This is a genomic window from Serratia sp. DD3, from assembly GCF_000496755.2.
The window spans coordinates 57,672-114,778 of sequence record NZ_AYKS02000041.1; the positions used below are offsets into that span (position 1 = coordinate 57,672).

Sequence of the window (57,107 nt, forward strand, 5' to 3'; positions counted from 1 at the left end):
AGTGAAAATCCAATGCTGTCTGTACAACCCATGATTAACGTAACAGGGCGACCTGCAGTGATAAAACGTAATTACGCCATACCTCACACTGTTTTTCTTCTAGTGCGGTGAGTTTGGTAGAGGTGAGTAGGATCCAATGATAATCAGGAAATAATTCAGGAGCCAATAGGGTACATGGCCATGCCAGCACTTCTATCCTCTTGCCTGCGCCTGACAATTTTAAGGCTTCCAGCCAAATCTCTGCCGGATCACTAAGCTTCCACCCTACTAAAATATATTTTTCTCCCCGAGAACGTTTATCTGCATCCAGACAAAAAGAGGTATAGCCGATAATCAGCGAATCAAGGATGGTGCGTAATGTGAGCATCGGTGCAGTATTTGCTGCTATTAACACACGTAAAGGGCGCAATACATGATCAACCAGATAACTGCGAGGGTAATCTCGTCCGCAAGCAAAGAGTAACTGACGCAAGGCATCTATCTTTCCTTGTTGTAGTAGTAACAGTATTTTTTCCTGCAACTGCTGCCAGTTATTATTGGTTTGGTTGTGGTCACTTTCAAGTAGCGGTTTTATCTGGCTGACAGGGACACCCTTTTTTATCCAATCTAAGACGCTAAGTACTCGTTTAAGATCCGATTGGCTATAGAGTCGGTGCCCCCCTTCTGTACGTTCAGGCTTAAGTAAACCATAACGGCGTTGCCAAGCCCGTAATGTGGTCGCGCTAACACCACAGAGGTTGGCAAATTCGCTGATGGTATAAAGTGTAAGCATGGCCTACAGCTTTGCTGGTTTATCAAAAAACAAGGTCACGGTACCCACAGTGACACCAAACTTTTTAAGCTTGGTAAGATTAAACAGATGGTTATTATCCTGCAGGTACATCCAGTCGTCAAAACTGAGTAACCAGGTTTTTCCCCCAGTGGTGACATTCATTTTGTACTGCCAATTAAAGGTGTTTCCTACCGCCTGCCCGCTGGCGACACCTTCTATATCATTGGCAGTTCCTTCGTAACGACCATTTTCAAGACGACGTATATGCCATGTACGCTGTTGTTTCTCTCCATCGTCGTAAACAAAATTTTCATGTAGTGTCAGCGTATTATCGATAACGCTACCGACAATTTCTACATGGAAACGACGAACCTGTTTCTGGCTGAAGTCTTGTACCATCCCCCAGGCTTCTGTTTTACCGTTAAAATAATCGAAGATATCCAGTGTAGGTGTTGATGCTCGATAGTCGTTGATATCAGCACTGCATCCGGTCAACATCATGACCAGTAAACTACCAATCTTGAGTATTTTTTTCATTTAACATCTCCTGTTTCTATTCTAGATTTTCTGGTTATTATTTGGCTCTTCCCAATAACTGTTGGCGTAATTCAGGATACGAGGTACGAGCATCTAACCAAATAGCTAGAAACCAACGACTTAAGTCGGCAGAGAGGGGGCCGCCCAATGGGGAAAAAGCAGCTGTGCTGCCCGCCGGACGATACCAGAATTGTCCCTGTTTATTTTGCAGTACAAACGCCAACTGGCTGCCGTCTTGAACATCAGGCCAGAGTTTGCGTAACAGGGCTAACCAGGCTTCACTTTGCGGCTCCTGACTCAATACGCCTAGGGCCTGCCACTGCTCACGTGTGGCATCAATTAAATCGTCGCTATCAATATTACGCCGGTAAGTAATGATTAATGCCTGATCGGCCAATGGCCCCGCATAATGACCTTCAGGAAGACGTAACTGGGAATCATAGATCTTGAACGGTCCCCAATTTAAGGTTGCAACACCGCTCATTGGCCATTGCAACCACTCATTTGCATATGTTGTGAGCGAGACAAATAACAGCAATACGCCTAGAGAGTGTTTCACATCTTTCCTCCGTTAATATACCCGTCACCATGCTTGTCATTGGGGGGCGTGGGATGGGTATCGTCATCCCGTTTCTCTACACCCAGTGAGATGATGAATCTTATCCTACAGTTCAGCACAAGCCTGGTTCAAATCGCTTCCTGGTTTTGTTGCCTAGTTACGACGTGCAAAAAACTGAACATAGAGAACGTTGAATAACAAGATCAAGCCTGCCCAGCCGATGGCTAGCAAGCTGAGAGTGATAAACAGAGGCTGATGAAAAGTCATTGCGCCCATATTTTTGCCAATAAAATAGGCAAATGGCCCACCAACTGCCCCCATCACCAGCCAAATCCAGCTGGGTAACGCCGATTGCCATGTCAGCGGTGCCCAGAGACAAGCAAACATCAGCCATAATGCTAGCATCCACAAGGGGATTAACCCCGAACCATCAAATGACACGATACCTGTTGCTACCCATAGGGCATCTATTCCACTACCCACTATCGCCAGTAATAAGGCCGCTCGGCGCTGCAGTGGAGGCAATAAACACCAGACCAGGATCGCCATGGCAAGCCATAACAGAACGAATCTGTCACGGAAAAAAACCACCAAAAACCAATAGATATCAAAAGCAATAGTGGTTAATACGAGCTGCTGAGATCGACTCATGTTCTTTCAACAGTCATTTGTACCGCGCTAATGGTACGAGCTTGAAATCCCGCTTCGCAGTAACACAGATAAAATAACCACATTCGATGAAAATGGTCATCAAACCCCTGCTTGCTGATCTGAGGCCAAGCATGAAGAAAACGATGACGCCAGTGGTTCAAGGTTTGCGCATAATCAATACCCATATCAAACAGGTTACGGATCACAAAATCCGTGTGATGGGTCATGACGTTACTCAAGGCTGAGATTGAAGGCAAAAAACCGCCAGGGAAAATATAGCGCTGTATAAAATCTACACTTTGGCTATATTGTTTATAGCGCTGATCCTGGATAGTGATCGCCTGTAACACCATTTTCCCTCCAGGTCGTAGCCGTTGCTGACAGCTACGGAAAAATACCGGTAAAAAGGCTTCACCGACTGCCTCTATCATTTCAACTGACACAATCTTGTCAAACTCACCATCGAGATCGCGATAATCTTTCAGTAATACGGTGACCTGCTCAGTCAGGCCAGCCTGTGCAATACGTTTGGTACTGTAATCATATTGTGCTTGAGATAAGGTGGTGGTGGTCACTCGGCAACCGAAATGTCGCGCAGCGTATTCTGCCAAGGCCCCCCAACCGGTGCCGATTTCCAACAGATGATCGTCAGCGGTTAAAGCTAACTGCTCACACAAACGGGCCATTTTGGCGACTTGCGCTGAAGGTAAATCATTGATGCCCGTGCTAAATAACGCACTAGAATAAAGTAAACTTTCATCGAGAAACGAACGATAAAAGTCATTGCCGAGATCATAGTGTGCGGCAATATTCTGCTTGGCCTGATCACGGTTATTACGGTTAAACCAGTGTTGTAATCGTGCGAAAGGCTTATTCAGCCATTTGAAGCCATTTTCCAATTGATCCATCACTGTGCTGTTCTGGGCAAGAATTTCAAGCACTGAGGTTAAATCCGGCGAGTCCCATTCGCCGTCCATCCATGTTTCCGCTGCGGCAATGCTGCCCCCGGAGAACAAACGACGATATACTGAAGGCGAATGGATCACCACCACCGCCTGACGAGCCGCAGTCATCTCACCAAAGCAAAATTGCTGGTTCCCCTCATGCAGGGTTAACCCCCCGCCTTTGATCTGTGATAGCAGACGAAATAAAACCTGTCGGGTTATACGAGCACGACGGGAGAGAGTCTGAGTGAGTGGATAGGTAGGGTCAGTCATGATTAAAGTTTTCTATTGCCAGGGTGGGAATAAACGGGCACGCGTTTAAGCCATAAACGCAATGCTTGCCAATAAATAGTCAGCACTGTTTTTATTGTCATAAAAGGTAATTTAATCGACAAATTTATCATATTAGCGCGAGTTAGTGTTTGCCGCTTTAGCAACAGGGTTGCATCGAATACCTTGTTATGTTGATGATTTTCAATATGTACTTGTAAGGTCTTGCCCGGTACCTTAAAACGCCAATGGTAGGTCATATCCATGGGGTTAAAAGGTGAAACATGGAAGGCTTTTGCTGTCGGCTGTGGATGATAAGCATCAACGACGTAATAGTGACGTTCGTTCCAAGGTGTATTTCTGACTTCTGCCAGTAAGTAGCGGAAGTTTCCAGCATGGTCATAGCAATAATAAAAATTAACTGGATTAAAATGGAAACCGAAATAACGCAGTTGGGTCAGTAGTAAAATTTTCCCATCAATGATCTCGCCTGTGAGCTGCCGCAGTTTTTCTTGCACTGCCTGTTTGAGCGGCTGGCCGAGCGGATAATCGCGATCAAAAAATGCGGTTATCCCCATGCGGTTATACGCAATGCCAACTTTATCGAGCAAAGGCAGTTCATCCAAATCCAGTAATGCCATAAAAATACGGTAGGTAAAAAAATGGTGTTTAGGATGATAGCGCCGATGGCGCAAAACGCCTTGGTACAAACAGCTATTCATTACACCAGACCTCTTACCTGGCTGAGTGCAATACCCTCTACCACATCCAAGGCACTGTGCACCCCATCTTCATGAAAACCGTTATACCAATAGGCACCACAGAACCAGGTATGACGTTGTCCATTGATATCATGACGGCGTGTTTGAGCTTGCCAGGTTTGCGCATTGAAAATAGGGTGGTGATAAACAAAACGTTGATAAACATGGCGCTCATCAATAGGCTTGTCTGGATTAAGAGTGACGCAGAATAACGGGCTGCTAGCAGGTAAGCCTTGTAAAATATTCATATTATAAGTGACGCAAGCCGGAGTATCTTCCTGCTTAGTGGGGTCTGGGTTAAGCAGATAGTTCCAACTTGCCCAGGCTCGACGCTCTACAGGCAACCAGGATTTATCTTTGTGCAGCACCACATCATTGCGTTGCCAAGATATCGCACTGAGGATCTCTCTTTCCTGTTCACTCGGGTCATTTAGTAACCCAAGAGCTTGATCAGCATGGCAGGCAAAAATAATGTTGTCGAAATGTTCCTCTCCACTTTCAGTACCAACCAGGCCGCCGCTATCGGTGCGTGTCACACTCAATACCGGGGTTGAAAAACGAAACTGCATCCGAGGAGATAACTTTTCTATAATCTGACGAACATATTCGCGAGAACCACCAGGCACTACATACCATTGGGGGCGATGTAGAATATCCAGTAAGCCGTGATTATCAAAAAAACGCAAAAAAAGCACTAATGGAAATTGGCGCATATCCTTTAAAGAAGAGGACCAGATGGCAGCTCCCATAGGCAAGATATAATGCTGAGAGAAAAAAGCATCAAACTTGTTAACGGTAAGGAATGTCTCTAAGGTGTGGCCTTCGTTGATGCCATTGTTGAGTTCTTGCTTGGCGCAACGGTTAAATCTGATAATCTCTTTTAACAGTCGCCAAAATTTTGGATTAAGCGCATTACGGTATTGAGCGAATAATGTGGTCAGCGTATGGCCATTATATTCAAGCCCTGTTTGTGGATTTTGAACGGAAAAGCTCATTTCCGTCTTTTGTCCTTGTATACCCAATTCACTGAGCAAGCCGATAAAACGCGGATAGGTTCGATCGTTATAAACGATAAACCCGGTGTCTATGGCCATCTCACCTTGTTCAGTTTTAACATCCACTGTTGCTGTGTGGCCACCCGCGACTGCATTGGCTTCAAACAGAGTGACATCATGATGACCAGCCAAACGCCACGCACAGGTTAAACCTGAGATCCCACTACCAATAATTGCTATTTTCATCGGGTAACCATCCGGCGGAGTAATCTGTTTTGAAGAGATAGTGGTAACAAGGCTAATAAACGCAAAACCAGACAAAAAACATACGGGAATCGGATCTCATTGTGGCCTTGATCCAGCCCCTTGATAATGGCTTTTGCTGCCATTTCAACACTGATCCGGCCTGGCATTGGAAATGTATTTTTCCGTGTAAGGGGAGTATCGACAAAACCCGGGAAAATGACCGAAATAGCAATGCCTTTAGCTTCCCAGTCAAGGCGCAAACTATTTGCCAGGTAAGTCAATGCGGCCTTGGAAGCGCCATAGGCTTCTGCCCGCGGGAAGGGTAGCCACTGAGCCGCTGAACTGACGAAGGCAACTCGGCTACCCGACTGGAGTTGTTCCTGCAAGGCATCTAGACAGTTAACTGGCCCTAACACATTGGTTTCCATTACTCTTTTGACTAAAGCGGCATCTACCTTGCCGTTATCGATGTATTCGCAGGTACCGGCACACAACACCACCAAGTCGACCTGACAATCTTGCAATGCTGCTCGACAAGCCTCGGCATCAGTCATATCAAAGGATCGTGTAATGATGTTGGCATCATATTGTTGTAGCGCAGCCAAGCGTTGCTGATCGCGCCCGCAGGCAATCAGTTTATATCCCTGCTTGGCCCAAGCCTTGACCAATTCCTCACCAATACCTGAGCTTGCCCCCGTGACTAAAATTGATTTCACTGGTTGACCCTCTTTTTCAACTGCTTAATCACCGGACCTAGTAATGGAATATGCTCATAAAGCATGGCTCCCATATCGTAGTAATCGCGTTGCCAGATAATTTTATCGTCCTGAACGCGTAATATGGAACAGCCCTCCAATTCAAGAGTGCGCCCTTTCTCCAATTTAGGATGTGAGTAGGACATGATCCAGTTTAGACAGGTTTGCTGGTCTTGAGAGAAATAAGTGTCGATGGAAAATCGACAGTGAGCGGTGCGAGTCAATAAGCTGCGAAAATAGGCTTCAACTGCAGCGATCCCCGTGTGCTGACCTAAGGGATCAACCAACTCGATCTGTGGATGATAAATTAACGGGAGTAATGCGATTTTTTCACTGTTCAGTTCTGAGTAAAAATCAAGACATTTGCTGATCACTGACGGGGTGGTAGTCATCGCCATTCATTCCTTCGAGCTAAGCGTTAAATTGCAGATAGGTGATACTAACTGCTAGAGTGAATTTTGAGCAACTAACCTTGTGCTGTCGTTGTTATGCACGTTGCTGAACATTAACAGACCCTCTGCATTTGAGTGAGCAAAGTTACACGATTGTATTTTTTTGTACAACTTTGTCGATAGATTATTTGCAAAACATTGAACCGCAGAGTGGCATTTTTCTCTATTTAATTAACGGCAAGCGGGCGATGGAAAGGGCGCATGGGAATGCGCCCGGTTATTTAATTATTTTGATTGTATATCAATTTGATAGAGTGAAAATCCAATGCTGTCACTACCCACGGGTTTCATTGGGTACTGGGCGTTCTGTTGAATAAATGCAGCGGCCTTTTCACTGGCTGCGGTCTCAAAACGGATATCCAGCGGTTGTTGACTTTTGATGCTGGCTAAACGCCAGTTATTGTCAGCTTGAGGGCGTACCGCACCCTGTTGCTGGGTTTCTGCACTGATATAGGCCGCCAGTACTGAGCGATTTTCATCGGGTGAGGCGAAGGCGATATGCTTGTCACCTGTTCCTGCAAACTTACCACCGTAGGCGCGGTAGTTATTGGTTGCCACCAGGAAAGTGGCGTTAGGATCGATCGGTTTGCCATTGAATGTCAGCTGTTTGATGCGCTCGGCCTGGTTATTAATTAGCTCGCATTCACCGTTATAACGTGCGGGTTGAGTGACATCAATCTGGTAATTGACACCATCGATTACATCAAAATTATAGCTGCGGAAGCCATCCCAGTTGATTAACGCTTGTGGTTTGCTGCTGTTGACATCGATTTGATTGAACTGCCCAGCGGAACATTCCAGCCACTCTTTTACCTCCTTGCCGCTGGCTTTGACTACCACCAGCGTATTGGGGTAGAGATAGAGATCAGCTGCATTGCGGAAGGTGAGTTGGCCTTTTTCAACTTCGACAAAGCTGGCGGGATCATTCTTGCGTCCACCGACTTTAAAGGGTGCGGCGGCGGCGAGTACCGGCAGGTCGGCCAAATCCGGATCACCTTGGATATAGTGTTTAACGTAAGCTCTTTGTGCATTATTAACGATCTGGACGCTAGGATCATCCTGCACCAAAGCCAAATAGCTGTATATGTTACTATCAGATTTGCCGATAGGTTTACCGACAAAATCACGTGTTGCCAGGTGATCTTCCGCCAGGATCTTCAGTAATGCGGCATCTTCATCTGCCAGCGATTTCTTGTTCTCTTTGTCATAGATTGGTCGGGCTTCTGCTTTTGCTGCGGTGACCAGCCAACGGCCACTGTCGTTATTTAACTGGAGATCGATGACCCCGAGATGGTCACCCCACTGGCCTGGCATCACTGCGGGTACACCGTTGAGTAACCCCTGGTTGATATCCGCCCCCTGAATTTTGGCAAAATCCGCGCTGGGGAATATCGCGTGAGCGTGGCCGAACATGATGGCATCAATACCTGGCACTTGGCTGAGGTAGTACACCGAATTTTCAGCCATGGCTTTGTAAGGCTCACTGGAGAGGCCAGAGTGCGGGATGGCCACTACCAGGTCCGCCCCTTGCTTACGCATCTCTGGCACATAGTGCTTAGCGGTTGCGGTAATATCGTTAACCGTGACTTTTCCTTGCAGGTTGGCTTTGTCCCAGCTCAGGATCTGTGGCGGTACAAAGCCGATGTAGCCAATCCGCAATGTATGTGTTTTTCCATCGCGATCTTTTACCGGGGTATCGACAATAATATAAGGTGTGAACAACGGCTTTTTCGTGGTTACATCAATGACGTTGGCATTAATGTAGGGGAATTTGGCGCCAGCCAGTGCGTTTTTCAGGTAGTCTAGCCCATAGTTGAATTCGTGGTTGCCGATGTTGCCCACCACATAATCCAGGCTGTTCATCGCCTTGTAGACAGGGTGAATATCCCCTGTTTTTAACCCTTTAGCGGCCATATAGTCCGCTAATGGGCTACCCTGAATAAGGTCACCATTATCCACCAGCACACTGTTGGTCACCTGCTGGCGAGCCTGGTGGATAAGGCTGGCGGTGCGAACCAGGCCGAATTTGTCAGTGGGCTTATCTTTATAGTAATCGAAGTCCATCATATTACTATGCAGATCAGTGGTTTCCAGCACACGCAGGTCAACGGTGGCGGCCTGCGTTGCGGCACAAACCAACAAGGCTAAAGTGGATAATCCCAGAGAACGTTTAATCATTGGCTATCTCCATATTGTAATGATTCCTGTGCGGTTTCTAACGGTAGCGCGTCTGGCAGAAGGGACTTATCCTGCCGTCTGGCTGTTGTTCGATAAGCATTGAGGAATGAGTGATACCCGTTATCACTCAAGCTACAAGGGTGTTGGCTACGGTTCCTCGCCCCCATTGGCAAAGCAGCAAGCGTTGTTGAACATGCAGCGGGTTCTGTCTGGCAACTTGAATGAACTTAGGTATGTATCTCAAATATTTATGTAACTATCATTTGATACCTCGCCAAAATGTGAAGTTTGGCAGAAAATTTATCCATGTAACCTGCAGATGCATAAAGTTGTGATAGCGAAGCGTTGTTGATCAAATACTGTAAGTTGCTGGGAAGAGGGTTCCCCCATAAAGCTGAATGTGAGAGGCGCACTATGTTAGAACAGATTTGCCAATTGTCGCGGGAAGCCGGTATGGCAATCATGGCGGTATATCACGGTGAACAACCCCTTGGCGTAGAAAAGAAACCAGACGATTCCCCCGTCACCGCAGCGGATCTGGCGGCGCATTATATTATCAAACAGGGGTTGGCGGCGCTGACACCTGATATTCCCCTACTGTCAGAAGAGGATCCGCCTGCCTGGGAAATCCGCCGCAACTGGCGACGTTACTGGTTAGTGGACCCACTTGATGGCACCAAAGAGTTTTTGCAGCGCAACGGTGAATTCACCGTCAACATTGCCTTGATTGAAGAGGGGGAAGCGGTGATGGGGGTGGTCTACGCCCCGGCATTGGATGTGTTGTATCTGGCTGAGCGCGGTAAAGCCTGGAAAGAGGAAGCGGGTTGTCGGCAAGAGATCAATGTCATTCCTGCTCAACTACCCGTGGTGGTGGTTAGCCGCTCTCATGTTGATGATGAGTTACGTGAATATTTACAACAATTAGGTGAACATCAAACGATTCCGGTCGGTTCATCACTGAAATTTTGCCTGGTGGCGGAAGGAAAGGCTCAACTCTACCCACGTTTTGGACCAACCAATATTTGGGATACCGCCGCAGGGCATGCAGTGGCAGCGGCAGCGGGTGCTCAAATCCATGATTGGCACGGTAAACCATTATGCTATACCCCCCGTGAGTCTTTTTTGAACCCGGGTTTTCGGGTATCTCTGTTTTAGTCTGGCACTGTCCTGCCGTTGCCTCTCATTCTTCAAGTTGCAGCTGATATTGCTGCAACTTGAAGAATGAGAGGTATCAAGGCTATTTTAGCAGTTGGTGCAGTAACGCCATCACCTGTATTACCTCTTGCGGAGTCAGTGCGCCCTCTTTGGCAAACTGGATCTTGCCTTCTTTATCCAGCACTACCATCGCCGAGCCTTTGGGCTGTAGCTCCCAAGCCTTCAGGACGATGCCATTACTGTCGACAATAAATTGTGACCAAGGAAACTCTTTCTTGCTGTCTTCTATACTGTTACGGACAAACATGGCGGTACCGATAATGGCATCATCAGTATTAATGATTGTCGTCGTTTGGTAATAATCATGAGGTAGTTTGGCTGCCTTGATGGCATCAATCAGCGGGGTGTTTATCTCTTTGGCTGAGGTGCGACCAGCAATATGCTGTACCACGCGCACTTTTCCATTGAGCTGAGCACTACTCCAGGTTTTGTAGCTAAACTGGTTATTAAGGTACAACAGTTCCCCTTTGTCACTGACCCCGGTGGGTGGCACACGCTGTTGGAGCTGGAAGTTGTGGGCGCTGGCTAACATGGGCACTAACAGTAACGAGATCACTAACAGGATACTTTTTTTCATGTGTTCTCCGGCATCAAGGAATACGTGTTGACCAACATTAGATGCTTAAAGCATAGGTAGCCATCAGAGGTCTGTCCTGTTAGCTGGTTGCAGTTTTTTCTTTGCTCTGCAGATGAGTTTGTTTTGAGCTTATGTGCTAATAAAGTTAATTAACTCCATACGTGACTCGGTAAATAACTGTAAGGCCAGTTAATCCATCTATTTTTGTTGTATAATATAGTTTATTGAAAGGTGATTGATTGCATTCGGATGTTGAAGTTGCCACTTTGGCCACTGACTGAATGCAGGGAGCTCTGCCCGAGTTCTTCAAGTTGCCGGGCAAAACGCAGCGCGTGTTGAACCCTGCTTGAATGGCAACGGGTATAATGGAAGGAAAGCGAAAAGTATGAAAATTTTCCAGCGTTATAATCCACAAAGAGTGGCTAAGTATGTCAAGATTTTGTTCCGAGGTAGGCTGTATATCAAGGATGTGGGGGCGTTTGAGTTCGACAAAGGCAAAATTCTGCTGCCAAAGGTACGTGATTTACGCCACTTTAGTGTGATGTCTGAGGTCAATCAGCAGGTGTCGTTATTGCAGGCAGAAATAGGCTAAAGGTGGTATTGCCATCGTCATTCAAGTTGCATCAATCCCTAGCCGCTTGAATGACGACGAGGATATTTATACCGGAGGCAGAGTATCTTCTGCTTTGGGGTGAACCAACGCTGGCTTATCGCTCAGTCTGGTAACCAACAGTTGGTCGATTTTATAGCTATCGATATCAACAACTTCAAACTTGTAGCCAGCATACTTTACAAAATCTGTACGTTTTGGGATCTTGCGCAGCATATACATCATAAAACCACCGATGGTTTCGTAATTGCCTGACTGTGGGAATTCATCAATATCCAGTACACGCATCACGTCATCAATGGGGGTTCCCCCTTCAATCAGCCATGAGTTTTCATCACGGGCAACAATTTGCTCTTCTTGGCCTTGCCCCACCAAGTCACCCATCAATGTGGTCATGACGTCGTTCAGAGTGATAATACCAACTACCAGTGCATATTCATTGAGGATCACCGCAAAGTCTTCACCCGCAGTTTTAAAGCTCTCCAATGCTTCTGACAGTGTAAGTGTATCCGGTACGATTAACGCAGAACGGATTTGTACGCCATTGCTTAATGCCAGACTCTGGTTCCCCAAAACGCGGTTTAGCAGGTCTTTAGAGTCCACATACCCGACAACCTGATCGATATGCCCATCACAGACCAGGAATTTGGAGTGAGGATGGGTAGAGATTTTTTCTTTGATACTCTCTTCACTTTCACGCAGGTCGAAGTAGATAACGCTTTCACGGGAAGTCATCGAAGAGGGTACGGTACGTGATTCCAGCTCAAAGACGTTTTCAATCAGTTCATGTTCTTGTTTGCGCAGTACCCCAGCCAGTGCACCGGCTTCCACTACCGCATAGATATCGTCAGAGGTGATATCGTCGTTACGCGCCATTGGCAGTTTAAACAGGCGGAAGATCAGGTTGGCCATTCCATTGAAGAACCAGACCAGTGGGCGGCAAATCATGATTGAGAAACGCATTGGGTTGATGATCCGCACCGCAACGGTCTCCGGTGCAATCATACCGATGCGCTTCGGCGTTAAATCGGCGAACAGAATGAACATACTGGTCACCAGTACAAACGAACAGATAAAACTGACTTGTTCAGAGATCTCTGGTGACAGAAAACGCTCGAAAAATAGTTTGAAACTGGGTGAGAAGGCCGCATCACCGACAATACCACCAAGGATGGCCACTGCGTTGAGCCCGATTTGCACTACCGTAAAGAACAGCCCCGGTGTTTCCTGGAGTTTAAGGACCTTGAGGGCATTGATGTTGCCTTCATCAGCCATCAATTTAAGTTTTATCTTACGGGAAGCGGCCAGAGAAATTTCTGCGAGCGAAAAAAATGCGCTCACCGTGATTAGAAAAAGAATCAGCAAAATACTGTTTAACATAATCTATCCATTCGTGCCGACGCGACGGAATGTCAGCGCTCTTTTGGAGGGGGTAATACCGTGTAAAAAATGAATCATAGTGCACGATGTGCCGTGCTGTTAAAAATGGGGCCACCCATGCAGCCCGCTACAGTATAGCAGTTGCCCCATCAGGGTAGCCAGTGGTTAAAAATTAACAGGTTATCCTTGAGGTGGCAGGCAGACGCCAATCCCTCCCAAGCCACAATAGCCATCAGGGTTTTTATGCAGATACTGCTGATGGTAATCTTCGGCATAGTAGAAAGGTAGAGCGGCCAGGATCTCGGTGGTAATGGTACGTTGATCACCCGCCTTGCTCATGGCTTGCTGGAAACGCTGCAAACTCAACGCTGCCTCTGCTTGTTGCTCGGTATTAGTATAATAAATGGCAGAACGGTACTGGGTGCCGATATCGCCCCCTTGGCGCATACCCTGGGCCGGATCATGGTTCTCCCAAAACACCTGTAGCAAATGGCGATAATCGGTGATGTTGGGATCGAACAGGATGCGTACCACTTCAGCATGGCCAGTCTGTCCGCTACACACTTCACGATAAGTTGGGTTCGGTGTGTATCCACCACTATAGCCTGCGGCGGTGCTGTAAACCCCTGGTTGCTGCCAAAACAAGCGCTCAACGCCCCAGAAACAGCCCATGGCAAAGATGGCAACCTCCATGCCTTCTGGTACGCTGGTCATGTCGTGGCCAGTCACGGCATGCGTGCTTGCTACTACCAGGGGGGTAGCACGCCCCGGAAGTGCACTTGCTTGATCGACGTTTTCAGATTTATCAAAAGATTGAATCACGATAGACTCCTGTTGCCCTATTAATAATTGCCTTAATCACTGAGGGTTACTCAAGCTGCGGGTGTTTTGGCTGCCATTTGCCTGAATCTGACCATAAAGCAGCGAGTCAATTATCACTGTCCGTTTCTTTGCTCACAATCAGTCTTGTGTCGCACTGGTATATATTGGTCACCATTCAAACGGTAGGGACTTCAACTTGAATGGCGTTGCGGATAATATGCGGTGTCTGTTGTTAGTCTGTAAAGAGGTGGTTTTGATCGTTTGAGTAATTTCAGCCCTACAGCAAAGTGACTGACAGTAAAATAAATTAAGGAGACGTTGTGCCAAGATACCCGGTCCTTTGTGTTTTATGCGCGCTATTGATTATGCCGCCGGCATTGGCAGCAAATGTGCGCCTTCAGGTCGAAGGTCTGAGTGGTGAATTGGAAAGGAACGTCCGCGTGCGTCTTTCAGCGATCACACCCGAAGAGGTGAATGCTGAAGGGCGTTTCCGTGCTCGAGTTGATGCAGCCATCCGCCAGGGGTTGCGTCCGTTGGGGTATTATGAGCCAATTATTGATTTCACTTTTGATGATAACCCAACACTTTCTCGACCGGTATTGCGCGCTAAGGTTGATCCTGGTGAGCCGGTACGCATTTCTGGGGTGAATATTGCCCTGCAAGGGGAGGCGAGCACGGATCAAGATTATCTGGATCTGGTACGCACCAGCAGGCCCGCCATCGGTGAGATCCTCAACCATGGTCAGTATGACGGTTTCAAAAGTGGATTGACGGGGTTGGCACTGCGTAAAGGCTATTTTGACGCCAATATGCCAAAGAGCCAACTTGGTGTGGCCAAAGAGTTGCACAAGGCTTTTTGGGACATTGATTTTGATAGTGGTGAGCGATATCACTTCGGAAAAGTCAGGTTTAAAGGCTCACAAATTCGTGAGGACTACCTGCAAAATCTGGTGCCCTTTCATCAGGGAGATTATTACACGTCAAATGACCTGGCTGAGTTGAACCGGCGTTTATCCGCCACCAACTGGTTTAATTCGGTGGTGGTATCTCCAGACTTCGCTGATGCTAAAGAGAACAAGATTTTGCCGTTAGATGCGCTGGTCACCCCACGTAGTAGCAATATTGTCGAGATGGGGGGCGGTTTTTCTACCGACATTGGGCCGCGTGTACTCGGCAGTTGGCGCAAGCCCTGGCTGAATGATCGCGGCCATAGCTTGACCACCAGCGCTAATATTTCCGCACCGGAACAACAGTTGGATCTCAGTTATAGAATACCGCTGTTGCGCAGTCCCCTTGAACAATATTATCTACTGCAAGGGGGGTTCAAACGCACCGATCTGAACGATACCCAATCCGATAGTAGTAAGTTAGTGGTTTCACGTAACTGGGATCTTTCCAGCGGCTGGCAGCGAGCGCTGAACCTGAGTTTGCGTCTGGACCATTTTACCCAAGGGGATGTGACGAATACCACCACGTTGCTGTATCCCGGGGTGAGATTTTCCCGCGTTCGAGCTCGGGGGGGGATGATGCCGGTATGGGGGGATAGCCAACGCTATTCTTTTGATGTTTCTGACACGACCTGGGGGTCTGGCGTCGATTTTGCGTTGATCCAGACACAGAACGTTTGGATCCGCAGCTTGGCGGAAAAACACCGTTTTGTGGCTCGTGGGCAAGTTGGTTGGATTGAAACCAATGATTTTGACAAGGTCCCGCCTGATTTACGTTTTTTTGCTGGTGGTGATCGCAGTATTCGCGGTTACAAATTTCAGGCGGTCTCTCCCCGCGACAGCAATGGCGCACTAACCGGGGCTTCCAAGCTGATGACCGGTTCGCTGGAATATCAATACAATGTCTCTGGTCGCTGGTGGGGTGCGATGTTTGTTGACTCGGGTCAGGCGATTAACAGTATCAAAGAAAGCGATCTTAAAACGGGAGCGGGGGTCGGTGTGCGTTGGCAATCACCCGTTGGGCCAGTGAAGCTCGATATCGCCACACCCATTGGGGATAAAGACACTCATGGTGTGCAGTTCTATATCGGTTTGGGGCCTGAACTATGAGCTGGTTGAAAAAGATTTGTCTGGGATTTTTGATCCTGCTGCTGCTACTGATTGGTTCGTTGGCATTTCTGTTGGGGACCACCACGGGTTTGCATCTGGCCATCAATGGGGCTGTTCGCTGGGTGCCGGGGCTGGAGATTGCAACAGTCAGCGGTGGCTGGCGTGATTTGACGCTGAAAGGCATCAAATATCAGATGCCTGGCGTGTCAGTCAACGCGGGGCAATTTCATCTCTCACTTGATTTCTCTTGCCTGAGAAACAGCACCTTGTGCATCAATGCATTGACCACGCAGGATGTGGAGGTGGTGGTGAAAACGGCTGAAATGCCACCATCCACATCAGTAGAAGAGCAACCGCAGCCTATTTCCGATATTCGTACGCCTTATCCGCTGACCTTGCGCAAGCTGGCATTGAATAATGTCAACGTCAGGGTGGACGACATGGTTATCTCTCTAGGGGAATTTAGTTCCGGGGCTCAGTGGCAAGGGCGTGAGCTGACCCTGATGCCCACCACGGTTCATGCCTTACAGGTTGCATTGCCAAAAACCCCCGCCAATGCGTTGCCCCCAGAGCATCAACCCGCGGCAGATCCAGTATCGAAGGCCGCGACAGATAAAACCCCGGCAATGCCATTATCGGCGGCGGTACCAGAGCAACCATTGGGGGAGATGCTGAACGCATTGTTTGCCAAACCGCTGTTACCTGAGCTACCGATGATCCGTTTGCCGCTGGATATTACGGTTCAGCAACTTAACGCTGATCAACTGCAGTTGACGGGTGACACTGATGTGACCATCACCAGTCTATTACTGCAGGGGCGCACCCTAGAGCAGCACATTCAGTTAGATCAATTGACGGTGAGGTCTCCGCAAGGCCAAGCCTTTGTTAAAGGTCAGGTTACTCTGGCCGATAGTTGGCCGCTTGAGATGGCGGTGAACAGCACATTGAATATCGAACCGCTGAAAGGGGAAAAGCTAAAGCTGAACATAAGTGGTGGGTTACGTGAAGAACTGAACGTCACCTTGAACCTTTCTGGGCCAGTCAGTGCGCAACTGGATATGCAAACTCGATTGGCAGAGGTGGGATTACCCTTGATGCTGACGCTGCAAAGCAAACAGCTACAGTGGCCGCTGACAGGGGAAATGCAATATCAGGTGAATGATCTTCGCGTGCGTGTTAACGGCAAGGCGGCCGATTATGCTCTCTCCGCCCGGGCCAATATTAACGGCCAGGATTTACCTGCGGCAGTGCTACAGCTTGATGGCAAGGGTAATCTTGAGCAATTCAACCTGGATCGTTTGCGTTTGGCCGCACTGGAGGGGCATGCTGACCTTACTGCTCTGGTTGACTGGCGTCAGGCTATCAGTTGGACCTCACAATTAACGCTAACCGGCATTAATACCGCCAGGCAATGGCCTGACTGGCCTGCTCGTCTAGAAGGGAAAATAACCACCCGGGGTAGCGTTCACGGTGGTAGTTGGCAACTCCAGGTGCCGGAGTTGCAACTGGACGGCAATGTGAAACAACACCGTCTATCGGCGCAGGGTTCGTTGCGTGGCAATGCGGCGGGTCAGTGGTCTATCCCCAGTATCGACCTGGCTCTGGGGCGCAATACCCTCAGCATCAAAGGCCAGTTGGATGAAAAAAACTGGTTGCTGGATAGCAAACTTGATGCACAACATCTTGATGGTACCTTGCCGGGGCTGGCGGGGAATATCACTGGGCAGTTGAGACTACGCGGCAATCTACAGGCTCCGCAACTGCTGACAGACCTGACCGCACAGGGTTTGCAATGGCAGGCTCTGCATATTCAACAGGTGAAACTGGACAGTGATATTCGCTCTGGTGAACAGGTTCAGGGGCAATTGACACTCCGGGTAACACAACTGAAACAAGATGCTCTGCAGATCAACCAGTTGACCTTGGATGCCAGAGGAAGCGAACGCCAGCATCGGTTGCAGCTAAGTATTGATGGTAAGCCGGTTTCTGGGCAATTGGCCCTGGAGGGGAGTTTTGACCGTCAACTGCAACGCTGGCGCGGTAACCTGAATAACACCTATTTTGATACCCCAGTGGGGGAATGGCGTCTGACTCGTGCTATCGCGTTGGATTACCTGCATACGCAGCAGAGAATCAGCATCGGGCCACATTGCTGGCTTAACCCGAATGCTGAGCTTTGTGTGCCAAGAACCATTGACGCGGGTGCCAGTGGCCAAGCTAGCGTGGTGCTTAACCGTTTTGACTTGGTGATGCTTAAACCCTTCCTGGGGCCAGACACTGCACTCAGCGGCCTGTTTAGTGGCCGGGCTGAGGTGAGTTGGCAACCCGGTGGGGCGTTACCCCAAGCGAGAGTCTCGCTGGTGGGTAACGGGGTGAAAGTAGTGCAACAACTGCAAGGCAGTGCGTTGCCGATTGCTTTTGACACCATCAACCTCAATGCCGCTTTGAACCAGGGGCGGGCGCAAGCTGACTGGTTGATTAAGCTGACCAATAATGGCCAGTTAAATGGCAACATTCAGGTCACTGACCCACAAGTGCGTCGTGCTATCAGCGGTAATGTGAATATTAGCGATATCTCGCTGGCGCTGCTCAATCCAATTCTGGTGCAGGGTGAGAAAGCCACGGGAAGGCTGAACGCCAATCTGCAATTAGGCGGTAGTGCGCAGCATCCTTTAGTATTTGGTCGCTTGGCACTGGAGAAAGCGGTTATTGTCGGCCACTGGATGCCGTTTGATATGACCGAAGGGCGTCTGGTGCTGAACTTCAATGGCATGACATCGACCCTGGAAGGGCTGCTCGCGACGACCAACGGCCAACTGAACCTGACGGGGGATGCTGACTGGCGGGATATCACCGCCTGGCGTGCGCGTATTGCCGCCAAAGGCAACCGTCTACGTGTGACGATACCACCGATGGTGCGTATTGATGTCTCACCGGATTTACAGTTTGAAGCAACGCCACAACTGCTCTCTCTTAATGGTTCAGTGGGTATCCCATGGGCGAGGATTACAGTACAGGAGTTGCCGGAGAGTGCGGTAGGCATTTCATCTGATGAAGTGATGCTTGATAACCAGCTCCAACCGATCCAACCTGCTTCGGCGTTGATCCCTATCAGTAGCCATCTGATGATCCATGTCGGTAACGATGTTACTCTGGACGCCTTTGGTCTGCAGGCCAGCTTGCGTGGTGATCTGCGTGTCGTTCAGGATCCGCGCGGGTTAGGTCTGCATGGTCAAATTAATATTCCATCAGGTCGTTTTCATGCTTATGGCCAGGATCTCCTTGTGCGTAAAGGGCTACTATTGTTTTCTGGCCCAGCGGATCAACCGATGCTGAATATTGAAGCAATCCGTAACCCAGATGCGACGCAAGATGGTGTCACCGCTGGGGTGCGGGTGACGGGAATGGCGGATGCACCAAGGCTGGAAGTCTTTTCTGACCCGACTTTATCCCAACAGGAAGCCTTGTCTTACCTGCTGCGCGGCCAGGGGTTGAGCAGTAGTGGGGCTGATGGCAATGCCATGACATCAATGTTAATTGGTATGGGGGTTGCACAAAGTGGTCAACTTGTGGGTAAAATCGGAGAAGCGTTTGGCGTAAGTAATTTAGCCCTTGATACCGAGGGGGTGGGTGACAGCTCCAAGGTGGTTGTCAGTGGCTATATTCTCCCTGGCCTACAAGTAAAATATGGGGTGGGGATATTTGATTCATTGGCCACGCTAACGTTGCGATACCGTTTGATGCCCAGATTGTATCTGGAGGCGGTATCTGGTCTTGCCCAAGCACTGGATGTGCTTTATCAGTTTGAGTTTTGAGCTATGCGAATAATTGTTTATGGCAGTTTACGACGCAAGCAGGGAAACAGCCATTGGATGACCAATGCCCAATGGCTGGGTGAACATGAGTTAGAGGGCTATCAGATTTATAATCTGGGCCACTACCCGGCGGCGATCCCTGGAGAGGGGGCAATACACTGTGAGGTGTATCGTATTAACTCGTCAATTTTGGCTGAGTTGGATGAGTTGAAAAGCAATACCAAGGATTATCAGCGCGAACTGATTCAAACACCTTATGGTAGTGCATGGATCTACCTGTATAAGCACAGTGTTGAGGGGTTTCCGCGGATTGACAGCGGTGACTGGTTAACGCGTCTTGATGAGTAGCAAAAAAAGACACCGCTCGATGAGCGGTGTCGTGATCTTCAAAGCGCGGTGAATTATTTCTTGGCGCGTTCGAAAGAGGCGATGATTTCAGCTTTAGCGGCAGTGGCGTCGTCCCAACCTTCTACTTTCACCCATTTGCCTTTTTCCAGATCTTTGTAATGCTCAAAGAAGTGGGTAATCTGTGCTTTCAGCAGTTCTGGCAGGTCGTTCACGTCTTTCACATGATCGTACTCTTTGGTCAGTTTGCTGTGTGGTACAGCAACCAGCTTCGCATCTTCACCGGCTTCATCGGTCATTTTTAACACCCCTACCGGACGGCAACGGATCACAGAACCGGGTTGCAGTGGGTAAGGTGTCGGTACCAACACATCAACTGGGTCACCATCCAGTGACAAAGTATGGTTGATATAGCCATAGTTGCAGGGATAGAACATGGCGGTGGACATGAAACGGTCAACAAACAGCGCGCCGGTTTCCTTGTCGATTTCATATTTAATCGGGTCAGCGTTAGCCGGGATTTCGATAACTACATAAATATCTTCTGGCAGGTCTTTGCCAGCGGGGACCAGATTCAAGCTCATGTCGGTTTCCTTTAATCAAACCAGAAAGGGAGTGCGCGCTATTATAGCGGACTCTTTTATGATTTCCTGCCCTTTTCATCACTGAACCTAGGGATTCAGTGATAAAGCATCGTCTTAGTTAATCAAGCTCTAGGGGAATCGAACTGGGTACTAGGTCCGTCCCTAGACCTTCCCCCCTGCAGCTGAGGGGGGGCAATATGGATGGCGGTAGGGGTTATTCGTCAGGAAACTCAGCAATAAAACGCTCTGCTTCTTCCACCATTGACTTGGTGCCGACGAAGAACGGCACACGCTGGTGTAATTGTTCCGGCACAATGTCCAGAATGCGTTTTTTACCATCAGTGGCTTTTCCGCCCGCCTGTTCTGCCAGAAAGGCCATCGGGTTGCATTCATACAGCAAGCGGAGTTTGCCGGTTGGGTGACTGGCGGTGCTTGGATAAATGTAGATGCCGCCTTTCAGCAGGTTGCGGTGGAAGTCAGCCACTAATGAGCCGATATAGCGCGAGGTATAAGGGCGCTGAGTGGCCTCATCCTGTTCCTGGCAGTATTTAATGTATTTTTTTACTCCAAGAGGGAATTTGATGTAATTACCTTCGTTGATGGAGTACATACAGGCGGTTTCTGGGAAGTGGACTTTCTCGTGAGAGAGGCAGAACACTCCCAGAGAGGGATCATAGGTAAAGGCATGTACGCCACAGCCAGTGGTATAAACCAACATGGTGGATGAACCATACACCACGTAACCAGCAGCAACCTGTGCGCTACCCGGTTGCAGGAAATCAGCTTCAGTGACAGGAATACCCAATGGCGTGATACGGCGATAGATGGAGAATATGGTTCCGACTGAGACGTTGACATCAATATTGGATGAGCCATCCAATGGATCCATCAACACGACGTATTTGGCATTTTCAGCACGTTCGCCTTCGAAAATAACAATCTCGTCCTCTTCTTCTGAAGCGATACCCGCAACTTCGCCGCGAGCCTTCAATGCGGCTTTGAGTTTTTCATTGGCGAACAGGTCCAGCTTCATCTGAGCTTCACCCTGTACGTTTGAAATACCATTGGTTCCCAGAATATCAACCAAACCGGCTTTGTTGATATCACGGTGAATGATTTTTGCACCCAGCTTAATGGCGGAAAGTAATGCAGATAGTTCGCCAGTGGCGTGAGAGAAGTCGTGTTGTTTCTCGACGATAAATTCGCCTAACGTTTTCATAACACAATCCCAGAGGTTACGGATGGATAGCGGCCTGTTAGCTCACTGCTAACATTTTCGCTAGCAGTGTAGTCCAAAGTGACCCATTATTCATAGGCAAATCCGTTTCTTCTGTGCGATTTTGAAGGTTAGAATAAGTACTAAATCGATGCACTTAAATGAGAAAGCTAATGCGCATACATATTCTTGGGATCTGTGGCACCTTTATGGGCGGGCTGGCGATGTTGGCTCGTTCCCTTGGACATGACGTGACAGGTTCAGATGCGAACGTTTATCCGCCAATGAGCACCTTGCTGGAAAACCAGGGAATTGACCTGATACAAGGGTATGACCCCGCTCAATTGATACCAGTACCCGATTTGGTGATCATCGGCAATGCGATGAGTCGAGGTAATCCTTGCGTGGAAGCGGTATTGGAACAGGGTATCCCTTATGTGTCGGGCCCTCAGTGGTTACATGATCATGTATTGCGTGATCGCTGGGTGCTGGCCGTGGCAGGTACACACGGTAAAACCACCACTGCAGGGATGGCAACCTGGATCCTGGAAGCTTGTGGTTACCAGCCGGGTTTTGTGATTGGGGGTGTGCCGGGTAATTTTGATGTTTCTGCGCGCCTCGGTGGTAGCCCGTTCTTTGTTATTGAAGCTGATGAATACGATTGTGCCTTCTTCGATAAGCGTTCCAAGTTTGTCCACTACAGCCCACGAACGCTGATCATGAACAACCTTGAGTTCGACCATGCGGATATCTTTGATGATCTGAAAGCGATCCAGAAACAGTTCCACCATCTGGTGCGATTGGTGCCGGGCAAGGGCAAAATTATTCTGCCGGAGAACGACACACAGCTGAAACAAGTGATGGCGATGGGCTGTTGGAGTGAACAGGAGTGGGTCGGCGATGAAGGAAGTTGGCGTGCGCAGAAGCTGACAGCGGATGCTAGCCACTACGCGGTATACCTCGATGGCGAGAAAGTGGGAGAGGTTAACTGGTCGTTGGTGGGTGAGCACAACATGCATAATGGTCTGATGGCGATTGCTGCTACGCGCCATATTGGTGTGCAACCGGCTGATGCTTGCCAGGCGTTGGGTGATTTTATTAATGCCCGCCGTCGTTTGGAGTTGCGTGGAGAGGCGGCTGGTATCACGGTTTATGATGACTTTGCTCATCATCCAACGGCTATTCTGGCCACGTTGGCGGCTTTGCGTGGCAAAGTGGGCGGAACGGCACGTATTCTTGCCGTACTGGAACCCCGTTCAAACACCATGAAGATGGGGATCAGCAAAAATGACCTGGCACCTTCTTTAGGGCGTGCTGATGAAGTGTTCCTGTTTCAGCCTCATCATATTCCATGGCAAATCGCAGAGGTGGCAGAGGCCTGTGTGCAGCCAGCGCATTGGAGTGCTGACTTTGATACGTTGCTGGAGATGATCATCAAAACGGCGCAGCCAGGTGACCATATTCTGGTGATGAGCAATGGCGGCTTTGGCGGTATTCATGACAAACTGTTATCGGCGCTGGCTAATAAAGCAGAGTCACAAGAGAACGACTGATTTCATCGATGGACACTCAAAATAGCCCGGTGGTTTGACCAAACAGGTTTGATAAAACACTTGTGCTGATCGGGTTCGGTCTAGCCCCAAGGATGGGGCGCGTCATGAAACCAACAACCCTGCAGTTTGAATGGCGATGGGTGCACTAAAGCTCCTGCTCGAACAGCATCAAAATGGCCTCATGGAGCTGAAGTGCCGTAAAGGTGCTGGCAGGAGTGATAAAAATAGTGTCGTCACCTGCAATGGTTCCCAGAATCCCTTCTGCTTTCCCCAGTGAATCTAACAAACGAGCAATCAATTGTGCCGCGCCTGGACTGGTACGAATCACTACCATGGCATCATTATGGTCGATATCCAGCACCAGGTTTTTTAGCGGACTGGTGGTGGTAGGGACACCGAGTTCAGCAGGTAGGCAGTACACCATTTCCATTTTTGCATTACGTGTACGCACCGCCCCGAACTTGGTTAACATACGGGACACTTTTGACTGGTTAATATTCTCGAAGCCTTCTTCCTGCAGCGCTAAAACGATTTCACCTTGTGAACTGAACTTTTCTTCTTTCAATAACGCTTTAAACGCTTTGGTCAGGTCTTCCTGTTTTGCAGGATTACGCATTTTACACCGTGAAATGTGGAGGGAGACGTTTTGATTATGCATATAAATGAATTTTTATGCAAACTTGATGTAGTGGTGACCAACAGTAATACACCGAGGACGAAGAAAGGAGGCAACCTTAGTAAGATATTTATCTCATGAATAGGCTGTTCCAATGAGAAGCAACACATCTGGGGGGCGCAGTAATATGATTAAAATGATGTTGTTATTATGTTACGTAAGGGTGTAATGTGAACAGCGGTTAACTTAATTGTAAAATAATGCATGTTATTTTTGATTATTGTGCGCTATGCCCTCAATGCATCGGGCATTTAATCTAAAATAGCCTCGCTGCAGACCATTTTATTGCGCCAGATCTAAAACAGACTGTTAATGGGTTGTTTTAAAAGGAGTAATAAATTAAGGTCCCGGGCCAAAGAATTCACGGCGTTTATATATTTAAGATAATAAAAGGAGTATAGGATGAAAGTTGCAGTTCTCGGTGCTGCTGGTGGTATTGGCCAAGCCCTCGCCCTTCTACTCAAGACCCAACTTCCTTCAGGTTCTGAACTCTCTCTTTACGACATAGCACCCGTTACACCAGGCGTTGCTGTTGACTTAAGCCATATCCCAACGGCAGTTAAAATTAAAGGTTTCAGTGGTGAAGATGCCACCCCTGCGTTACAGGGAGCCGATGTGGTGTTGATATCAGCGGGTGTCGCGCGTAAACCTGGAATGGATCGTTCCGATCTGTTCAATGTTAATGCAGGGATAGTACGTAATCTGATGGAACAAGTGGCTAAAACTTGCCCGAAAGCCTGTATTGGTATTATTACCAACCCGGTCAACACCACAGTAGCTATTGCTGCTGAAGTGATGAAAAAAGCCGGTGTTTACGATAAAAACAAGCTGTTTGGGGTAACTTTGCTCGATGTTATCCGTTCTGATACGTTTGTGGCAGAGTTGAAAGGTAAGCAGCCGGAAGAGTTGAATGTGGCAGTGATTGGCGGCCACTCCGGTGTCACCATTCTGCCTCTACTGTCACAGATCCCTGGCGTCAGCTTTAGTTCTCAGGAAGTGGCAGATTTAACCAAGCGCATTCAGAATGCGGGAACCGAAGTGGTTGAAGCCAAGGCTGGTGGTGGCTCCGCTACGCTCTCCATGGGGCAGGCTGCGGCACGTTTTGGCCTCTCGCTGGTGCGCGCCTTGAGTGGCGAAAAGGGGATCGTAGAATGTGCCTATGTTGAAGGTGATGGCAAATACGCGCGTTTCTTTGCACAACCCCTAGTGCTTGGCGTCAACGGCATTGCAGAACGGAAAGACATTGGACAGCTGAGCGATTTTGAACAAAAAGCGCTGAATGACATGCTGGACGTCCTGCACCAAGATATTGAGCTGGGTGAAAAATTTATTAATAACTGATTGCTTGGTTCAGCTCACAATATATAAGCCGCCGGAATAGGTTCCGGCGGCTTTTTGCTTCTCATGATTACCCGGATGATTTGATGCGACTTTTCCGATCCAGCAGATGATGGGTGTGCGGATCAAAATAGCGACTGGGCCAAATCTCTGCCGGATGCACCTTCAAGGCCTCGGCAATGAGCCACTCTCCTTTTGGCCAGGGGCGGGAAAGTGCATTCGCTAACGTTGACGAGCTCAGCCCAGCCTCGCGTGAAACTGCTGCCAATGTGGTACCTCTTTTCTTCAGCGCCGCGATAACGTCTGCTGGATGCCAATCTAGATTCCGTGAATTCATGTTTACATTCCTTTTTTTGATTAGAGAAAGTTCTGTTAGTGGTATAACTAACAGTTCAGGATAAATTGTTTAAGCAACATGAATTGCTTATTCGGAAATCAGAATACCATTAAGTTTCTAAAAAATATCTTATTGGTTTCTAAAAGTTGAATGTAACTACATGAAAATCTGGGGTCATGGTTATGAAAAACGAGTGGTTTGCTGCCAAGGAACTCGTCGGCATTGCAGGATTACCTTCCTCAACACAGGGAATCAACCTAATGGCCAGGCGCGAAGGCTGGGTTAGCCGTCGCCGCAGAGGAGTACAGGGGAAAGCGCTGGAGTACCATGTTGACAGTCTACCTGCCGACATCAGAAACCTGCTGATATTACGTGAGGATCCCGCTATCTATGACGTAGAGCGCCAAGACCCACTGGCAGTATGGATCGAATACTATTACCACCTTTCAGAAAAGGAGCGGGGAGAGGTCATGGCATTTTTGATGCGTGAAGGAGTGAACAGCTTGCTGGCATGGATTGCGGAAAAACATAAATAGCCACAGTTGCAACTTGCCGAGCAAGCTCGCTAAGCGAGCCTCTATCCGTCGCCATTCAAACTAGCGGTGTTATCGGCTAGGTTACGCGGCCCTCATTCGGATCCGCCCCGAAGAGAGCCACGCTGTTCAAAACAGACGGCGTCTTTTTCCTGCAACATAGACTTCGCGTATATGGAAATGCTGATTTCTTAAAAATCACGTTGCACCGCAAGGTGCGCTAATCCTTCCAAGGCGTCTCGGTATGGTGATTCAGGCAATACCTGCAGTGCAGTAATCGCTTTATCGGCTTCTTCTTCTGCTCGTTGACGTGTGTAGGTGAGAGAACCGCACATCCTCATGGTTGCCAGAACCGGTTCCAGCAGATGACGGCCATTCCCCTGTTCAATGGCTTGGCGGATCATGGCTGATTGCTCTGCATTGCCATGATGCATAGCGTGCAACAAAGGCAAGGTAGGCTTACCTTCACTCAGGTCATCGCCGGTATTTTTTCCTAGCGTCGTTCCATCCGCACTGTAATCGAGCAAGTCATCAATTAATTGGAACGCAGTACCAAGATAACGTCCATAGTCCTGTAAGGCCTGTTCTTCGACTTTGGTAGCATTGGCGAGGATGGCGGAAGATTGCGCCGCTGCTTCAAACAGACGGGCCGTCTTACTATAAATGACCCGCATATAGCTTTCTTCACTGATGTCGGGATCGTTGACATTCATCAATTGCAGTACTTCGCCTTCGGCAATCACGTTGACCGCTTCGGACATGACTGCCAGCACCGGTAATGACCCCAGGCTGGTCATCATCTGGAAAGCACGGGTGTAAATAAAATCCCCTACCAGCACACTGGCGGCATTACCAAACGCCGCATTCGCGGTGGCTTTGCCGCGGCGCATATCGGATTCATCCACCACATCATCATGGAGTAGGGTCGCTGTGTGAATGAATTCAATCAGAGCAGCGACGGTAATATGCTTATCTCCCTGGTAATGCAGCGCCTGCGCCGCCAGAATGGCGATCATCGGGCGAATGCGTTTGCCACCACTACTGATAATGTAGTGGCCAAGTTGGTTAATGAGCGCAACATCGGAATTTAATTGTTCCAGAATGGTGGCGTTCACGGCGGCCATATCTTGCGTGGTTAACTCAGTAATTTGTTCTAGATTCATAATATTTTTTCAGTTGTGTTGCTCTTCACCGCGATGAGAACGCTGCTCATATCGGCACATGGCGGTAACTGTCATCCCGATTGTACTAGAAAAATGCTCCAGATAAACGCCGGGAACGAAACTGTGTTTTTTTTCTTCTTTTTTCACTGCGCTACTCTATTCTGCTCTTGTCATGTGAGGGATTATTGCGTAGAATTCGCGCCCTATTGTGAATATTTATAGCGCGCCCTCTATTAAACAGTTAGGCACGCGGAAAGCGGAGTTTTATATGTACGCGGTTTTCCAAAGTGGTGGTAAACAACACCGAGTAAGCGAAGGTCAGACCGTTCGCTTGGAAAAGCTGGACATCGCAACTGGTGAAGCGGTTGAGTTTGACCAGATTCTGATGATCGCTAATGGCGAAGATATCAAGATCGGCGTTCCTTTCGTCGACGGTGGCAAGATCAAGGCAGAAGTCGTTGCTCATGGTCGTGGCGAAAAGATCAAGATTGTTAAGTTTCGTCGTCGTAAGCATTACCGTAAGCAGCAGGGCCACCGTCAGTGGTTCACTGACGTTAAAATCACCGGCATCAGCGCTTAAGTTAGGAGAGCGGATTAATGGCACACAAAAAAGCTGGCGGCTCGACTCGTAACGGGCGCGATTCAGAAGCTAAACGTCTGGGCGTAAAGCGCTTTGGCGGCGAGGCAGTATTAGCAGGCAGCATCATCGTTCGTCAACGTGGCACTAAGTTCCACGCAGGCACCAACGTTGGTTGCGGTAAAGACCACACTCTGTTTGCTTTGAAAGACGGTAAAGTCAAATTCGAAGTTAAAGGCCCGAGCAATCGTAAATTTATCAGCATCGAAGCTGAATAATTTTTCGAGCCTTATAAAAAAGAGATGTAAGCCCTGCAATTCGTTGCGGGGCTTTTTACATTTATAGCTATACCCAATTTTTCAAGTTGCTGCCTACACGGCTACCGCTACAGCTAAAATGGTGACGGGTATAGACCTAAATTCATCCAAGATGCAGCCTCTACCCCACATAACTTGAATGAACTTGGGGATAGCACATAGGCACAAGCCATATGGAAACAAAACAGCAGGTCGGTGTTGGTATTTTTCTCGCACTCACCACAGCGGTTTGCTGGGGCGCATTGCCGATAGCGATGAAAGAAGTATTGGCCGTGATGGACCCGTTTACCATTATTTGGTACCGCTTTATGATAGCCGGCGTGGGATTAGGGCTGGTCCTTGCATTGCGTGGGCGTTTACCACCGGTAAACATGTTCCGTCAGTCACGCTGGTTATGGTTACTGCTCATTGCAACAGCTGGGTTACTGGGTAACGCCACATTATTCAGTTCTTCGCTGCGCTATCTGAGTCCGACAGCGTCACAGGTGATTGGTCAACTGTCACCGGTTGGCATGATGTTCGCCAGCGTACTGATCCTCAAGGAAAGAATGCGCGTGACTCAGGTGATTGGCGCAATGATGTTAATCTGTGGACTGATACTGTTTTTCAACGCTAGTTTGGTTGAGATCTTCACCCGGCTGACAGATTACACGCTTGGTGTTTTACTGGGGGTGTGTGCAGCGCTGGTATGGGTGAGTTATGGCGTGGCGCAGAAAGTGTTGTTGCGTCGCTTGGCTTCGTCGCAGATCTTGCTAATGTTGTATACTTTGTGTGCAGTAATATTAATTCCGCTGGCCAAGCCTGCAGTGATTTTTCAACTGAATAGTTGGCAATTGGCCTGCTTATTTTTCTGTGGAGCCAATACGCTAGTGGGGTATGGGGCACTAGCAGAAGCGATGGCGCGCTGGCAGGCGGCTCAGGTGAGTGCGTTAGTGACGCTGACCCCGCTATTTACCCTGTTATTTTCAGATTTATTAGCATTGGCCTGGCCACAGGCATTTGTGACACCGACATTGAATATTGTCGGCTATGTCGGCGCAATTGTGGTGGTAGCCGGTGCCATGTTTTCCGCAATTGGTCACTATTGGTGGCCGAGGCGGGCAAAACCCCATCTGGTTGCTTCCTTGAAGTAGCCCGGTGAATGATTTACGGAGACGGTAAATGAAGTTTGTAGATGAAGCGACGATCCTGGTGGTTGCAGGTGATGGTGGTAATGGCTGTGTGAGCTTCCGCCGTGAAAAATACATCCCCAATGGTGGACCGGATGGCGGTGATGGTGGTGACGGTGGTGACGTCTACCTGCTGGCAGATGAAAACCTCAATACCCTGATCGATTACCGCTTCGAAAAGTCTTTCCGTGCCGAGCGTGGACAGAATGGCCAGAGCCGTGATTGCACCGGTAAGCGTGGCAAAGATGTGGTGATTAAAGTGCCGGTAGGGACCCGAATAAAAGATCAGGGTACCGGCGAGATCCTTGGCGATATGATTCGTCATCAGCAGCGCCTGATGGTCGCGAAAGGGGGTTGGCATGGTTTGGGAAATACCCGTTTCAAATCGTCAGTAAACCGTGCGCCACGTCAGAAAACCTTGGGGACCAAGGGCGAGATGCGTGACATTCTGCTGGAGCTATTGCTGTTGGCTGATGTCGGTATGTTGGGTTTACCCAATGCCGGGAAATCAACCTTTATCCGCGCGGTCTCTGCGGCTAAGCCGAAAGTGGCTGACTATCCCTTTACCACACTGGTGCCTAGTCTCGGCGTGGTCCGTATGGACCATGAACAGAGCTTTGTGGTGGCGGATATTCCAGGTTTGATTGAAGGCGCTCATGAAGGGGCAGGATTGGGGATCCGTTTCCTGAAGCATCTGGAACGCTGCCGTGTATTGCTGCACCTGGTGGACATCGACCCGATCGATGGTTCAGATCCGGTAGAAAATGCCAAGGTGATTATCAACGAGCTTAACCAATACAGTGAAAATCTATCGCAGAAGCCACGTTGGTTAGTGTTCAATAAAATTGACCTGCTGGATGAACAAGAGGCCGCTGAGCGTGCCAAGGCAATTGTCGCGGGTATGGGTTGGGAAGGTCAGTATTACATGATCTCCGCGGCGAATCGCGAGGGGGTCAATGCGCTGTGCTGGGATGTGATGAACTTTATCAATGCTCAGCCAAAAAGTATGGCAATTGAAGAGAGTGCGCCAGAAAAAGTCGAATTTATGTGGGATGACTATCATCGTGAACAAATCGCTGAAGTGGAAGCAGAAGCTGAAGACGATTGGGATGATGACTGGGACGAAGATGATGACGAGGGTGTTGAGATCATCTATCAGAAGTAATGGGCTCCAGTAAATTCACAGTTGATTATTCAAGCTGCAGCTAGTCTGCAGCTTGAATGAACACCATGATTTTAATTGTTTTGATAAATATCGCGATAGAGTCGGCTCTCAAAACGGACCAGCGGTATACGTCTTTGTTTTTGATCTTCAGGCGGAACGGCATAGCCTGATAGATATTGAACGAAAGCATAACGCTGCCCACTGGCTGCGGTGATAAAACCCGCCAGATTATAGACGCCCTGCAATGCACCGGTTTTGGCGGAAACTTTGCCATTAACCCCCGCTTCGTGCAGACCACCACGGTAACGTAGTGTGCCATCATACCCCGCTAGCGGTAGCATTGAGATAATATTGAGCTCGTTGTCGTGTTGGGCGATATATTGCAACGCCTGCATCATGGTGGCGGGAGTCAGCAGGTTATGGCGCGATAGACCGGAACCATCCACCACAATGCTATTGCCTAAATCCACCCCAGCTTGCTGACGCAGTACCTGACGTACCGCATCGGCACCTGCGCGCCAGGTACCCGGGATGCCGAAACGCTCGTGACCGATGGTGCGAAAGACCACATCGGCAATCATGTTATCTGATTTTTTCAGCATGATTTTCAGTAAATCATTTAAAGGGGGGGATTGTGTCTGGCTAATCACCTCCCCTGTTATGCCTGGCACGGTTTGCCGCTTAAGATGGCCACTTATCTTGATACCAGCCTTGACCAACTCATCTTTCACAATCGCACCGGCATAACTTGCCCCGTCTTGAATCGCGAAAGCCAAGGGTAAGGGTTCGCTGCGTTGAGTCAGGCAACCGGTTAAGGTAAAGCGGTTCAGCTCACCAGGGACTACATCCAATTCACAGTATTGTGCTTGTGGAGAACCTTTGGCCAGGGTTCTCACCTGACTGAACATATTGACCGGATAAAAAGAGGCCACGCGGATAAACGCCATTTCGCCAGGGTTGGGTGCACTGTAGAGGGAAACCGAGAAGCAATTACGATCAATAATCGCTGCGGATGGCGGGGCGCTAAAACATTGTGTCAGATCGTTCCATGGCCAACCTGGGGCTTTATCGTGGCTGGCAAAGACCGAAGTATCAATCAGCACATCGCCACTGATCTCCTGCACGCCTTGTTTTTTCAACTCTGCAACCATATTGCGCAGGTGTTGGCGTTTGAAGGTCGGATCTCCGCTGAAGCGGGCAATAAGATTACCACGTAACACCCCATTAGTGATGTTACCCTGGCTTTCCAGCGTGGTAGAAAAGCGATAATCTGGCCCAAGCTGTAACAAGGCTGCCAATGCGGTAAGCACTTTCTGAGTACTGGCCGGTAATGCCATTTGCTGGGAGTGATAGTCAATAAGAGGTGTCGTCGCTCCCACTTTTTGAACTATCAAGGCAAGATTGGCCCCATCAGGCAAATACTGTGTGTAATCTTCAACCGGGGCGGCATTGGCATTGAGAACCAATGCACCGGCCAACGCACTGACAATTCGTGAAAAACGCATAATCTCGGGATAACAGCTGGAGGACATACACTCATACTACACTACGCGGCGTGAAGGGATAAAGTAAACGATGATCCTTAAGGAACTCTACGCTAAAATAGCCCTCACATTGCAAAATTGATGCTGACTTGGAACCCGTTTCCGAGCCTGGTTTTTTTTGTTTATCGCCTAGAGACGGGAGGTTCCACACCAACCGTATTTTCATACGAATACGTCAGAATGACGGCTATTTGTACAGGAAAGATTTAGAGGTATTAAAACGATGAAACAGATTCCAATGACTTTGCTCGGTGCAGAACAACTGCGTGAAGAGCTTGAATATTTGAAAAACGTGCGTCGCCCAAAAATCATTGCTGATATTGCTGAAGCGCGAGCACATGGTGATCTTAAAGAGAATGCTGAATATCACGCTGCACGTGAGCAGCAGGGTTTTTGTGAAGGGCGGATCCAGGAAATTGAAGCTAAACTCTCTAATGCTCAGGTGATTGATATCACTAAGATGCCTTACACCGGGCGGGTGATCTTTGGGGCGACAGTTTCGGTGATGAATTTGGATACCGAAGATGAGGTCACCTATCGCATTGTGGGCGACGATGAGGCAGATTTTAAGAAAAACCTCATTTCGGTAAATTCGCCGATGGCCCGTGGTCTGATAGGTAAAGAGCAGGATGACATCGTGGTCATCAAAACCCCGGGTGGTGATGTAGAATATGAAATTCTGAAAGTGGAATATCTGTAATTCCGACCAAATCGGTCAGATAGCGCTCAGTGTTTTGTAAAGAAAAGAAAAAGGCCGCAAGCGGCCTTTTATCAGAGCTCAGAGCATGGCACCTTTTCGCCCTATCAGTACATTTTAATGGTGACGGGGATGCCTGCATGCATTCAAACTGTATGTTGTTAGAATGCAATCGGCAACGCTCCGCAACACTCACTAGCGTGGTAAGGTGATCTTGCGATCTTGCGATGGCCGGTAAAGAATCAGCGTGCTGCCAATAACTTGGACATTACAGGCACCTGTTTCGCGAACAATAGCCGCCGCGATCAAGGCTTTGGTTTCACGATCTTCTGCGGCAATTTTTACCTTGATCAGCTCATGATGCCCTAGAGCTTGGTCAATTTCAGCCAGCACGCCTTCGGTGAGACCGTTATTACCTAGCATGACTACCGGTTTTAATGGATGCGCCAGGGCCTTGAGGTGCTGTTTTTGTTTATTATTCAGATTCATTGTCTTTTTTGCTATAAGTTGAGATTGAAAACGGGACATTCTACCGCCATCTCATGTGTATCACCAAATCGGTCTGCATGGAATGAAATCTATCTTCTGATTCATTCAAGTTGCAACCCATACCCTGCAGCTTGGATGGTGACGGGTATAAGATTAATGCAGGATAATTGGAAACCAGATGACAAGTAAAAAGCGTTCAGCCAGTTCCAGCCGCTGGCTACAAGAACACTTTAGCGATAAATATGTGCAACAAGCGCAGAAAAAAGGGCTACGTTCCCGCGCCTGGTTTAAACTGGATGAAATACAGCAAAGTGACAAACTGTTTAAGCCGGGTATGACTGTGGTGGATCTGGGGGCAGCACCCGGCGGTTGGTCGCAATATGTTGTTACCCAGATTGGTGGTAACGGGCGGATTATCGCCTGTGATATTTTGCCAATGGATCCTATCGTCGGTGTCGATTTCCTTCAGGGGGATTTTCGTGATGAACTGGTTCTTAAGGTATTGCTGGAACGTGTAGGTGAACGTAAGGTTCAGGTGGTCATGTCTGACATGGCACCCAATATGAGTGGCACCCCGGCGGTCGATATCCCAAGATCGATGTATCTGGTAGAATTAGCGCTAGAAATGTGTCGTGATGTCCTCGCACCAGGGGGTAGCTTCTTGGTGAAGGTATTTCAGGGAGACGGTTTTGACGAGTACCTACGGGAAATTCGCTCCCTGTTTACGAAGGTTAAGATTCGTAAGCCAGATGCTTCTCGCGCTCGTTCGCGTGAAGTATACATTGTAGCGACAGGGCGGAAACTGTAGTACCCTAACGCTGTTTGTTAACACAGTTGTAATATGAGGTTAATCCCTTGAGTGACATGGCGAAAAACCTGATTCTCTGGTTAGTCATCGCGGTAGTGCTGATGTCTGTATTTCAGAGCTTCGGGCCCAGCGAGTCTAATGGTCGTAGAGTAGATTACACTACTTTTATGTCCGAACTGACTCAAGATCAGATTCGCGAAGCGCGCATTAGTGGGCGTGAAATCAACGTTACTCGTAAAGACAGTAACAAATACTCAACTTTCATCCCTGTCGACGATCCAAGGTTGCTGGATACATTATTGACCAAGAATGTGACCGTTGTAGGTGAGCCACCGGAACAGCCAAGTTTGTTGGCTTCTATTTTCATTTCCTGGTTCCCGATGCTGTTGTTGATTGGTGTATGGATCTTCTTCATGCGGCAAATGCAGGGCGGTGGTGGCAAGGGGGCGATGTCCTTCGGTAAAAGCAAGGCCCGCATGCTGACGGAAGACCAGATTAAAACCACTTTTGCTGATGTCGCCGGTTGTGATGAAGCAAAAGAAGAAGTGAGCGAGTTGGTCGACTATCTGCGTGAGCCGAGTCGTTTCCAGAAATTGGGTGGCAAGATCCCGAAAGGCGTGCTGATGGTGGGGCCTCCTGGTACCGGTAAAACCTTGCTGGCGAAAGCCATTGCAGGTGAGGCCAAGGTGCCGTTCTTTACCATTTCAGGTTCTGATTTTGTTGAAATGTTTGTGGGTGTGGGGGCTTCCCGTGTCCGTGACATGTTCGAACAGGCCAAGAAAGCGGCTCCGTGTATCATTTTCATCGATGAAATTGACGCAGTAGGTCGCCAGCGTGGTGCCGGTTTGGGCGGTGGGCATGACGAACGCGAACAGACCCTGAACCAGATGTTGGTTGAGATGGATGGTTTTGAAGGCAATGAAGGCATTATCGTCATTGCGGCAACCAACCGTCCTGATGTGCTTGACCCTGCTTTATTGCGTCCAGGCCGTTTTGACCGTCAGGTGGTGGTTGGCCTGCCGGATGTCCGTGGTCGTGAGCAAATTCTGAAAGTGCATATGCGCCGTGTGCCATTGGCAGCGGATGTTGACCCATCAGTTATCGCTCGTGGTACGCCTGGTTTCTCAGGGGCTGATTTGGCTAACCTGGTGAACGAAGCGGCTCTGTTTGCTGCTCGCGGCAACAAACGAGTGGTGTCGATGGTTGAGTTCGAAAAAGCCAAAGACAAAATCATGATGGGTGCGGAACGCCGCTCTATGGTGATGACCGAAGCGCAGAAAGAGTCGACGGCGTATCACGAAGCAGGCCACGCCATTATTGGTCGTCTGGTACCTGAACATGATCCGGTGCATAAAGTCACTATCATTCCTCGTGGGCGTGCACTGGGTGTTACCTTCTTCTTACCTGAAGGGGATCAGATCAGTGCCAGCCGCCAGAAGCTGGAAAGTCAGATATCCACGCTTTATGGTGGTCGTCTGGCAGAAGAAATCATTTATGGGCCAGAGAAAGTCTCTACTGGCGCATCAAACGATATCAAGGTGGCGACTTCTATCGCACGTAACATGGTGACTCAGTGGGGTTTTTCTGAGAAGTTGGGGCCATTGTTGTATGCGGACGAAGAGGGTGAAGTGTTCTTGGGCCGTTCAGTTGCCAAGGCAAAACACATGTCTGATGAAACCGCACGTATCATCGACCAGGAAGTAAAATCCTTGGTGGAGCGTAATTATACCCGTGCGCGTGCGTTGCTGATGGAAAACATGGACATCCTGCATTCGATGAAAGATGCATTGATGAAATATGAAACCATTGATGCGCCACAGATAGATGACCTGATGAAGCGCCAAGAGGTGCGACCACCAGCTGGTTGGGATGATTCGCCGAGCAACAACCATTCTGACGGTGGCGGTGCGCCAAACTCGCCAACATCAGCAGATGAACCTCAGGCACCAAATTCAGGTGACCCGGCGTCTGAGCAGCAAGATAAGTAATCTGGGCGCTAAGTTCCGGTTACTGCCCGCTTAATGATGTGGCGACTTACTTACACCCTGTGAGCACTATGCTGACAGGGTGTTTTTCTTTGTATAGATCGTTGGCTGGGAATATCATGGGATCAAATGTGCGGAGCTTGGTGAACGATGAGCTTCAGCCCAATCAGTTTTAACGCTAAGGTGTAATAATCATGCAGTTAATTGTTGGTGACCAAAACCTTAATCTTAATCATCCTCAGGTGATGGGCATCCTCAATGTCACTCCAGACTCATTCTCTGATGGTGGGCGGCATAACGCACTTAACGATGCGCTATTGCATGCTCATGCGCTAATCTCGGCCGGAGCAACGATGATTGACGTGGGGGGGGAATCGACTCGCCCTGGTGCGGCAGCGGTCAGTGAAGAGGAGGAAATAGCGCGTGTCGTCCCGGTTGTGGAAGCATTGGTACAGCGCTTTGAGATCTTTATCTCGGTGGATACGTCAAAAGCGGCAGTGATCCGCGAATCTGCTAAAGCCGGGGCTCACCTGATTAATGATATTCGAGCGTTACAGGAGCCTGGAGCCCTGCAGGCGGCTGCTGAAAGCGGTCTACCTGTTTGCCTGATGCATATGCAAGGTGAGCCGTGTACCATGCAACAGGCACCGCATTATGATGACTTGATGGGGGAGGTTAATGCCTTTTTCCAGCACCATATTGACCGCTGCGTCGCCGCGGGTATCGAAAAACAGAAATTGTTGCTCGACCCAGGCTTCGGTTTCGGTAAGAATTTAGCGCATAATTATCAGCTTCTGGCCAGGCTCTCGGAGTTTCATCACTTTGGTTTGCCACTGTTGGTGGGGATGTCACGTAAGTCGATGATCGGCCAATTGTTGAATGTGCCGCCGGACCAACGGGTTATTGGCAGTGTTGCCTGTGCGGTGATTGCCGCCATGCAGGGAGCGCAGATAGTCAGAGTGCACGATGTAAAAGAAACCGTCGAGGCGATGCGTGTCGTCGAGGCAACACTTTCAGCAAAGGGATAGTAGAGATATGAGTGAGCGCAAATACTTTGGTACTGATGGTATCCGTGGCAAAGTGGGTGACAGCCCAATAACTCCGGAATTTGTCCTCAAGTTAGGCTGGGCTGCGGGTAAGGTATTGGCGCGCCATGGCTCTCGTAAAATTATTATTGGTAAAGATACCCGCATTTCAGGGTATATGCTTGAGTCTGCATTAGAAGCCGGGCTGGCAGCGGCGGGGCTTTCCGCTTCGTTCACTGGCCCGATGCCAACCCCTGCGGTGGCTTACCTGACGCGTACTTTCCGTGCAGAAGCCGGAATCGTTATTTCTGCCTCGCATAACCCATTTTATGATAACGGCATCAAATTCTTCTCTATCGATGGGGCCAAGTTGCCAGACGATGTGGAAGAGGCCATCGAAGCAGAGATGGAAAAGCCATTGACCTGCGTTGAATCAGCGGAACTGGGTAAAGCTACGCGTATCGTCGATGCCGCCGGGCGCTATATCGAATTCTGCAAAGGGACCTTCCCGAGTGAGCTCAACCTGAATGGCTTGAAAATTGTGGTGGACTGCGCCAATGGGGCGACCTACCACATTGCTCCCAGTGTGTTGCGTGAACTAGGGGCGACTGTAATTGCTATCGGTTGTGATCCTGATGGGATGAACATCAATGAAGAGTGTGGTGCCACGGATGCTCGTCAATTACAGGCCCGAGTGCTGGAAGAGAAGGCAGATGTTGGCTTGGCCTTTGATGGTGACGGTGACCGCGTAATCATGGTTGACCATTTGGGGCAGAAGGTGGACGGTGACCAGATCCTCTACATTATTGCCCGTGAAGGTTTGCGCCAAGGGCAACTGCGCGGTGGTGCGGTTGGCACATTGATGAGTAACATGGGCCTGGAGCTGGCACTGAAGCAACTCGGCATTCCATTTGCACGTGCGAAAGTGGGCGACCGTTACGTGTTGGAAAAACTGCAAGAGTTGGGCTGGCGTATTGGGGCGGAAAACTCGGGTCACGTGATTTTGCTGGATAAGACCACCACCGGTGATGGCATTGTGGCCGGCTTGCAGGTGCTGACGGCAATGGTGCGTAACCAGATGAGCTTGCACGACTTGTGCAGTGGTATGAAATTATTGCCACAGATCCTGGTCAATGTCCGTTTTGTTGGTGAGCATAACCCGTTGCAGTCAGAGGCTGTGGTGAAAGTGACTGAGCAGGTGGAAGCTGAACTGGCGGGGCGTGGCCGCGTATTGCTGCGTAAATCAGGCACTGAGCCATTGATCCGTGTGATGGTGGAAGGTGAAGATGAGCAGCAGGTTAAAGATCTGGCGCACCGTATTGCTGATGCCGTGAAACTGGCAGGGTAAGTTACCGTTTTTGCGCAGGCACGGGTTATTAGGCTGCTTTTCCAGCCGTAGTCTGTGCTTGCGTAAGTCACCGAATTAGCGTGTATTGGTTTTTTTTTCTGCAAACGCATCGGTGGGCGCAAATTGCCCTTGCGTGCTGTAACGGCTTTGGTTAGTATTCACACCCGCTTCAGTGGCCTGTTGAGTAACACGCCATGCCTTATTTTAGTTGGGCAAGTTTTGAGGCGAGAAGCATTTGGCACGCGGTGAACCCGCAAGGATACAGGTACAACTATGTACGAAGCTCTTTTGGTAATTTTCTTGCTGGTCTCTATCGGGCTTGTTGGCTTGATTATGCTGCAGCAAGGTAAAGGCGCTGATATGGGGGCCTCATTCGGAGCAGGTGCATCTGGCACGTTGTTCGGATCGACTGGCTCAGGCAACTTTATGACTCGCATGACGGCTGTTCTAGCGACGTTGTTTTTTGTTGCCAGCTTGGTTCTGGGCAATATGAGCAGCAACCAGGGCAAGAAGCAAAGCGAGTGGGAAAACCTGGGGCAGCCAGTGAAAACTGAGCAGACCACTGTACCGGCAGCACCCGCTAAGCCAGTTAGCGATATCCCGCAGTAATGCGTTGAAAGGTTTTATCCTGGTTGCTTTAAGTCTACTGAAAGCAGCCAGCTAAGTAAGAATCAGTACCGAGGTGGTGGAATTGGTAGACACGCTACCTTGAGGTGGTAGTGCCCTAACGGGCTTGTGGGTTCGAGTCCCATCCTCGGTACCAAATCCCAGAGATAACTTGCTTTTTGGCAATTATCGGCGTAGTATTTGCCACGTTTTCGGACGCGGGGTGGAGCAGCCTGGTAGCTCGTCGGGCTCATAACCCGAAGGTCGTCGGTTCAAATCCGGCCCCCGCAACCACTTTCCTTTAAGTATTTATTTTCAAATACACTTTTCGATTGAAATCAACTTTTCTCGAACAACATTTGAAAATGATACTTATCAGAAAGTTGTACCGAAGCCGCTTTGCGGCAAACAGGGTCCAGTTGCATAATGCCCCGAATTTTCGGGGTTTTTTGTTATTTGGCAATAGAATCACTGGGCTATTAAGCCCTTTTTTTATGTCTTGGGGGTGGGCTTGTCCACATTAGAGCAAAAATTAACAGAGATGCTTTCCGCACCAGTAGAGGCGTTGGGCTTTGAGCTTGTAGGTATCGAATTTATTCGGTCGCGACAATCGACACTACGTATCTATATTGATAGTGATAACGGAATCAATGTTGATGATTGTGCTGATGTCAGCCACCAGGTCAGCGCGGTGTTGGATGTCGAAGATCCGATTTCGGTCGCTTATAACCTGGAAGTCTCCTCTCCCGGCCTTGATCGACCAATGTTCACCGCACAACACTATCAGCGTTTTATCGGTGAAGAGGTCAGCGTTGTTTTACGGATGGCCATACAGAATCGTCGTAAATGGCAGGGTATCATCAAGTCTGTTGAAGGCGAGATGATCACGGTGGCTGTGGAAGGGAAAGATGAAGTGTTTGCGCTGAGTAATATTCAGAAAGCGAACCTGATACCCCATTTTTAAAATTTGGATGAGGCAACTAGGATGAACAAAGAGATTCTGGCTGTTGTTGAAGCTGTTTCCAATGAAAAATCCCTTCCGCGTGAGAAGATTTTTGAAGCGTTGGAAAGCGCCTTGGCAACGGCGACCAAGAAAAAATATGAGCAGGAAATCGACGTGCGTGTCGCCATTGACCGTAAAACCGGCGATTTTGACACTTTCCGCCGCTGGGTCGCTGTTGATGAAGTCACTCAGCCGACACGTGAAATTACACTGGAAGCTGCACAGTTTGAAGAACCGTCCATTGAACTGGGCGGTTACATTGAAGATCAGATCGAATCAGTGACGTTTGACCGTATCACGACCCAGACGGCAAAACAGGTTATCGTACAAAAAGTTCGTGAAGCTGAACGTGCGATGGTGGTTGACGCTTTCCGTGAACAGGAAGGTGAGATTGTTACCGGCGTGGTGAAAAAGGTTAACCGCGACAGTATTGCGTTGGATTTAGGCAACAACGCCGAAGCGGTTATTGGCCGTGAAGATATGCTGCCACGTGAAAACTTCCGCCCTGGTGACCGTATTCGTGGTGTGCTGTATGCGGTACGTCCAGAAGCGCGTGGTGCGCAACTGTTCGTCAGCCGTTCGAGCCCTGACATGCTCAAAGAGCTGTTCCGCATTGAAGTGCCGGAAATCGGTGAAGAGGTGATTGAAATTAAAGCGGCTGCCCGTGACCCCGGCTCCCGTGCAAAAATTGCAGTAAAAACCAACGATAAGCGTATCGACCCAGTGGGTGCTTGTGTTGGTATGCGTGGTGCCCGTGTTCAGGCCGTTTCCAGCGAGCTGGGTGGGGAGCGCATTGATATTATCCTGTGGGATGATAACCCTGCACAATTCGTCATTAACGCCATGGCGCCGGCAGATGTTGCCTCTATCGTGGTTGATGAAGACAAATGCACCATGGACATCGCTGTTGAAGCCAGCAACCTGGCCCAGGCGATTGGCCGTAATGGTCAAAACGTGCGTCTGGCCTCTCAGTTGCTGAAACAGCATCGCGATGATGACCGCTGGGAACTCAACGTGATGACTGCCGATGATCTCCAGGCCAAACATCAGGCTGAGACTCATGCCGCTATCGATACTTTCACCAAGTATCTTGATATTGACGAAGATTTCGCTACCGTCCTGGTGGAAGAAGGCTTCGCAACGCTGGAAGAGCTGGCCTATGTCCCAATCAAAGAGTTACTGGCGATTGATGGGCTGGATGAAGATACCGTTGAGGCCTTGCGGGATCGTGCCAAAGCGGCGTTGACCACATTGGCTCTGGCGCAAGAAGAGAGCCTGGGTGGTCAGAAACCAGCAGATGATTTGCTCGACCTTGCGGGGCTTGAGCGTAGTATGGCCTTTAAACTGGCTGCGCATGGGGTTTGTACGCTGGAAGATCTCGCCGAGCAGGGAGTTGACGACCTGACTGATATCGAAGGTCTTGACGCTGAACAAGCTGGCGAATTGATTATGGCCGCACGTAATATCTGCTGGTTTGGCGATAACGCGTAATAAACTACTGTAGCAGGAAGGAACAGCATGACGACAGATGTAACCGTAAAATCCCTGGCTGCAGAGATTCAGACTTCGGTTGATCGCCTGGTACAGCAGTTTGCTGACGCAGGGATCGAAAAGTCCGAGAATGACTCTGTAACCCAACAAGAGAAAGAAAAATTGCTGGCGCACCTGAACCATGATCATGGTGTTGCGCCAGATAAACTCACGCTGCAACGTAAAACACGCAGCACATTGAATATTCCGAGCACCGGCGGTAAAAGTAAATCGGTGCAAATTGAGGTCCGCAAGAAGCGCACTTATGTAAATCGCGATACGCAAGAAGCCCAGCAGGCTGAAGCGGCAGAGCAGGCAAAGCGTGAAGCGGAAGAGCAGGCACAGCGCGAAGCGGAAGAGCTAGCGAAACGTGAAGCCGACGCTAAACGTGCCGCCGAAGAGCAAGCCAAACGTGAGGCCGCAGCGATTACCAAGAGTAATTCAGCGGAAAAAGAAAAAGTGACCAATCAACATACCGATGAAATGACCAAGCCAGCTCAGGCAGAAAAAGCACGTCGTGAAGCCGAAGCCGCTGAACTTAAGCGTAAAGCGGAAGAAGAAGTACGCCGTAAGGTTGAAGAAAATGCCAAACGTGTAGCGGAAGAAGCGCGTCGTATGGCTGAAGAGAACGGTGAACAGTGGGCGCAAGCCGAGGCAGCTAGTGCTGCAATTGAGTCCGCTGACTACCATGTGACCACCTCTCAGCACGCCCGTGCTGCGGAAGATGAAAACGATGCCAAAGTTGAAGGGGATCGTCGTAGTCGTAGCCGTGGTGGTAAAGCGACTAAACAGAAAAAAGGCAACAAACTTTCTGAGTCGAAAGCGGATCGTGAAGAAGCGCGTGCAGTCACTCGTGGCGGTAAAGGTAAGCGTAAACCGAGTACGCTGCAGCAGGGCTTTAACAAACCTGTTCAGGCAGTGAACCGCGATGTCATTATCGGTGAAACCATTACGGTTGCCGAACTGGCTAACAAGATGGCGGTAAAAGGTTCTCAGGTTATCAAAGCAATGATGAAACTGGGCGCCATGGCCACCATCAATCAAGTGATTGATCAGGAAACGGCACAACTGGTTGCTGAAGAGATGGGCCACAAGGTTATCCTGCGTCGTGAGAACGAGCTGGAAGAAGCGCTGATGAGTGACCGTGATACGGGTGCTGCGGCTGGTGCTGAACCTCGTGCACCGGTTGTCACTATCATGGGTCACGTTGACCACGGTAAAACCTCTCTGCTTGACTATATCCGCTCGACAAAAGTCGCTGTTGGCGAAGCCGGTGGTATTACTCAACACATCGGTGCTTACCATGTGGAAACCGAGAACGGCATGATCACCTTCCTGGATACACCAGGACACGCCGCCTTTACCTCAATGCGTGCACGTGGTGCGCAAGCGACGGATATCGTGGTACTGGTGGTGGCAGCGGACGACGGTGTGATGCCACAGACGATTGAAGCTATTCAGCATGCTCAAGCGGCGAAAGTACCACTGGTGGTTGCGGTTAACAAAATCGATAAGCATGAAGCGGATCCAGACCGTGTTAAGCAAGAATTGTCGCAGTATGGTGTGATGTCAGAAGATTGGGGCGGTGAAGCACAATTCGTTCATGTCTCCGCCAAAGCTGGTACCGGTATCGACGAACTGTTGGATGCTATCTTGCTGCAAGCCGAAGTGCTTGAGCTGAAAGCGGTACGCACTGGCATGGCAAGTGGTGTCGTTATCGAATCTTTCCTGGATAAAGGCCGTGGCCCGGTAGCGACGGTGCTGGTTCAGGAAGGGACATTGAACAAGGGTGATATCGTCCTGTGCGGCTTTGAGTATGGCCGCGTGCGTGCGATGCGTGATGAACTGGGGCGTGAAATCCTCTCTGCGGGTCCTTCTATTCCTGTCGAGATCCTCGGTTTGTCCAGTGTACCTGCAGCTGGTGATGAAGCGACAGTTGTCCGTGACGAGAAGAAAGCCCGTGAAGTGGCGCTCTATCGTCAAGGCAAATTCCGTGAAGTCAAATTGGCACGTCAGCAGAAGTCTAAACTGGAAAACATGTTCTCCAACATGACCGAAGGTGAAGTGTCTGAACTGAACATCGTGCTGAAAACTGACGTACAGGGAACCTGTGAAGCTATTTCTGATTCACTGCAGAAACTCTCTACCGATGAAGTGAAAGTGAAGATTGTCGGTTCCGGTGTCGGTGGGATCACTGAAACTGATGCAACGTTAGCCGCCGCATCTAATGCGATTATTCTGGGCTTCAACGTGCGTGCTGATGCATCTGCTCGCCGCGTTATTGAAGCAGAAAGCCTGGATCTGCGTTACTACTCGGTCATCTATAACCTGATCGACGAAGTGAAGCAGGCAATGAGTGGCATGCTATCACCTGAATACAAGCAACAGATCATCGGCCTGGCCGAAGTGCGTGACGTATTCAAATCACCTAAGTTCGGTGCTATTGCTGGCTGTATGGTTACTGAAGGTAATATTAAGCGTCATAATCCAATTCGTGTGCTGCGTGACAACGTGGTTATCTATGAAGGTGAGCTGGAATCCCTGCGCCGCTTCAAGGATGACGTTAACGAAGTCCGTAACGGCATGGAATGTGGTATTGGCGTTAAGAACTATAACGACGTGCGCGTTGGCGACATGATCGAAGTGTTTGAAATTATCGAGATTCAGCGCACAATCGCTTAATGTTCGAATAATGCAAAAATAGTGTTGTGGGGGCCATGTGCCCCCTGTTTTGTCTGGAGGATAGCCACATGCCAAAAGAATTCAGCCGCGGTCAACGCGTGGCGCAAGAAATGCAAAAAGAGATTGCCATTATTCTGCAGCGTGAAGTCAAAGATCCACGCATCGGTATGGCGACCGTTTCAGGTGTAGAGGTCTCTCGTGACCTGGCCTATGCCAAAGTCTATGTGACCTTCTTGAATGTTCTCACTGAAAACCACGACCCAGCGCTGGTGACTAACGGTATTAAAGCGTTGCAGGACGCTGCGGGGTATATCCGCACCCTGTTGGGTAAAGCCATGCGCCTGCGGGTAGTACCGGAGTTGACGTTTGCCTACGACAATTCGCTGGTTGAAGGGATGCGTATGTCTAACCTGGTGACCAATGTGGTGAAGCACGACGAAGAGCGTCGTAGCGCATCAGGCGACAACGAGGAGGCTTAATGAGTCGTCCTCGCCGCCGCGGCCGTGATATCCACGGTGTACTGCTGCTGGATAAGCCACAAAACCTGTCGTCCAATGATGCTCTACAAAAAGTAAAGCGTATCTACAATGCCAACCGTGCAGGTCATACCGGGGCACTCGATCCATTAGCGACCGGTATGCTGCCGATTTGCCTGGGTGAAGCGACTAAATTTTCCCAGTATCTGCTCGATTCCGATAAACGTTACCGTGTGATTGCCCGTTTGGGGCAACGCACGGATACTTCGGATGCGGATGGGCAGATCGTGCAACAGCGGCCGGTCAGTTTCACGCAGGCACAACTGGATGCGGCGTTGCAGACCTTCCGGGGGAATATCCAGCAAGTTCCTTCCATGTATTCAGCGCTGAAATATCAGGGCAAAAAGCTGTATGAGTACGCTCGGCAGGGTATTGAAGTTCCACGTGAAGCGCGTGCTATCACCGTCTACGAGCTCCAATTTATCCGCTGGGAAGGGGATGAACTGGAACTGGAGGTCCACTGTTCGAAAGGGACCTATATTCGCACCATTATCGATGATTTGGGTGAACTGCTGGGGTGTGGGGCGCATGTGATATATCTGCGGCGTCTGCAAGTGGCGAAATACCCACTGGCCCGTATGGTTACTCTGGATCAACTCAACGCTTTACTGGAACAGGCCAATCAACAAGGTCAGGTTGCCAGTGAGTTGCTCGATCCGCTGCTGATGCCGATGGATAGCCCTGCGGCAGATTTTCCGGTTGTGAACTTGTCGTCCGCTGTCGCCTATTACGTTAAACAGGGGCAACCGGTACAAGTTAGCCATGCGCCATCCGCTGGTTTGGTGCGTATGACTGAAGGCGAAACAGGGAAATTTATCGGTATTGGCGAGATTGCTGATGATGGTCGGGTGGCACCGCGTCGCTTAGTGGTTGAATATACAGACGATACCCCCGTTCAGCTGAAAGCCCTGCCAAAGGCGGCTGAATAACATAATCGATATATCTATAACTTGAATGGTTATCGCTGCCTTGCCTTGCGATCATACAAGGCTAAGAGTAGAATAGCGCAGTTAATTATTGGGTTGCTGAATTAGAGATCGGCGCCCGTGTCTGTTATTTATAATTTGGAGTATGACAATGTCTCTAAGTGTTGAAGCTAAAGCTAAAATCGTAGCTGATTTCGGTCGTGGTACTAACGACAGCGGTTCTACCGAAGTTCAGGTTGCCCTGTTAACTGCGCAGATTAACCATCTGCAAGGCCACTTCTCAGAACACAAAAAAGATCACCACAGCCGTCGTGGTCTGCTGCGTATGGTTTCTCAGCGTCGTAAGCTGCTGGACTACCTGAAGCGTAAAGATGTAGCACGTTATGCCAGCCTGATTGAACGTCTGGGTCTGCGTCGCTAATCGAACAAGTTTCAGTAGAAAGGGGCCAAATTGGCCCCTTTCTTCTAGGAAGCATAGACAAATAAGGTTAATGTATTACTAGGTTCTTCCGTTACAGCGGTTCGCGCGGCTAATGAGAGGCTTTATCTTGGTTTGTATACCCAAGTTCAATCGAGTTGCAGGTAGGCGACAAGAGAGTGAGTCCCTAGGAGCATAGATAACTATGTGACTAGGGTGAACGAGTGTAGTCAACACCCCTGCAGTTTGATTGGCGATGGGTATGAGATAAAGATTGTCATTAGTCGCGAGGATGTAATGTGAAGGCAAGTCGATTCCCGGGTGTGTCGCGTAACCAATACTGACGTACCCTCAACGAAGGATTAAATTTTGCTGACACCAATTATTCGCAAATTCCAGTATGGTCAACATACAGTCACTATTGAGACGGGAATGATGGCTCGTCAAGCCACAGCCGCCGTGATGGTGAATATGGATGATACAGCGGTATTCGTTACCGTTGTGGGCCAAAAGAAAGCCAAACCGGGGCAGTCCTTCTTCCCGTTGACGGTTAACTATCAGGAACGTACCTATGCAGTTGGTCGTATTCCGGGGAGTTTCTTCCGCCGTGAAGGCCGCCCAAGTGAAGGTGAAACCCTGACTTCCCGTCTGATTGACCGCCCAATTCGTCCGCTGTTTCCAGATAGCTTCCTCAATGAAGTTCAGGTGATCGCTACAGTCGTCTCTCTTAACCCACAGGTTAACCCGGACATTGTCGCCATGATCGGTGCTTCTGCTGCTCTGAGCCTGTCGGGTATCCCGTTCAATGGCCCAATTGGCGCTGCCCGTGTGGGTTACATTAACGACCAGTATGTGCTGAACCCAACTGCGGATGAGCTGAAAGAATCTCGCCTCGACCTAGTGGTTGCTGGTACCGCTGGTGCGGTGCTGATGGTGGAATCTGAAGCCGAAGTACTGAGTGAAGAGCAGATGTTGGGTGCCGTGGTGTTTGGCCATGAGCAACAACAAGTCGTTATCGAAAACATTAATGACTTGGTGCGTGAAGCTGGCAAACCTAAGTGGGATTGGCAGCCTACGCCAATCAACGAAGCGCTGCATGCTCGTGTAGCCGAACTGGCTGAAAGCCGCTTGGGCGATGCTTACCACATTACTGAGAAGCAAGCGCGTTATGCTCAAGTTGATGCGGTTAAAGACAGCGTAGTGGAAACACTGCTGGCACAAGATGAAACACTGGATGCCGGTGAAATCCAGGACATCCTGGGTGATGTTGAGAAACAAGTGGTGCGTAGTCGCGTACTGCGTGGCGAACCACGTATCGATGGTCGCGAAAAAGACATGATCCGTGGTCTGGACGTGCGTACCGGTGTTCTGCCTCGTACCCACGGTTCGGCGCTGTTTACCCGTGGCGAAACCCAGGCTCTGGTTACCGCCACGCTGGGCACCGCGCGTGACGCACAGATTATCGATGAGCTGATGGGCGAAAAAACCGACAGCTTCCTGTTCCACTACAATTTCCCTCCGTACTCGGTGGGTGAAACCGGCATGGTCGGTTCGCCTAAACGCCGTGAAATTGGCCATGGTCGCCTGGCAAAACGCGGCGTATTGGCTATGATGCCTAAGCCGGAAGATTTTCCGTACACGGTACGTGTAGTGTCTGAAATCACTGAATCCAATGGTTCTTCCTCTATGGCTTCGGTCTGCGGTGCTTCTCTGGCACTGATGGATGCTGGTGTGCCAATCAAGTCTGCGGTTGCGGGTATCGCCATGGGCTTGGTGAAAGAGCAGGATAATTTTGTGGTTCTGTCTGATATTCTGGGTGACGAAGACCACCTGGGTGACATGGACTTCAAAGTTGCCGGTAGCCGTGAAGGTATCACCGCACTGCAGATGGACATTAAAATTGAAGGCATCACCCGTGAGATCATGCAGGTGGCGCTGAATCAGGCTAAGGGTGCGCGTTTGCACATTCTGGGTGTGATGGAGCAGGCCATCAGCACGCCTCGTGGTGACATTTCTGAGTTTGCACCGCGTATCCATACTATCAAGATTAATCCAGACAAGATTAAAGACGTGATTGGTAAAGGTGGTTCGGTTATCCGTGCGTTGACTGAAGAAACCGGTACCACCATTGAAATTGAAGATGATGGTACAGTGAAAATTGCTGCTACCGATGGCGATAAAGCGAAGTATGCTATTCGTCGCATCGAAGAGATCACTGCTGAGATCGAAGTTGGCCGTGTGTACCAGGGTAAAGTGACCCGTATCGTTGATTTTGGTGCTTTCGTGGCCATCGGCGGCGGCAAAGAAGGTCTGGTGCATATTTCTCAAATTGCCGACAAGCGTGTTGAGAAAGTGACTGACTATCTGCAGATGGGCCAAGAAGTTCCGGTCAAGGTACTGGAAGTTGATCGCCAGGGCCGTGTACGCCTGAGCATCAAAGAAGCCACAGCGCCAGAAGCGTCTGCAGCTCCTGCGCCAGAAGCAGAATAAGTGTATCAATAACTTTACAGTCCCCGCCTTCGCGGCGGGGCTGTTATCATCGTGCGGGTAGGATGCTCGCGTTTTAGCAAGCGGAGGACAGGACGTTCAGCCAATGTTTGTTTTTGGGAGTAAGAAATGAAGCCTTTCTTGCGCTGGTGTTACGTTGCGACAGCACTTTGGCTGGCAGGATGCAGCAACAATGATTGGCGTAAAGATGACGTTCTGGCTATTCCGTTGCAGCCCACATTGCAGCAGGAAGTGATCTTGGCGCGCATGGAACAGATACTTGCCAGCCAAGCACTGACTAATGATGAACGCGCACAGCTTTTATATGAGCGCGGAGTGCTGTATGATAGCCTCGGGCTACGTGCTCTAGCGCGCAACGATTTTTCGCAAGCGCTGGCGATACGTCCTGATATGCCGGAAGTTTTTAACTATCTTGGCATTTACTTCACGCAGGCAGGCAATTTTGATGCCGCGTATGAAGCGTTTGATTCTGTACTAGAGCTTGATCCAACTTACAACTACGCGCGTTTAAACCGGGGCATTGCACTGTATTATGGTGGCCGCTTCCTGTTGGCGCAGGATGATCTGCAGGCGTTTTATCAAGACGACCCAAACGATCCCTTCCGTTCGTTATGGCTTTACCTGGTGGAAAGAAGTGTTGATCCCAAGGCAGCCAGCGTTTCGCTCCAGCAGCGTTATGATAAAGCGGACAGAGGGCAATGGGGATGGAATATTGTCGAATTCTACCTGGGTAAAATCAGTGAAAGCACGCTGATGGAAAGACTCAAGGCAGATACAACGGATAACACTTCGCTCGCTGAACATCTCAGTGAAACAAACTTCTATTTAGGTAAGTATTACCTAAGTCTGGGGGATAAGGACAGCGCTACTGCGTTGTTCAAACTGACGGTAGCTAACAACGTTCATAACTTTGTTGAGCACCGCTATGCATTGTTGGAATTGGCTCTACTGGGCCAAGAACAAGACGACCTATCGGAATCCGACCAACAATAGCTGACAGACACTATATCCAATAAATTTCGAGTTGCCGCTAACGCACAGCCAGGAAAATAGAGGATCTCAGCCTGAGATACATTGGTTTTTGACCAAAATTATCGCCTTGGCGGGCGAGGGCTTTTTGTCTGTTTTATAAACAAATTTGAGCCGGTTCACACTTTTAAATGAAAACGACTGAAAGTTTTCTCGACGAGTTATGTAAACTGGCTGCCATCATTAATGAGACACGTTTACATGACTACTGAGTTTGAAACTTCTTTTGCTGATCTGGGCCTATCTGCACCGATCATTGCTGCCCTGACTGATTTGGGCTATGAAAAACCATCACCGATTCAGGCTGAGTGTATTCCTCACCTGTTAAATGGCCGCGATGTGCTGGGTATGGCCCAGACTGGTAGCGGCAAAACTGCAGCGTTCTCGCTGCCCCTGCTGCATAACTTGGATGCGGCGTTAAAAGCACCACAAATTCTGGTGTTGGCACCGACACGCGAACTGGCCGTTCAGGTTTCTGAAGCCATGGCTGATTTCGCCAAACATATGCATGGCGTCAATGTTGTCGCCTTGTACGGTGGCCAGCGTTATGACGTACAATTGCGCGCTTTGCGCCAAGGGCCACAAATTGTGGTCGGTACGCCAGGCCGCCTGTTGGATCACCTCAAGCGTGGTACCTTGAACCTGTCCAGCTTGAAAGGTCTGGTGCTGGATGAAGCCGATGAAATGCTACGCATGGGCTTTATTGAAGATGTAGAAACCATTATGGCGCAGATCCCGGCGGAACATCAGACCGCACTGTTTTCTGCCACCATGCCGGAAGTGATCCGCCGTATTACACGCCGTTTTATGAAAGATCCGCAGGAAGTTCGCATCCAATCTAACGTGACTACTCGCCCGGACATCAGCCAGAGTTACTGGACGGTGCAAGGTATGCGTAAGAACGAAGCGCTGGTGCGTTTCCTGGAATCTGAAGATTTTGACGCAGCGATCATCTTCGTGCGTACCAAAAATGCCACGCTGGAAGTGGCGGAAGCCTTGGAGCGCAGCGGCTACAACAGTGCAGCACTCAACGGCGACATGAACCAGGCACTGCGTGAGCAGACACTGGAGCGTTTGAAAGATGGTCGCTTGAATATTCTGATCGCCACCGACGTTGCTGCTCGTGGCTTGGATGTTGAGCGTATCAGCCTGGTAGTAAACTATGATATCCCTATGGATTCAGAGTCTTACGTTCACCGTATTGGTCGTACTGGCCGTGCAGGCCGTGCTGGCCGCGCATTGTTGTTCGTGGAAAACCGTGAGCGCCGCTTGCTGCGTAACATTGAACACACCATGAAGCTGACCATCCCTGAAGTGGAACTGCCGAATGCAGCGCTTTTGGGTGAACGCCGTCTGGCTAAGTTCGCAGCCAAAGTACAGCAACAGCTGGAAAGCAGTGATCTGGATATGTACCGTGCGCTGTTGGCTAAGCTGCAACCGGCTGAAGAGCTGGAGATGGAAACCTTGGCCGCCGCTTTGCTGAAAATGGCACAGGGTGAGCGTCCGTTGATCCTGCCACCTGATCCGGTATTCAAACCGCGTCAGCGTCGTGAGTTCAATGACCGTGATGATCGTGGTCGTGGTGACCGTGCTGACCGTGGTCGTCGTGATGCTCGTCCAGATAGCCGCGAAGGTGGCGATCGTCCACGTCGTGAGCGCCGTGACGTGGGTGAAATGCAGTTGTATCGCATTGAAGTGGGCCGTGATGACGGTGTGGAAGTTCGTCATATCGTTGGCGCGATTGCTAACGAAGGCGACATCAGCAGCCGTTACATCGGTAACATCAAGTTGTTTGCTTCTCACTCAACCATTGAGTTGCCAAAAGGTATGCCGGGCGAGATCCTGAATCACTTCACTCGTACCCGCATTCTGAATAAACCGATGAACATGCAACTGCTTGGTGATGCACAACCTCATGAACGCCGTGAGCGTCGTGATGGTGCTCCTGCTGCTCCACGCCGCTCTTTTGGTGAGCGCCGTGAAGGTGGCAATGCAGGTGGCAATGCAGGTGGTGAACGCCGTGGTGGTAATTTCAACCGCGATGGCAAACCAGCGCCACGCCGTAGCGATGCCGCACCTAGCACACCACGTCGCCGTTTTGGTGATGCATAATCATTGATTTGGTGATTATCCTCAGAAAACCAGCTTTCTAGCTGGTTTTTTTTCGCCTGAACAACCGCGAATAAAGCAAAGTGGCGTATTATTGCCGGGTTTTTGTCGTCTGATATGCGTAGGAGATGCCATGCACTGGCAGCAATTCAAATCTCAGTACCTGGTACGATTTTGGGCACCGTTGCCGGCGGTGATCGCCGCAGGGTTGCTCTCGACTTATTATTTCGGTCTGACCGGTACTTTCTGGGCCGTGACGGGTGAATTCACGCGCTGGGGCGGGCATCTATTGCAGGGGTTGGGTTTCCATCCTGAACAGTGGGGCTACTTCAAGGTCATCGGCTTGCAAGGGACGCCACTGGAACGCATTGATGGGCGGATGATTATTGGCATGTTTGCCGGTTGTATCGCGGCGGCATTATGGGCCAACAATGTTAAATTACGAATGCCGCAGCACCGTATTCGCATTGCGCAAGCGTTGCTGGGGGGCATCATAGCGGGGTTTGGTGCGCGCTTGGCCATGGGGTGTAATCTGGCCGCCTTTTTTACTGGGATTCCGCAGTTTTCACTACATGCCTGGTTCTTTGCACTGGCAACCGCAGTAGGCTCTTATTTTGGCGCTAAATTCACCCTGCTGCCGATGTTTCGTATCCCGGTCAAATTGCAAAAAGTGAACACCGCTTCCCCACTGACGCAAAAACCTCAGCAGGCTCGCTACCGCTTTCGCTTGGGGATGGTGATTTTTTTCCTCGCGCTGGCTTGGTCATTATGGACACTGTTTGATGCACCCAAGTTGGGTATCGCTATGCTGTTTGGCATAGGGTTCGGTTTGTTGATTGAACGGGCCCAGATCTGCTTTACTTCGGCATTTCGTGACCTGTGGATCACAGGGCGCACCCATATGGCCAAGGCGATAATTCTGGGGATGGTGGTGAGTGCCATTGGCATCTTCAGTTACGTGCAGTTGGGGGTGGCGCCCAAAATCATGTGGGCAGGGCCAAATGCCGTGTTAGGTGGCCTGCTGTTTGGCTTCGGTATTGTCCTGGCGGGTGGTTGTGAAACTGGCTGGATGTATCGTGCGGTTGAAGGGCAAGTTCATTACTGGTGGGTCGGCTTCGGCAATATTATCGGTGCTACGCTACTGGCCTATTTTTGGGATGACCTGGCACCTGCACTGGCGACTAATTATAGCAAGGTTAACCTGCTGGAAGCCTTTGGGCCGATTGGCGGGTTGTTGGTCACTTACCTGATGTTGGGCATCGCTTTTGCCGCCATGCTGTGGTGGGAGAAACGCTTTTTCCGTAATAAACACGACACCCAGACGGTGAATTTAAGGAGTGAAGGATGAAACAGGCTGAAATAGTGCCGGATTATCGCCTGGATATGGTGGGAGAACCTTGCCCCTACCCGGCGGTTGCCACATTAGAGGCGATGCCACAGCTTAAAGCGGGTGAAATACTGGAAGTGATTAGCGATTGTCCGCAGTCGATTAACAATATCCCACTGGATGCGCGTAACCACGGTTACACCGTATTGGACATTCAGCAGGATGGGCCAACCATTCGTTATTTGATCCAGCGCTGATCGAATCAACTGAGTGGCATTAAGGGGCCAGTGGTTTCTGGCCCCCTGAGCATTTTGAGTATTGGAGAGGCCTTACTGCACCAACTCTAACCCGGCAACGCGCCGCCAGTAGCCATTGCATTGCGCGTGATCGGTTAATGCCAAGGGCTGTTGACCTTGCTCGTTAGCGCGGAAACGGTCAATCAAGGCCAGCGTCTCCGCATTTTCTGGTGACAGGCGCACCACATCCACCAATCCCTGCATACCGGCGAGTTCATTGCCCAGGTTGTAACAGTAACCACTCAGGGTTTGAATACCATTGAGCACGAACACCTGTTGATTCTCTTGTGAGTTAACCACTCTGCCCTGGGGATATTTAATGCAGCAGGTTTCACATTCGTCTTTGCCCCTGTTTTCTGAGCGAGCGGTAAAACAGCGCGCGGAGTAAGCCAACGGCAGGTGACCATAGCTGAGCACTTCCACTTCAAACTGCTGGCGGAACCCCAACTCATCACATTGTTGCAGCAAGTTGGCTAACCAGTCGCGGGACAGCTCCACCGGCATACACCAACGTATCATGCCTTGTTTGTGTAACAGACGTAGCGTATAGCCGTTGTAACAATTGAGCGCATGCCCGGCGACAAACGGCAGACCGCGTTCCGCCGCCATATTCACAGTACCGAGATCATTGGCTTCAATCAGAAATTCGCCATTTTCCACATAACGCTTTAATTCGTTCAATTCCGAAGGGGCCTGCAACAGTGCCAGCGTGGATATCACCACCTGCTTACCGGATTTGGCGATCTCCTGGGCCAATGCTAGCCATTCGGTGACTTTCATCTCACGCCGTTTGGTGCAGACAGATTCGCCCAGATAGATAATATCGGCGCTACTATTAACAGCTTGCTGATAAAAGGCTTCCACCTCGGTTTTTGGCCAGTAGTAGAGCACTGGGCCTAATGCATATTTCATGGTTTCTCTCACTACTGCCATTTGCGGTGATAGGCACCCAATGTGGTTTGGGTCCCTTCTGACATCGCGCCGAGCGTCTCCATCCAGGCGGCGTCTGGCTGATAGGTGGCCGGATTGGCGATACAGCGATCAATCGCCTGACGCCAAACCCGTGCCACTTGGCTGACATAGGCTGGGCTGCGTTGACGGCCTTCAATTTTCACCGACGCAATATTGGCGGCTAACAGCTCTGGTAACAATTCCAGCGTATTGAGGCTGGTAGGTTCTTCCAGCGGGTGATAAAGCACGTTATCCACCAGATAGCGGCCTTTACATAGCGTTGGATAACCGGCATTTTCGCCATCCTGATAGCGATCAATCAGCACATTATTCAGCCGCGACTCCATCCCTTGTGCAGTTTGTTGCCAGCGTACAAAGCGCGCCGGGGAACAGGCACCAATGGTATTGGGGGATTCACCGGTCAAATAAGAGGAGAGGTAACAGCGCCCTTCAGCCATGATGCATAAGCTACCAAAGGCAAAAACCTCTAACGGCACCGGGCTGGTACGCGACAATTGCTTGACCTGATGCATGGAAAGCACGCGCGGTAACACCACTCGGGCGACATCAAAGTGGCGCTGATAAAAGCGAATGGCTTCTTCGTTGGTGGCAGAGGCTTGCACCGAGACATGGCGTTCCACCTGCGGATAACGTTCAGCGGCGTATTCCAGCATCGCCAAGTCAGCCAGAATCAGCGCATCTGCCCCCAATTGCGCTGCGACATCCACAGCGCGCTGCCAGCGGACATACCCATCCGGGTGGGCAAAGGTATTGATGGCGATGTGTAATTTGCGACCATGCCGATGTACATAGTCGACGGCTTCCTGTAACTTTTTTTCGGTAAAGTTCAACCCGGCGAAGTGGCGTGCGTTGGTATCGTCTTTCAGGCCGATATAAATTGCATCTGCGCCATTATCTACTGCAGCTTTCAATGCTGGCAGATTACCGGCGGGGCAAAGCAGCTCCATAGGTCTATCCTGATTCAGCCGTGTACCCAGCGAGGGACACGTGGTGATAAATGTTGCCGGTCAACATGATTATCCGGTGGCGGAGTGATATCCAAGTTCATTCATATTGCGGGAGGCTAATTCTAGTAAACCCGAAGTTAACAGGCTTTGATTTGGGGCAGTTTCTGGCGTATTGATTGATGATAGAAAGGGTGTCAGCGCTACAAAACCACCTTGATGACGGGTTTTATCCCCCTTGCCGTGAATGATTCTGCGGATAGATCGGTTATCTGGGGCATTAATGTGGCAAAATAATCTAAAATTGAGTGGAAAGGAGTGAGTGAACGTGTTGGAAAAACTACGAGCGCGCATTGTGCGCCAAGGGCCGTCACTATTACGTGTGCCACTAAAATTCACGCCGTTTGCTCTGCAGCGCCAGCTTTTGGAACAATTGCTGGGCTGGCAATTTCGCCAAGCGCTGGCCGATGGCGATTTGGCATTTCTTGAATCACGCTGGTTGAAAATTGAAGTGCGCGACCTGGCGCTACAATGGTTTATGACCGTAGAGAACGATAAGCTGGTGGTGAGCCAACAGGCGCAGGCTGATGTGAGCTTCAGTGGTGAGGCCAACGATCTGATCTTGATTGCTGCTCGTAAGCAAGATCCCGACACGCTGTTTTTCCAGCGCCGGTTGCAGATTGAAGGAGATACGGAATTGGGACTCTATGTTAAAAACCTGATGGACGCCATCGATCTTGATGCGATGCCAGCGCCGTTGCGCATTGGGCTGTTACAGTTGGCCGATTTTGTTGAGGCGGGTCTGCAAGAGGACACGGTGTACGCTTCCCGTGTGGTGCAGCCATGTTAGTCCGTGTTGAGATACCGGTGGATGCAGCAGGCATTGATGCTTTACTGCGTGACGCATTTGGCCGGGATGATGAAGCGGACCTGGTACGACAACTGCGTGAGGATGGCTTACTGACGTTAGGGGTTGTTGCTACTGATGAACAAGGGGGCGTGGTGGGTTATGCCGCTTTCAGCCCGGTTGAAGTTGCCGGAGAGGACCGTTTATGGGTGGCTCTGGCTCCCTTAGCGGTGGCAGAAGATCAACGCCGCCAGGGATTGGCAGAAAAGTTGGTTTATGAAGGGTTGGATGCACTCAACGAGTTCAGCTATGCCGCAGTGGTAGTACTGGGGGACCCCGCCTACTACGGGCGTTTTGGCTTTAAAGCTGCCGCTCAGTATGATCTACACTGCCGCTGGCCGGGAACCGAAGCCGCATTCCAGGTTTACCCGTTGGCTGAAGATGCTCTGCATGGGGCCAATGGCCTGGTGGCGTATTCAGCGCCCTTTAACCGCTTTTAACCCCCGAGACACTTAATCCAAGAGGCTGCTACTGGCCTCTTGGTTGATCTCCCCCATTATTCTGCGACTTTCCGCGCTCATCTCAGTCCATTGCTTGCTGATTACCTTCAGTATATACTGAAAATACATACTGAGGGGGGGTACTATGAAGCACAGAGTCAGTGTTACCGTAGATAAAGATAATTATCAGGTGCTTATTTCTGCTGGAATAAATATTTCTGGTCTGGTTAACGACACCATAGGCAAAGAGGCTCGTAAGATAAAGACCGAGCAATGGCAAGCGGATAACCGTGAAGGCATGGAAGAAGTTGCAATTTTTATCGAGCAACATGGCTCGTTTGCTGAGGATAACAGGAACTGGTGATATGCAATTTATTGTTTATAAATACCAACGGGCAAGTCATTACAA

Annotated in this window: 57 protein-coding genes and 2 tRNA genes (1 of these 59 only partly in view); 36 read left to right on the forward strand and 23 right to left on the reverse strand. The window is 49.7% G+C overall.

The window, feature by feature from the left end; translation table 11 throughout:
* Window positions 1-34 precede the first annotated feature (34 nt).
* The 10 genes from IO95_RS06555 to IO95_RS06600 form a co-directional block, all read right to left on the reverse strand.
* Window positions 35-772, reverse strand: coding sequence for a MerR family transcriptional regulator (locus IO95_RS06555; protein WP_037384451.1), 738 nt, complete (start codon window positions 770-772; stop codon window positions 35-37).
* Between the two features lie 3 nt (window positions 773-775).
* Entirely contained in the window at window positions 776-1,309 is a 534-nt protein-coding gene (locus tag IO95_RS06560) for a DUF3833 domain-containing protein (protein WP_037384454.1), read from the reverse strand.
* Between the two features lie 37 nt (window positions 1,310-1,346).
* Window positions 1,347-1,868 (reverse strand): hypothetical protein, encoded by a 522-nt coding sequence (locus IO95_RS06565; protein WP_023491887.1) that lies wholly within the window; start codon window positions 1,866-1,868, stop codon window positions 1,347-1,349.
* 153 nt (window positions 1,869-2,021) lie between these two features.
* Window positions 2,022-2,519: a DUF2878 domain-containing protein gene (locus tag IO95_RS06570; protein ID WP_023491886.1), complete on the reverse strand. Its 498-nt coding sequence runs from the start codon at window positions 2,517-2,519 to the stop codon at window positions 2,022-2,024.
* Complete coding sequence (locus IO95_RS06575; protein WP_037384457.1) at window positions 2,516-3,736, reverse strand: cyclopropane-fatty-acyl-phospholipid synthase family protein; 1,221 nt, start codon at window positions 3,734-3,736, stop codon at window positions 2,516-2,518. Before IO95_RS06575 ends, IO95_RS06570 begins: the two co-directional genes overlap by 4 nt.
* 2 nt (window positions 3,737-3,738) lie before the next feature.
* Complete coding sequence (locus IO95_RS06580) at window positions 3,739-4,455, reverse strand: DUF1365 domain-containing protein (RefSeq protein WP_023492498.1); 717 nt, start codon at window positions 4,453-4,455, stop codon at window positions 3,739-3,741.
* Window positions 4,455-5,735: an NAD(P)/FAD-dependent oxidoreductase gene (locus IO95_RS06585; protein ID WP_037384460.1), complete on the reverse strand. Its 1,281-nt coding sequence runs from the start codon at window positions 5,733-5,735 to the stop codon at window positions 4,455-4,457. Before IO95_RS06585 ends, IO95_RS06580 begins: the two co-directional genes overlap by 1 nt.
* Entirely contained in the window at window positions 5,732-6,451 is a 720-nt protein-coding gene (locus IO95_RS06590; protein ID WP_023491395.1) for an SDR family NAD(P)-dependent oxidoreductase, read from the reverse strand. The genes IO95_RS06585 and IO95_RS06590 overlap by 4 nt, the downstream gene beginning before the upstream one ends.
* Entirely contained in the window at window positions 6,448-6,882 is a 435-nt protein-coding gene (locus IO95_RS06595; RefSeq protein WP_023491393.1) for a nuclear transport factor 2 family protein, read from the reverse strand. Before IO95_RS06595 ends, IO95_RS06590 begins: the two co-directional genes overlap by 4 nt.
* A 285-nt stretch (window positions 6,883-7,167) precedes the next feature.
* A complete protein-coding gene (locus tag IO95_RS06600) occupies window positions 7,168-9,120 on the reverse strand; it encodes a bifunctional 2',3'-cyclic-nucleotide 2'-phosphodiesterase/3'-nucleotidase (protein ID WP_023491392.1) in 1,953 nt (650 codons plus the stop codon).
* Window positions 9,121-9,534: 414 nt separating this feature from the next.
* Between IO95_RS06600 and cysQ the strand changes: the two genes are divergently transcribed.
* The gene (gene cysQ, locus IO95_RS06605) at window positions 9,535-10,275 is read left to right on the forward strand and encodes a 3'(2'),5'-bisphosphate nucleotidase CysQ (protein WP_023491391.1); all 741 of its coding nucleotides are present in this window, start codon (window positions 9,535-9,537) and stop codon (window positions 10,273-10,275) included.
* 82 nt (window positions 10,276-10,357) lie between these two features.
* Here cysQ and IO95_RS06610 read toward each other — a convergent pair whose 3' ends face one another.
* On the reverse strand, window positions 10,358-10,912 hold the full coding sequence (locus tag IO95_RS06610) for a YtfJ family protein (RefSeq protein WP_023491390.1): 555 nt from the start codon (window positions 10,910-10,912) through the stop codon (window positions 10,358-10,360).
* A 385-nt stretch (window positions 10,913-11,297) separates the two neighbouring features.
* Between IO95_RS06610 and IO95_RS06615 the strand changes: the two genes are divergently transcribed.
* Window positions 11,298-11,504 (forward strand): DUF1107 domain-containing protein, encoded by a 207-nt coding sequence (locus IO95_RS06615; RefSeq protein ID WP_037384464.1) that lies wholly within the window; start codon window positions 11,298-11,300, stop codon window positions 11,502-11,504.
* Window positions 11,505-11,570: 66 nt separating this feature from the next.
* Here IO95_RS06615 and IO95_RS06620 read toward each other — a convergent pair whose 3' ends face one another.
* Together IO95_RS06620 and msrA are read right to left on the reverse strand one after the other, a co-directional pair.
* Window positions 11,571-12,902 carry a hemolysin family protein gene (locus IO95_RS06620; protein WP_037384466.1) on the reverse strand — a complete coding sequence of 444 codons (1,332 nt, stop codon included), beginning with the start codon at window positions 12,900-12,902 and terminating at the stop codon, window positions 11,571-11,573.
* Between the two features lie 180 nt (window positions 12,903-13,082).
* Window positions 13,083-13,721, reverse strand: coding sequence for a peptide-methionine (S)-S-oxide reductase MsrA (msrA, locus tag IO95_RS06625; protein WP_152554906.1), 639 nt, complete (start codon window positions 13,719-13,721; stop codon window positions 13,083-13,085).
* Window positions 13,722-14,044: 323 nt separating this feature from the next.
* Here msrA and IO95_RS06630 point away from each other — a divergent pair, with 323 nt between their 5' ends.
* From IO95_RS06630 to IO95_RS06640, 3 genes are read left to right on the forward strand one after another with little or no spacing between them, the layout of a single operon-like run.
* On the forward strand, window positions 14,045-15,781 hold the full coding sequence (locus IO95_RS06630) for an autotransporter assembly complex family protein (RefSeq protein WP_023490222.1): 1,737 nt from the start codon (window positions 14,045-14,047) through the stop codon (window positions 15,779-15,781).
* On the forward strand, window positions 15,778-19,596 hold the full coding sequence (locus IO95_RS06635) for a translocation/assembly module TamB domain-containing protein (protein WP_023490221.1): 3,819 nt from the start codon (window positions 15,778-15,780) through the stop codon (window positions 19,594-19,596). The genes IO95_RS06630 and IO95_RS06635 overlap by 4 nt, the downstream gene beginning before the upstream one ends.
* 3 nt (window positions 19,597-19,599) lie before the next feature.
* Window positions 19,600-19,944, forward strand: a complete 345-nt coding sequence (locus tag IO95_RS06640; RefSeq protein ID WP_023490220.1) for a gamma-glutamylcyclotransferase — start codon at window positions 19,600-19,602, stop codon at window positions 19,942-19,944.
* Window positions 19,945-19,997: 53 nt separating this feature from the next.
* Here the strand turns inward: IO95_RS06640 and ppa are convergent, their stop codons facing one another.
* Window positions 19,998-20,525: an inorganic diphosphatase gene (gene ppa / locus IO95_RS06645; protein WP_023490219.1), complete on the reverse strand. Its 528-nt coding sequence runs from the start codon at window positions 20,523-20,525 to the stop codon at window positions 19,998-20,000.
* 214 nt (window positions 20,526-20,739) lie between these two features.
* Complete coding sequence (gene fbp, locus IO95_RS06650; protein ID WP_023490218.1) at window positions 20,740-21,744, reverse strand: class 1 fructose-bisphosphatase; 1,005 nt, start codon at window positions 21,742-21,744, stop codon at window positions 20,740-20,742.
* Window positions 21,745-21,914: 170 nt separating this feature from the next.
* Here fbp and mpl point away from each other — a divergent pair, with 170 nt between their 5' ends.
* The gene (gene mpl / locus IO95_RS06655) at window positions 21,915-23,294 is read left to right on the forward strand and encodes a UDP-N-acetylmuramate:L-alanyl-gamma-D-glutamyl-meso-diaminopimelate ligase (protein ID WP_023490217.1); all 1,380 of its coding nucleotides are present in this window, start codon (window positions 21,915-21,917) and stop codon (window positions 23,292-23,294) included.
* Window positions 23,295-23,439: 145 nt separating this feature from the next.
* Here mpl and argR read toward each other — a convergent pair whose 3' ends face one another.
* Complete coding sequence (argR, locus tag IO95_RS06660; RefSeq protein WP_023490216.1) at window positions 23,440-23,910, reverse strand: transcriptional regulator ArgR; 471 nt, start codon at window positions 23,908-23,910, stop codon at window positions 23,440-23,442.
* Between the two features lie 462 nt (window positions 23,911-24,372).
* Here argR and mdh point away from each other — a divergent pair, with 462 nt between their 5' ends.
* A complete protein-coding gene (gene mdh, locus IO95_RS06665) occupies window positions 24,373-25,311 on the forward strand; it encodes a malate dehydrogenase (RefSeq protein ID WP_023489033.1) in 939 nt (312 codons plus the stop codon).
* 67 nt (window positions 25,312-25,378) lie between these two features.
* Here the strand turns inward: mdh and IO95_RS06670 are convergent, their stop codons facing one another.
* Complete coding sequence (locus IO95_RS06670) at window positions 25,379-25,645, reverse strand: helix-turn-helix transcriptional regulator (RefSeq protein ID WP_023489032.1); 267 nt, start codon at window positions 25,643-25,645, stop codon at window positions 25,379-25,381.
* A gap of 182 nt (window positions 25,646-25,827) precedes the next feature.
* On the opposite strand from IO95_RS06670, the gene IO95_RS06675 reads away from it, so the two are divergent.
* On the forward strand, window positions 25,828-26,181 hold the full coding sequence (locus tag IO95_RS06675) for a DNA-binding protein (RefSeq protein ID WP_037384469.1): 354 nt from the start codon (window positions 25,828-25,830) through the stop codon (window positions 26,179-26,181).
* A gap of 188 nt (window positions 26,182-26,369) precedes the next feature.
* Here IO95_RS06675 and ispB read toward each other — a convergent pair whose 3' ends face one another.
* The gene (ispB, locus tag IO95_RS06680) at window positions 26,370-27,341 is read right to left on the reverse strand and encodes an octaprenyl diphosphate synthase (protein ID WP_023489030.1); all 972 of its coding nucleotides are present in this window, start codon (window positions 27,339-27,341) and stop codon (window positions 26,370-26,372) included.
* 9 nt (window positions 27,342-27,350) lie between these two features.
* On the reverse strand, window positions 27,351-27,488 hold the full coding sequence (locus IO95_RS25535) for a hypothetical protein (RefSeq protein ID WP_160165611.1): 138 nt from the start codon (window positions 27,486-27,488) through the stop codon (window positions 27,351-27,353).
* A 121-nt stretch (window positions 27,489-27,609) separates the two neighbouring features.
* Between IO95_RS25535 and rplU the strand changes: the two genes are divergently transcribed.
* The 4 genes from rplU to cgtA all read left to right on the forward strand — a co-directional run bounded on the left by rplU (window position 27,610) and on the right by cgtA (window position 30,569).
* Window positions 27,610-27,921, forward strand: a complete 312-nt coding sequence (rplU, locus tag IO95_RS06685) for a 50S ribosomal protein L21 (protein ID WP_004955927.1) — start codon at window positions 27,610-27,612, stop codon at window positions 27,919-27,921.
* A 17-nt stretch (window positions 27,922-27,938) separates the two neighbouring features.
* Entirely contained in the window at window positions 27,939-28,196 is a 258-nt protein-coding gene (gene rpmA, locus IO95_RS06690; protein WP_004933559.1) for a 50S ribosomal protein L27, read from the forward strand.
* A gap of 212 nt (window positions 28,197-28,408) precedes the next feature.
* Window positions 28,409-29,368: a DMT family transporter gene (locus IO95_RS06695; protein ID WP_023489029.1), complete on the forward strand. Its 960-nt coding sequence runs from the start codon at window positions 28,409-28,411 to the stop codon at window positions 29,366-29,368.
* A 28-nt stretch (window positions 29,369-29,396) separates the two neighbouring features.
* Window positions 29,397-30,569: an Obg family GTPase CgtA gene (cgtA, locus tag IO95_RS06700; protein WP_023489028.1), complete on the forward strand. Its 1,173-nt coding sequence runs from the start codon at window positions 29,397-29,399 to the stop codon at window positions 30,567-30,569.
* Window positions 30,570-30,640: 71 nt separating this feature from the next.
* Here cgtA and dacB read toward each other — a convergent pair whose 3' ends face one another.
* Window positions 30,641-32,074, reverse strand: coding sequence for a serine-type D-Ala-D-Ala carboxypeptidase (gene dacB / locus IO95_RS06705; RefSeq protein WP_023489027.1), 1,434 nt, complete (start codon window positions 32,072-32,074; stop codon window positions 30,641-30,643).
* 262 nt (window positions 32,075-32,336) lie between these two features.
* Between dacB and greA the strand changes: the two genes are divergently transcribed.
* Complete coding sequence (gene greA, locus IO95_RS06710) at window positions 32,337-32,813, forward strand: transcription elongation factor GreA (RefSeq protein WP_023489026.1); 477 nt, start codon at window positions 32,337-32,339, stop codon at window positions 32,811-32,813.
* Between the two features lie 192 nt (window positions 32,814-33,005).
* Here the strand turns inward: greA and yhbY are convergent, their stop codons facing one another.
* Window positions 33,006-33,299 (reverse strand): ribosome assembly RNA-binding protein YhbY, encoded by a 294-nt coding sequence (gene yhbY, locus IO95_RS06715; RefSeq protein ID WP_037384475.1) that lies wholly within the window; start codon window positions 33,297-33,299, stop codon window positions 33,006-33,008.
* A gap of 178 nt (window positions 33,300-33,477) precedes the next feature.
* Here yhbY and rlmE point away from each other — a divergent pair, with 178 nt between their 5' ends.
* The 19 genes from rlmE (at window position 33,478) to yedF (ending at window position 53,396) form a co-directional block, all read left to right on the forward strand.
* Window positions 33,478-34,107, forward strand: a complete 630-nt coding sequence (rlmE, locus tag IO95_RS06720; protein WP_023489024.1) for a 23S rRNA (uridine(2552)-2'-O)-methyltransferase RlmE — start codon at window positions 33,478-33,480, stop codon at window positions 34,105-34,107.
* A 56-nt stretch (window positions 34,108-34,163) separates the two neighbouring features.
* On the forward strand, window positions 34,164-36,095 hold the full coding sequence (gene ftsH / locus IO95_RS06725; RefSeq protein WP_037384479.1) for an ATP-dependent zinc metalloprotease FtsH: 1,932 nt from the start codon (window positions 34,164-34,166) through the stop codon (window positions 36,093-36,095).
* 191 nt (window positions 36,096-36,286) lie between these two features.
* On the forward strand, window positions 36,287-37,120 hold the full coding sequence (folP, locus tag IO95_RS06730) for a dihydropteroate synthase (protein WP_023489022.1): 834 nt from the start codon (window positions 36,287-36,289) through the stop codon (window positions 37,118-37,120).
* A gap of 7 nt (window positions 37,121-37,127) precedes the next feature.
* Complete coding sequence (gene glmM / locus IO95_RS06735; RefSeq protein WP_023489021.1) at window positions 37,128-38,465, forward strand: phosphoglucosamine mutase; 1,338 nt, start codon at window positions 37,128-37,130, stop codon at window positions 38,463-38,465.
* A gap of 273 nt (window positions 38,466-38,738) precedes the next feature.
* Window positions 38,739-39,074 carry a preprotein translocase subunit SecG gene (gene secG / locus IO95_RS06740; RefSeq protein ID WP_023489020.1) on the forward strand — a complete coding sequence of 112 codons (336 nt, stop codon included), beginning with the start codon at window positions 38,739-38,741 and terminating at the stop codon, window positions 39,072-39,074.
* Window positions 39,075-39,141: 67 nt separating this feature from the next.
* Window positions 39,142-39,228 (forward strand) — tRNA-Leu (locus IO95_RS06745).
* Window positions 39,229-39,288: 60 nt separating this feature from the next.
* Window positions 39,289-39,365 (forward strand) — tRNA-Met (locus tag IO95_RS06750).
* Between the two features lie 217 nt (window positions 39,366-39,582).
* On the forward strand, window positions 39,583-40,035 hold the full coding sequence (gene rimP / locus IO95_RS06755) for a ribosome maturation factor RimP (protein WP_072011652.1): 453 nt from the start codon (window positions 39,583-39,585) through the stop codon (window positions 40,033-40,035).
* A gap of 21 nt (window positions 40,036-40,056) precedes the next feature.
* Window positions 40,057-41,565: a transcription termination factor NusA gene (nusA, locus tag IO95_RS06760; RefSeq protein ID WP_023489018.1), complete on the forward strand. Its 1,509-nt coding sequence runs from the start codon at window positions 40,057-40,059 to the stop codon at window positions 41,563-41,565.
* Window positions 41,566-41,592: 27 nt separating this feature from the next.
* A complete protein-coding gene (gene infB, locus IO95_RS06765; RefSeq protein WP_023489017.1) occupies window positions 41,593-44,286 on the forward strand; it encodes a translation initiation factor IF-2 in 2,694 nt (897 codons plus the stop codon).
* Window positions 44,287-44,354: 68 nt separating this feature from the next.
* Window positions 44,355-44,765 carry a 30S ribosome-binding factor RbfA gene (gene rbfA, locus IO95_RS06770; RefSeq protein ID WP_023489016.1) on the forward strand — a complete coding sequence of 137 codons (411 nt, stop codon included), beginning with the start codon at window positions 44,355-44,357 and terminating at the stop codon, window positions 44,763-44,765.
* Complete coding sequence (gene truB, locus IO95_RS06775) at window positions 44,765-45,751, forward strand: tRNA pseudouridine(55) synthase TruB (RefSeq protein WP_023489015.1); 987 nt, start codon at window positions 44,765-44,767, stop codon at window positions 45,749-45,751. The genes rbfA and truB overlap by 1 nt, the downstream gene beginning before the upstream one ends.
* Window positions 45,752-45,899: 148 nt before the next feature.
* Window positions 45,900-46,169, forward strand: a complete 270-nt coding sequence (gene rpsO / locus IO95_RS06780; RefSeq protein ID WP_023489014.1) for a 30S ribosomal protein S15 — start codon at window positions 45,900-45,902, stop codon at window positions 46,167-46,169.
* Window positions 46,170-46,535: 366 nt separating this feature from the next.
* Window positions 46,536-48,656 (forward strand): polyribonucleotide nucleotidyltransferase, encoded by a 2,121-nt coding sequence (pnp, locus tag IO95_RS06785; RefSeq protein WP_023489013.1) that lies wholly within the window; start codon window positions 46,536-46,538, stop codon window positions 48,654-48,656.
* Window positions 48,657-48,782: 126 nt separating this feature from the next.
* Window positions 48,783-49,667 carry a lipoprotein NlpI gene (nlpI, locus tag IO95_RS06790; RefSeq protein WP_023489012.1) on the forward strand — a complete coding sequence of 295 codons (885 nt, stop codon included), beginning with the start codon at window positions 48,783-48,785 and terminating at the stop codon, window positions 49,665-49,667.
* 167 nt (window positions 49,668-49,834) lie between these two features.
* The gene (yrbN, locus tag IO95_RS26430; RefSeq protein WP_152554907.1) at window positions 49,835-49,915 is read left to right on the forward strand and encodes a protein YrbN; all 81 of its coding nucleotides are present in this window, start codon (window positions 49,835-49,837) and stop codon (window positions 49,913-49,915) included.
* Entirely contained in the window at window positions 49,905-51,815 is a 1,911-nt protein-coding gene (locus IO95_RS06795) for a DEAD/DEAH family ATP-dependent RNA helicase (protein WP_023489011.1), read from the forward strand. The genes yrbN and IO95_RS06795 overlap by 11 nt, the downstream gene beginning before the upstream one ends.
* A gap of 130 nt (window positions 51,816-51,945) precedes the next feature.
* Window positions 51,946-53,160, forward strand: coding sequence for a selenium metabolism membrane protein YedE/FdhT (gene yedE, locus IO95_RS06800; RefSeq protein ID WP_023489010.1), 1,215 nt, complete (start codon window positions 51,946-51,948; stop codon window positions 53,158-53,160).
* On the forward strand, window positions 53,157-53,396 hold the full coding sequence (yedF, locus tag IO95_RS06805; RefSeq protein WP_023489009.1) for a sulfurtransferase-like selenium metabolism protein YedF: 240 nt from the start codon (window positions 53,157-53,159) through the stop codon (window positions 53,394-53,396). Before yedE ends, yedF begins: the two co-directional genes overlap by 4 nt.
* Window positions 53,397-53,468: 72 nt before the next feature.
* Here the strand turns inward: yedF and IO95_RS06810 are convergent, their stop codons facing one another.
* Both IO95_RS06810 and IO95_RS06815 read right to left on the reverse strand, forming a co-directional pair.
* Complete coding sequence (locus tag IO95_RS06810) at window positions 53,469-54,347, reverse strand: U32 family peptidase (RefSeq protein WP_023489008.1); 879 nt, start codon at window positions 54,345-54,347, stop codon at window positions 53,469-53,471.
* A gap of 11 nt (window positions 54,348-54,358) precedes the next feature.
* The gene (locus IO95_RS06815) at window positions 54,359-55,354 is read right to left on the reverse strand and encodes a peptidase U32 family protein (protein ID WP_023489007.1); all 996 of its coding nucleotides are present in this window, start codon (window positions 55,352-55,354) and stop codon (window positions 54,359-54,361) included.
* 325 nt (window positions 55,355-55,679) lie between these two features.
* Here IO95_RS06815 and IO95_RS06820 point away from each other — a divergent pair, with 325 nt between their 5' ends.
* The 4 genes from IO95_RS06820 to ccdB all read left to right on the forward strand — a co-directional run.
* On the forward strand, window positions 55,680-56,201 hold the full coding sequence (locus tag IO95_RS06820) for an SCP2 domain-containing protein (RefSeq protein WP_023489006.1): 522 nt from the start codon (window positions 55,680-55,682) through the stop codon (window positions 56,199-56,201).
* Window positions 56,195-56,698, forward strand: coding sequence for a GNAT family N-acetyltransferase (locus tag IO95_RS06825; protein WP_023489005.1), 504 nt, complete (start codon window positions 56,195-56,197; stop codon window positions 56,696-56,698). Before IO95_RS06820 ends, IO95_RS06825 begins: the two co-directional genes overlap by 7 nt.
* A gap of 145 nt (window positions 56,699-56,843) precedes the next feature.
* Window positions 56,844-57,062 (forward strand): type II toxin-antitoxin system antitoxin CcdA, encoded by a 219-nt coding sequence (gene ccdA / locus IO95_RS06830; RefSeq protein ID WP_037384482.1) that lies wholly within the window; start codon window positions 56,844-56,846, stop codon window positions 57,060-57,062.
* A 1-nt stretch (window position 57,063) separates the two neighbouring features.
* Window positions 57,064-57,107: the beginning of a type II toxin-antitoxin system toxin CcdB gene (gene ccdB, locus IO95_RS06835; protein ID WP_037384485.1), read on the forward strand. It continues 262 nt past the right edge of the window; only the first 44 of its 306 coding nucleotides appear in the window; its start codon is at window positions 57,064-57,066; its stop codon lies beyond the right edge, outside the window.

Excerpts from the sequence above, each read along its gene's own strand:
- IO95_RS06555 (WP_037384451.1), bottom strand. The coding sequence starts at position 772 with ATGCTTACACTTTATACCATCAGCGAATTTGCCAACCTCTGTGGTGTT.
- IO95_RS06560 (WP_037384454.1), bottom strand. The coding sequence starts at position 1,309 with ATGAAAAAAATACTCAAGATTGGTAGTTTACTGGTCATGATGTTGACC.
- IO95_RS06570 (WP_023491886.1), bottom strand. The coding sequence starts at position 2,519 with ATGAGTCGATCTCAGCAGCTCGTATTAACCACTATTGCTTTTGATATC.
- IO95_RS06575 (WP_037384457.1), bottom strand. The coding sequence starts at position 3,736 with ATGACTGACCCTACCTATCCACTCACTCAGACTCTCTCCCGTCGTGCT.
- IO95_RS06580 (WP_023492498.1), bottom strand. The coding sequence starts at position 4,455 with ATGAATAGCTGTTTGTACCAAGGCGTTTTGCGCCATCGGCGCTATCAT.
- IO95_RS06585 (WP_037384460.1), bottom strand. The coding sequence starts at position 5,735 with ATGAAAATAGCAATTATTGGTAGTGGGATCTCAGGTTTAACCTGTGCG.
- IO95_RS06595 (WP_023491393.1), bottom strand. The coding sequence starts at position 6,882 with ATGACTACCACCCCGTCAGTGATCAGCAAATGTCTTGATTTTTACTCA.
- IO95_RS06600 (WP_023491392.1), bottom strand. The coding sequence starts at position 9,120 with ATGATTAAACGTTCTCTGGGATTATCCACTTTAGCCTTGTTGGTTTGT.
- cysQ (WP_023491391.1), top strand. The coding sequence starts at position 9,535 with ATGTTAGAACAGATTTGCCAATTGTCGCGGGAAGCCGGTATGGCAATC.
- IO95_RS06610 (WP_023491390.1), bottom strand. The coding sequence starts at position 10,912 with ATGAAAAAAAGTATCCTGTTAGTGATCTCGTTACTGTTAGTGCCCATG.
- IO95_RS06615 (WP_037384464.1), top strand. The coding sequence starts at position 11,298 with ATGAAAATTTTCCAGCGTTATAATCCACAAAGAGTGGCTAAGTATGTC.
- IO95_RS06620 (WP_037384466.1), bottom strand. The coding sequence starts at position 12,902 with ATGTTAAACAGTATTTTGCTGATTCTTTTTCTAATCACGGTGAGCGCA.
- IO95_RS06635 (WP_023490221.1), top strand. The coding sequence starts at position 15,778 with ATGAGCTGGTTGAAAAAGATTTGTCTGGGATTTTTGATCCTGCTGCTG.
- IO95_RS06640 (WP_023490220.1), top strand. The coding sequence starts at position 19,600 with ATGCGAATAATTGTTTATGGCAGTTTACGACGCAAGCAGGGAAACAGC.
- ppa (WP_023490219.1), bottom strand. The coding sequence starts at position 20,525 with ATGAGCTTGAATCTGGTCCCCGCTGGCAAAGACCTGCCAGAAGATATT.
- fbp (WP_023490218.1), bottom strand. The coding sequence starts at position 21,744 with ATGAAAACGTTAGGCGAATTTATCGTCGAGAAACAACACGACTTCTCT.
- mpl (WP_023490217.1), top strand. The coding sequence starts at position 21,915 with ATGCGCATACATATTCTTGGGATCTGTGGCACCTTTATGGGCGGGCTG.
- argR (WP_023490216.1), bottom strand. The coding sequence starts at position 23,910 with ATGCGTAATCCTGCAAAACAGGAAGACCTGACCAAAGCGTTTAAAGCG.
- mdh (WP_023489033.1), top strand. The coding sequence starts at position 24,373 with ATGAAAGTTGCAGTTCTCGGTGCTGCTGGTGGTATTGGCCAAGCCCTC.
- IO95_RS06670 (WP_023489032.1), bottom strand. The coding sequence starts at position 25,645 with ATGAATTCACGGAATCTAGATTGGCATCCAGCAGACGTTATCGCGGCG.
- IO95_RS06675 (WP_037384469.1), top strand. The coding sequence starts at position 25,828 with ATGAAAAACGAGTGGTTTGCTGCCAAGGAACTCGTCGGCATTGCAGGA.
- ispB (WP_023489030.1), bottom strand. The coding sequence starts at position 27,341 with ATGAATCTAGAACAAATTACTGAGTTAACCACGCAAGATATGGCCGCC.
- rplU (WP_004955927.1), top strand. The coding sequence starts at position 27,610 with ATGTACGCGGTTTTCCAAAGTGGTGGTAAACAACACCGAGTAAGCGAA.
- rpmA (WP_004933559.1), top strand. The coding sequence starts at position 27,939 with ATGGCACACAAAAAAGCTGGCGGCTCGACTCGTAACGGGCGCGATTCA.
- IO95_RS06695 (WP_023489029.1), top strand. The coding sequence starts at position 28,409 with ATGGAAACAAAACAGCAGGTCGGTGTTGGTATTTTTCTCGCACTCACC.
- cgtA (WP_023489028.1), top strand. The coding sequence starts at position 29,397 with ATGAAGTTTGTAGATGAAGCGACGATCCTGGTGGTTGCAGGTGATGGT.
- dacB (WP_023489027.1), bottom strand. The coding sequence starts at position 32,074 with ATGCGTTTTTCACGAATTGTCAGTGCGTTGGCCGGTGCATTGGTTCTC.
- greA (WP_023489026.1), top strand. The coding sequence starts at position 32,337 with ATGAAACAGATTCCAATGACTTTGCTCGGTGCAGAACAACTGCGTGAA.
- yhbY (WP_037384475.1), bottom strand. The coding sequence starts at position 33,299 with ATGAATCTGAATAATAAACAAAAACAGCACCTCAAGGCCCTGGCGCAT.
- rlmE (WP_023489024.1), top strand. The coding sequence starts at position 33,478 with ATGACAAGTAAAAAGCGTTCAGCCAGTTCCAGCCGCTGGCTACAAGAA.
- ftsH (WP_037384479.1), top strand. The coding sequence starts at position 34,164 with ATGGCGAAAAACCTGATTCTCTGGTTAGTCATCGCGGTAGTGCTGATG.
- folP (WP_023489022.1), top strand. The coding sequence starts at position 36,287 with ATGCAGTTAATTGTTGGTGACCAAAACCTTAATCTTAATCATCCTCAG.
- glmM (WP_023489021.1), top strand. The coding sequence starts at position 37,128 with ATGAGTGAGCGCAAATACTTTGGTACTGATGGTATCCGTGGCAAAGTG.
- secG (WP_023489020.1), top strand. The coding sequence starts at position 38,739 with ATGTACGAAGCTCTTTTGGTAATTTTCTTGCTGGTCTCTATCGGGCTT.
- nusA (WP_023489018.1), top strand. The coding sequence starts at position 40,057 with ATGAACAAAGAGATTCTGGCTGTTGTTGAAGCTGTTTCCAATGAAAAA.
- infB (WP_023489017.1), top strand. The coding sequence starts at position 41,593 with ATGACGACAGATGTAACCGTAAAATCCCTGGCTGCAGAGATTCAGACT.
- rbfA (WP_023489016.1), top strand. The coding sequence starts at position 44,355 with ATGCCAAAAGAATTCAGCCGCGGTCAACGCGTGGCGCAAGAAATGCAA.
- truB (WP_023489015.1), top strand. The coding sequence starts at position 44,765 with ATGAGTCGTCCTCGCCGCCGCGGCCGTGATATCCACGGTGTACTGCTG.
- rpsO (WP_023489014.1), top strand. The coding sequence starts at position 45,900 with ATGTCTCTAAGTGTTGAAGCTAAAGCTAAAATCGTAGCTGATTTCGGT.
- nlpI (WP_023489012.1), top strand. The coding sequence starts at position 48,783 with ATGAAGCCTTTCTTGCGCTGGTGTTACGTTGCGACAGCACTTTGGCTG.
- yrbN (WP_152554907.1), top strand. The coding sequence starts at position 49,835 with ATGAAAACGACTGAAAGTTTTCTCGACGAGTTATGTAAACTGGCTGCC.
- IO95_RS06795 (WP_023489011.1), top strand. The coding sequence starts at position 49,905 with ATGACTACTGAGTTTGAAACTTCTTTTGCTGATCTGGGCCTATCTGCA.
- yedE (WP_023489010.1), top strand. The coding sequence starts at position 51,946 with ATGCACTGGCAGCAATTCAAATCTCAGTACCTGGTACGATTTTGGGCA.
- yedF (WP_023489009.1), top strand. The coding sequence starts at position 53,157 with ATGAAACAGGCTGAAATAGTGCCGGATTATCGCCTGGATATGGTGGGA.
- IO95_RS06810 (WP_023489008.1), bottom strand. The coding sequence starts at position 54,347 with ATGAAATATGCATTAGGCCCAGTGCTCTACTACTGGCCAAAAACCGAG.
- IO95_RS06815 (WP_023489007.1), bottom strand. The coding sequence starts at position 55,354 with ATGGAGCTGCTTTGCCCCGCCGGTAATCTGCCAGCATTGAAAGCTGCA.
- IO95_RS06825 (WP_023489005.1), top strand. The coding sequence starts at position 56,195 with ATGTTAGTCCGTGTTGAGATACCGGTGGATGCAGCAGGCATTGATGCT.
- ccdA (WP_037384482.1), top strand. The coding sequence starts at position 56,844 with ATGAAGCACAGAGTCAGTGTTACCGTAGATAAAGATAATTATCAGGTG.